The organism is Lacrimispora xylanisolvens, assembly GCF_002934545.1.
GTDB classification, from domain to species: Bacteria; Bacillota; Clostridia; order Lachnospirales; family Lachnospiraceae; genus Lacrimispora; species Lacrimispora xylanisolvens.
Window position 1 is genome coordinate 1 of record NZ_PTJA01000002.1, and the last position, 57,671, is coordinate 57,671.

Below are 57,671 nucleotides of genomic sequence, written 5' to 3' on the forward strand. Positions count from 1 at the left end.
TTCTGTGTGAAAAGTTTGTTAGAAACTTTTCAACTTTACACCATTATCTCAATTTTATGAGGAATCCAAAAGTAGACGGGTTATTTACCATTTACTTTTAAGTATATAATTTGAGGGAGAAAGTGATGTATGTCAAATGCAGAAATGATATTAGAATTAGTGCGAAAGAATAATGGAGTGGTAACAGCAGCAGAAGTAACCCAAGCTGGTATTTCAAGAGGTAGTTTAAATCATCTGGTCAATTCTGGGTTATTAGAACATGCCTCTAGAGACGTGTATCAATTAGCAGAGGTCTGGGATAATGAAATGTATCAACTGCAAATTAGATATAAGAAGGGTATTTTTTCAGGTAAAACAGCGCTATTTCTCAATGATTTAACGGATAGAACACCAATTCGTTTTCATATGACATTTCCATTAAAATATAATATTGGAGTATTGAAAAAGCAAAATGTCAAATGTAATCGAACAAAACCATAGTGGTATGAGATGGGTGTGATTCAACTAAAAACTCCAGCAGGTAACTTGGTAAATGCGTACTGTATGGAGAAAACTCTTTGTGATATTTTGAGAACCCAAAATGATGTAAATATCCAAGTGGTTTCTGATGCATTTAAAAGATACGTCAAGCGATTGGATAAAAATATTCCTTTAATATCAGAATACGCTAAAAACTTGCATGTAGAAAAACGGCTTAGAGCTTATTTGGAGATACTGTTATGAAAAATGTAATGCAACTTAAAGTATAGCAAAAAAAAAGTATTTCAGCTCAGCTTATCATGCAGAATTATATGTTAGAAAGGCGGCAAAATCACTGGAGACGCTATCAAAAAGATTTTGTATATGCCAAGGATATTTCTTATGAAGAAACCTGTATTTCAGTAAGAAACTTGATGGAATAAATTTATGAAGCAAATTAGCTACTAAGCAAGCAGATAGGAAGCCTATCCCCTCCAACCCCGCGTTTGGGAATCTACCGAATTAGTTTGAACCTGAGTTGGAAAAGAACTTAGAAAATCCTATTCTACCGTAGTGCCTATTATATGATAACTACCGGTGAATTCGCGTTCTGTTATTATAATGCTATAATTCCCTTTTGTTAGTGTCACGGTATCGGTGCCAGATTGATATTCTTTCATTGGGTACACAAAGTCTTTTGTGTCCTTATCTTTTATTCCAAGCTTGAAGTCTCCAGATTCATTGGATACGGTAATAGTGAATTCTGTGTTATCCGCGACTTTAAAATCATAACGCAATGGTTGTGCATATGCAGAGTTTTCGATTTTATATAACTCTTTTGGTAAATCCAAAATTTCCTCATTGTTATTAATCGTGTTGTCCTTTAAAGCATTAGTTTCCACCTCAGAGAGGGTGGACTTATCAATATATTCACTAGTTGTACACCCAACCAATATAAACATTAAATTAATGATTAAAAAAATGCAGATTCTCTTCATATAAACCTCCACAAACGTAAAAAAACGTATAACCATGCAACTACTCAATTAATGATACAGCATATGCAGAGATTGTCAACTATTTCCTGGGTTTCTTTAACTGGATATAGTCCCACCCCTCCATCTGGTTGATGGATAGGATATCTGATGAAAAAGCTTTTTAACTTAATTTTCCAAAGCATATAATTATATAGTAGAAATGACGTGGTTTATTGTATATAATAAGAAAGATATTTTAGCTAAAAATACACCCAGGGTATGACGAAGAGGAGCAAATGTGAAAAAGCATATACTACTACTCAGCAATCTTATTATCATTATTTCCATTGTAATTGGATTTATCGGTATTGTTTATCGAGATACCACCGCGTATCAGGATCTGGCGGAAAAACATTTGGAAAATATTTTAAGCCTGTCTAATAAAGATATTTCCAGCCATGTGGAAGACGCTATGACGAAACCAGTAATGGTTTCCAAAACAATGGCGAATGATGAGTTTCTGAAAAAATGGCTTTCACAGGAACCCCAAAATGTTGGAAATGATACATACCTGAAACAATTATATAATTATTTGAACGCGTATCGGAATAAGTATGGATATACCACGGTGTTTTGTATTTCAGCAGAAACAGGAAATTATTATTATCAGGACGGCTTTAATAAGATAATTTCAAAGACAGATGAGCACGATATCTGGTATTATAATTTTATTAAATCAGGCAATGAGTATGATCTTGAGGTAGATACCAATGAGACAAAGGAAGACTATATAACGGTCTTTGTTAATTTCCGTGTGGAAGGCAATGATGGAACACTTCTGGGTGTGATTGGAGTGGGGCTACAGGTTGATTCCCTGGGTGATACGATCTATTCTTATGAAAGAGACTATGGCTTGTCGGTTCATATCATTAATGTCATGGGAGCCGAAACTTCTTTTAAAGGGGATACCGATATCTTTATCAGTGAAGAAGAACTGCAAAAAAGGGTTGGGATTAAAGAACGTCTTCAGTTAAATCAGTCAGAAACCCCAATCATGCAGTGGTACACATCGGAAGGAAAGCGAAAATGCTTAATCACCCAGTATGATAAAATACTTGGCTGGTATCTGGTTCTTGAGATGGATACCAGTTCCATTAGCCAGGTGTTTCAGGAACGCGTAAAAAGCAATGTGTTTTTTATGCTTGTTGCACTGGCTGCCTGTATTGTAGTTTCCACATCTGTATTTATCAATTGCAATTTGCGTATTGTAAAGATTGAGAATACGGATGAGTTAACAGGACTTCCCAATCGAAAGCAATTTTCCAAACGGTATTTGTCATTTCTTCGAAAGAACCGGAAGACGAAAAAAACGCTGTTTATGTTCGACATAGACCATTTTAAGGATATTAATGATACATATGGCCACATATTTGGAAATTCAGTCATTGCAATGGTTGGGGAAGACTTGCAACATGCAATAGGCGAAAATGGAATCGCAGCACGATGGGGTGGAGATGAATTCTTCGGAGTTTTATTGGTGGGAGTGGATGAAGCAAAGCAAATCATGGAACAGTTTATGGAGTCATTGATAAGTGAGGAAAAGAATGAAAGTTACCATGTGACCATCAGCGTGGGGATTTCAGCGGTGGATGAAGATCTTAGTATGGAGCAGATGGTTAAGAGAGTTGATGAGGCATTATATCATTCTAAGAAAAACGGACGGAATCAAATTTCGATTTTATAACCATTTAAAACGAATAAAGTTTGTTATAGTGGCAAAGCAATTAGAAGATAATGGATAATTTATTAACAATATGAAAAATTCAATATCTATATGAGTCCATATGCTTGTATGAAAAGTACGAGCATATGGGCTTATTTTATTGTCCGATATAACAATAACATCTTTCAAGTCATGTCCTTACTTACTATTTCGTTCGTATAACACAAAATAGTGCCTTATTGCAAAATTTTAGTATCTTTATTATAGTAAAAGTACAGAAGCGCTATCTGAATGATTGACGTCAATTAATTTGCGGGCACTAATTAAAATAATACCTATCTGGAGGGATACGTAATGGAAAAAATAAATGTTAACGATATAACAGAAATAATGAAGCGGAAAGCACTATTTACAGAGGGCACAATGGATTCTGGGATTTTATTCTATGAGCCAGGAGAGACAATGACTCCTCATAAACATTCGAATTTAGATGAAATTTTCTATGTTATCAGTGGAAAAGGAATCATAACCATAGATGGCAAGGATATTTCAATAAAAGAGAAAGATGTGATGCTGTCTCCCCATGATGAGAGTCATGGTTTTACAAATGATGGAGATGAAAAACTGGTGATTTTACAGATAAAGAATACATTTGTAAAATAATTCTAATAAAGAGAAAGGTTTTTTTATATGTATTATATTTCTATGGTAATCACAGTATTGGCAACTGTAATGTATAATATCAGCCAAAAATCAATTAATCAAACGATAAATCCTTTTATATCGATGATAGTGACATATATTACAGCAATCCTTTTTTCGGTATTAGCATTTGCTTTTTTACCCATCGATCGCAATATAGTAAGCTCACTAAAACAATTAAACTGGGCCAGCTATTTATTAGGCTTATCAGCGCTAGGATTGGAGATCGGATATTTGTATCTTTATAGAAGTGGCTGGAATATAGCTGTTGCTCCTCTTTTTGTAAGTATAATTTCAACAATTATGTTAATTATCATTGGAATTATTTTTTATAAAACAAAAATTTCTCCTGTGAATACCATTGGAGTATGTATCAGTATTATCGGGTTAATTCTAATGAATAAAAAATAATGAAGTTGTTGAATGAATCTAAATAGGGGGTCAGACAGTTACAGTAAACTGCCTGACCCCCTTTCCCTTAGTAAATTATATATCATTATTTATCAGCATCAGCATCAATTTGTGCCATATGTTTTTTCCCCCATTGATTCATCTCTTCCAGAATGGGACCTAATGATTTTCCAAGTTCCGTCAGGGAGTACTCTACCTTTGGAGGAACTTCGGGATATACCGTTCTACAAATGATTCCATCCGCTTCCAATTGCCGAAGCTGCTGTGTCAGCATTTTCTGACTGATTCCATTAATTCCCTTACTTAACTCAATGAATCTCTGGGTGCCGGAATTAAATAAATTTCGTAATATAAGAACCTTCCATTTATGCCCAATCAGATTGACCGTATGCTCAATAGGGCAGAATTTATCACAAGGCATAATTAATCATCCTTTCATTGCTTTTTACCGATATTGAATTAGTATAACATAAAAAAATATTTTCTTGCAAAAAAATAGTTACTATATTATCGCTTCTGTGTGATATAAATAGATCCCATATATAAAATAAGTGCACAAAACATCAATTCATAATGACACATTCCCCACTGGACAGTCAACCCTCTATCTGATAGTATAAGGAAAATAAATATTGAAAATGCAAAGAAAAGGATTAGTATCTGTAAACTGGTTTCAGAAAGTTGCTGGTTGATGCGAAGCAATAGAAGGAATACAGAGAACTCACCTTTGAGCAGTCTTAGTCAAATCGGATTATGGTTTGTTCCAATCAGAGAGTAGCTAAGATCGGAAAACCCACCGTTACATGGGGCGGATATAAGGCATCATTGCCCGTATCCTGATAAGCGCATAACTGAATTGTTATGAATCGGAGTGGTACCGCGTAAGATCAAGTCTTTCGTCTCCCTGGCAGATTGCCGGAGATGTGAGGCTTTTTTTATTATCATGAAGGAGGAATGAATTATGTTTAGTCATCAGAAATATGAGAAAAAATTCTATTTACCCCCAGTGATCTCTTATGATTGGGTAAAAAAGGAATCAATTGAGAAAGCACCAGTCTGGTGCAGTGTGGATTTAAGAGATGGAAATCAGGCATTACCCATTCCCATGACATTACAGGAAAAACTCGAGATGTATCAAATGTTATTGGAGATTGGATTTAAAGAAATTGAAGTGGCATTTCCAGCCGCTTCGGAAACAGATTATCAGTTTTTAAGGACATTAATCGAAAATAAAATGATTCCGGAAGATGTTACGATTCAGGTAATTACTCAGGCAAGAGAGCACATTATCCGCAGAACCTTTGAGGCACTGGATGGCGTTCCAAAAGCCATTGTGCATTTGTATAATTCCACATCAGAAGCCCAGCGCAGGCAGGTATTCCATAAATCAAAAGAAGATATTAAGAAGCTGGCAGTTGACGGAGCCAGATTATTTAAGAAACTGGCTGAAGAAACAATGGGGGATTTCTATTTTCAATACAGTCCTGAAAGTTTTCCGGGAACAGAGGTTGACTATGCCCTTGATATTTGCAACAGTGTCTTAGAAATATGGAAGCCTGCGCCCAATCATAAAGCAAATATCAATATTCCAACAACGGTAGAGAACGCCATGCCACACATCTACGCCAGTCAATTGGAGTATATCAACAATAATCTGTTGGACAGAGATTCTGTTGTTTTATCCATTCATCCTCATAATGACAGAGGTTGTGGTGTCTGTGACGCGGAGTATGGAATCTTAGCCGGTGCTCAGCGTGTGGAAGGGACTCTTTTTGGAAATGGAGAACGCACGGGAAATGTTGATCTTATCACAGTGGCCATGAATCTGTATACACAGGGAGTAGATCCTGAATTGAATTTCAGTAATATGAATCAGATTTGTGATACTTATAAGCGTTTAACAAAAATGTCAATTTCTGAAAGACAGCCATACTCAGGTTCCCTTGTTTTTACAGCATTTTCAGGATCCCATCAGGATGCAATTTCAAAAGGAATGAAATATCGGGAACAGGAAAAAATGCAGAAGTGGGATGTGCCGTATATTCCAGTAGACCCCTCCGACTTGGGAAGAAATTATGAAACCGATGTTATCCGTATTAACAGTCAGTCTGGTAAAGGGGGAATCGGTTATATACTGGAAAATGCTTATGGTATTCATATGCCATATCGAATGAATGAAGAATTCGGATATTTTGTAAAAAAAGTATCAGACAGAGATAGTAAAGAGTTGTCAACGGAAGAAATATATCAATTATTCAGGCAGCAATACGTTGAATACTTTCCTGCATTTCAAATCCAATCCATAAAAGTTAATGTAGAAGAAGCAAATGAAGCTTTTCTTACCATATTACAGGATGATAATACAATCGGTGTAAAAGGTCACGGAGCAGGCAGCCTTGATGCAATCAGCAATGCATTAAAGAAACATTTTTCCGTAGAATATGACTTAGAAGTATACGAAGAACATTCTATGGGAGCAGACTCATCTGCTTTAGCTTCCGCTTATATAGGAATTCAAAAAAATGGAAAACAATACTGGGGTGTTGGAATCAATCGTGATATTATAAAAGCATCAGCGTTTGCACTGGCCATTGCTATGAATCGATTATTGGGAGAATTCAGCGGATGAATGACAAAAAGATAGCTAAGAGTGAAGTGATGCAGCATTTAAAAGAGTATAATGACAAGGAAATCTTTTATCACCATTATGCCTCGATTTACAATGACAAAGAAGCTTTAAAGCATTTTCTGGAACAGCACGATCCGGCCAGGCTAATAAAAGAAAGAATCTATATAAAGGAAATACTCCCCAAATCATATGAAGCATTTAACGGTGAGGAATCCATGTGGGAGAGCCTGGAGACAGATATTTATATTGAAAAATACTGTCGTCTTATGCCTCATCTTTCCGCAATTCATGATTTCTTTGAAATTGTATATGTTGTAGATAATAATATGCAAATAGAAATCGGAGAGAATCCCTTAACCTTACAACCAGGCGATGTCTGCTTTATCTCGCCTGGAATTCTTCATACGCCCTATGTTATGGAGGAAACAATAGCCCTGCAGATGACTGTCCGCAAAAGCACATTCCGGAAAGAGTTTTTCCGATGCTTAGCGGGAAATAGTCTGACCTCAGACTTTTTTCTCAATGCGTTATATTCTCAAAATGGGGGGAGTGTCTTATTGTTTCATATGGATTCAGATGAGGAGATCAAAAATGTGTTCCTTCAGATGTACCAGGAGAACTACAATCAATATGCAGGGTTTCAAAATGTCATGAATAATCTTTTTGAAATTTTGTTGTGCTATTTATTAAGATGTGACCCGGCTGAAATTGAAATAATACGAGATTGTCAAAAAGCTGATACCCGTATGACTCAGATACTGCAGTATATTGAAAATAACTGTGAAAGGGTTACAATTGCTGATTTATCGCAAAAATTCCATTTAACTAAAACATATCTGTCAAAATATATAACACATAAAACAGGGAAATCATTTCGCTCTATTTTACAGGAGATAAGATTAGAAAAAGCACGCAGCATGCTTTGTTCCAGTAATCTTTTGATTGAAGATATATCTGAAGCGGTTGGTTATCACAACGTAGAGCATTTTATCCGGCTTTTTAAACAGAGATATCAAAAGACGCCAAACCAATTTCGCAAAGATAAATAAATTACAATAGCTGTAACATGACAGGACCACCACATTGAACCCCATTTATTTATGTGATACAATTACAAAATCCAATCCTCTGATGGGGAAATGGGGGAGAAAATCATGAAAATTAATAAATATAACTCACTCATCATAAAAGCATTCTTTTCCGTGCTTGTTTACATCAATATTTTTGCGGCTGGGAGAGACAGAATAATCGTTCTGATAATTTTATATACTTTAAGTACTTGCAATGATTTTTATAGAAAAAAGGAATTAAGAAATAACAACCCAGAGGTAACCTGGGACACAAAAGCCATAGCATCCATTTTATTCTCCATGGGTACAGCCTGCATTTTAAAATATATTGCAGGCACATATATTTATATCTATATTATTTTAATTGAACTGCTGTTTTATGATAGAAAGCAAATACCCGCCAATTTGCTGGGCTTATACGGAGTAAGTTATCTGCTAACGGATTTAGGACGATTTTTAAAGGAAGGCAGCACGGAAACTGCCTGGTCCTATGTGGGGTATGATATTGTATATTTTCTTATCGGTGTATTTATCTGTATCCTCATCATGGAGCAAATTAAGCAGAAAGAAAAATTAGAGTTGCTGAATCACCAGTTAAATGAAAAAAATGAATTGTTAAAGCAACAGCAGCAACTAAATGAGGAATTGGCAAGAAGCAGGGAACGGGAGGCGATTGCGCAGGAATTGCATGATTCTATCGGGCACACCTTAGTTGCAGTAAAGATGTATGTTAAGGTGCTGGAAAAATACATTGCAATCAATCCTGAAAAAGAGAAGGAAATCCTTTCTTCCTTGAATGAAGTAATACAGGACAGTATTTTACAGCTGCGAAATACAGTATATCGGCTTAAAGAAAATAGTAAGTATTCTGATTTAAAGGCCGCACTGGAGCAGTTGATTCAATCCATAGTTCAAACCGAGAGTCAGGAGATTCATCTCGATTGTGATGAAAGAATAGACAAAGTTGATTTGGGCTTAAAGGAAGATATCTATAAATTAATTCGGGAAAGTATCACAAATTCCATGAAATATTCGGATGCAAAGCATATCTGGATTGCATTAACCATGACGGATGGGGGTCTGGAGTTTTCTGTGAAAGATGATGGAGTAGGAGCGGATACCATCCATAAATCTTATGGAATTCTTGGAATTGAGGAACGTATGAAGAAATGGAATGGTGTCTGTACACTAAATAGTACGGAGAACAACGGATTTTCTTTAAAAGTAGAGATTAAATTCAGTCAGGAGGAACGATTCGGTGATTCGAATAATAATACAGATGATCAGCCCATTATTCGTCATGGACTACGGTATGTAATCGGCCTGGATTCAGAGCTTAAGCTGGTAGAAGAAGCAGCGGATGGAATTGATTTAATCGATAAAATGGAACAGCTATCCTGTGATGTGATTCTTATGGATATTCGAATGCCCCGCATGGATGGGGTAGAAGCAACACTGATGGCAAAAAAGAAATATCCTGATGTAAAAGTACTGATTTTAACAACATTTGAAGATGAAGAATATATTTTTCATGCATTGGAGAATGGAGCAGACGGATATCTGTTAAAAGATTCCGATCCAGATGATCTGATCCATGCAATAAAGACCATTGCAAAGGGAGGAATGCTGCTCCACCCAAGGGTTACGGAGACTGTAGTATCAGCGCTGCGGCTGAATAAAGGCGGAATCGGGGCAGATGAACCAGACGCAAATCCAGTAACAGAAAATTCAGGTAAGAGACCGGAAGTATTGCAGGAACTTACAAGCCGTGAATTTGAAATCGCATGTATGGTCATGCAGGGAAATACAAACCGGGAAATCGCTTCCAAGGTGTTTGTGTCAGAGGGAACTGTAAAAAATCATGTGACCAAAATACTGGACAAGCTGGGGATGGAAAATCGGAAGCAATTGATGGTATATATGACCAAAGTCATGGACAATTAATTGTTTTGTGACCTTCCATATGACTTAAGGTAGATGAAAAGCATAGCAATTCCTGATAAGCTTTTACTATAAAAATTAAAGGAATCAGGAAGAGGAGATAATCTATGCAGCAGATAATCACTGTTATTATTTCAATTGCAGTATTTGCTTTTTTTGTCACAAATCATTTTAAGAAACAGGAAATTAATGGGAGGATTTTTATTCCATTTGTGATTTTTATGCTGGTTTCCATTGAGCGATATATTCATTGCAGGTTCCTGCACTCAGTAGTAACCGGACTTTCTTTCAGGATTTTTGTTGGACTCGCCATTGGTATCCTGCAAGGCATACTTGCCAGAATCACCATTGCAGACCATAAAGCCTTTACAGAAGGGACCATGCTTGGAATGTCGTTCTGGCTTGTTTTTATTCCAGTGAGAGTTTTGGTGTTACCATGGTTTGAAACAATTGCTGGCGGAGAAGTCAATTTAAATAGTGGGGAATATATCGGACTCACTGCTCTTTATATATTTACAGGCTTTTTCCTGGCAAAAGCAATCACGCTGATTCTTAGAAAAAAAGCGGTATTTGTGAGAGAGGGAATTGTATCATGACAATGTCGTATGGGATTGTGATTCTGTTGCTTTTAAAAATATCCAATGTTTCGAAAGGGAAAACAAAACTAATTAAATTTCCAAATCTATGGATTATGCCTGTTTTATTTATTGGAATGATGTTAGAAGATTATGGAAAGCAGAATTTTTCTTACTCATCTGAAATGATGATGGCATTAGCTGTCTTTGGAATTATAGGTTTGTGTGTTGGCTTGATGAGAGGGGGATCTTTAAAGTATGAAAGAGATTCAGACGAAAAAATGTACTATAAAGAATCCTATTTAAGCCTTCTTATCTATATTTTAGTTATCCTAGCGAAATGGGGACTGAAATTCATAGGGGATGCAGGCAGTGATATAATTGGAGTCGGACTTATGAGCTTTGCGTGTGGATCATTGATTGGAAGATGCAGTTATATTTCTTATCGGTATCTTTTTTCTGGAAATTTGTAAATATAATTGAATGGGGCTCATTGACTGTTATTCACTGGAGTGCTATAATGCGATTGCAGGAGGCGGAAAATGAGAATATCAAAAGAACCAGAAGTCCGTAAGCGTGAAATTGCAGATAACGCCATGAGATTATTTTGTGAAAAAGGTTATGAAGCAACTTCCATGAAAGATATTGCAAGAGCAGTCCATGTTGTTCCAGGTCTTTGCTATAACTATTTTAAATCAAAGTACGAATTATATGAGTATGCCTTAACACTCTATGCAGAAGAGTGTATCTCTCCCATAATTGAAATTCTGCAAAGGGATGAGGAATCGTTGAATGTGTACTATCAAAAAATAGTAGATGCCTTCATCAGAAATGATGGAAAAGAAAAGTATCATGATTTTTTTCATAAAGATGGAAACCAGCTATTTCATAAGCAATTGGAAATTAAGATGAATGATAAAGTTCAGCCATATATAAAAGAGTTTATTGTCCGCCTTAACAGGAATGGACAGTTGAATGTGAAAGATCCTGAAAGCATATCAAAGTTTATTGTATATGGGCAGTCACCAATTATTAATGATGATTCTCTGACAGCAGAAGAAAAAGCGGATAAGGTCATCTCGGTTATCAATTTATTATTGAACTAGTAAATACCCCGGAATATTGCCGGGGTAAAAAATTGATTATCGAATGAATAACAGTCAATGAATTGCAATCAATAGATGATAAAGGAGAAAAATTATGAAACATGCGGTATTAATTACGGGAGCAACCAGTGGACTTGGTTTGGCATATGCAAAGGAATATGCGAAAAGAGGATACAATCTTATTATTACAGGAAGAAGAGAAAATAAGATAATAGAAAATGCAAACTATATAGAAAACACATATCATGTAAAAGTGAAAGTAGTAATAGTTGATCTGGCGAAGGAAGAAGGTTTAAACCTCCTTCTTAATGAAATCAAGGAAGAAGAGATTGAGGTATTAGTAAATAATGCAGGATTTGGGCTGAAGCCTGTATTTTCAGAAGTACCAAAAGAAGATGTGGATCGCATTATGTTTCTACAAATGAATGCAGTCGTTCTATTAACCCAAAATATATTAAAGCAGATGCTGCCCAGACATAAGGGGACTATTATTAATATTTCTTCCGATGGTGCCTTTGCAGTAATGCCAAGAAACGTTCTATATTCTTCAACCAAATTATTTATACTTAATTTTACGGAGGGGCTTTATATGGAACTGATTGATACCGCTATTCGAGTTCAGGTGGTATGCCCTGGCTTTATCGATTCAGATTTTCATGAAAGTGCAGGAATGAAAGTGGTCAAGAAGAAAAATGGCTTTATGAAATTCATGGATCCTCAGGAAATCGTTCGTTTGGCAATGAAAGACTTAAAGAAGGGGCGGGTAGTAAGTGTGCCAGGTTCGGAGGCAAAAATAATCCGGTTTATAGCTGCGTTCCTTCCGAGAAAAATTTTTTATAATATAATAATTAATTTTACAAGAAAAAGAAATCATAAATTAGATACCAATATTAGAAAAAATGACGATTAGTATCGCTTTTTCTACATCATTAATGGATCATACAGGTTTAATGTTACCTTAATATATATACCACTAATATGAATGGATTCAAATCCATTGATATAAAAAAAATAAGGAGGTAACTAAAATGAGTGGAATGATCAGCTTAACAAATGAGGAACTCAATTTGGTGAAAGGGGGAGCCTGTAATTCTGACTATGGATATTATTTTTGCTGTCCTTCAAGTAAGAAAAAGTTTCAGGACAATGTAAAAAAATATAAGGATTCAGATTACGAAAAGGCTAAAAAATATATACAGTTTGTGTATGAGTGCTGTGACCTCTAAAAAGTCCTGTATTTATTTTGGGCTAGAATCTTTATTTTTAAAGATTCTAGCCTTTTGATATAACTATATGGCAAAGGACGAAAGCTTATGAGATATAAATGCATTAAACAGTATGATTCGACTGATTGTGCGAGTGCCTGCATAGCATCTATAGCTTGGCATTATGGAAAAAGAGTATCATTATCTAAGATTCAGAATTATACAAATATGGATAAAGAAGGTATTAATATAAATGATATAATACAAGCTTCCCAGAGGCTTGGTATGCTTGCTAGTGCTGCAAAAAAAACGGAAGAATTTAACAGTAGTGAAATTGACCTGCCATGCATTGCACATACCTACAATGAAAATGGTGTAGGTCATTTTATAGTAATCTATAATATTAAAAAAAATAATTTGATAATTTTTGATCCTGCTGTGGGTCTGTTAACAGTTGATAAAGACAGCTTTTTTAATTCTGATAAGAAAGAAATTACACCATATATTTGGAGTGGAATATTAATATTTTTAAAACCAGGTAAAGATTTTACAAAGCATTCTGAAGATACAAATAATAAAAAACTTTGGAAACTCATACAGTTCCAGAAAGAGAATGCTGTAAAGATTATTATTTTATCTTTTTTGTCAATGTTACTTAGTATTCTAATGTCATTTTATTTTCAGATAATAATAGATGTAATAATACCAAAAAAATGGGAATATTCACTTATTTTAATTACTTCTATTTTTATTGGTCTTACTGTTATAAATGCATATTTAAATAAAATACGAGTTAGTTTATCATTGGAGATAAGTAAGAATATTAGTTTAAAGTTATCATTAGATTATTTTGATCATATTTTAAACTTACCGCTTTCATTTCATGAGTCAAGAAAAAGTGGCGATATTATTTCCAGATTTCAAGATGCCAGTAAAGTACAAGAGATATTAGTAACCAGTATCTTAATACTGCCAGTTGACATTATGTTTATAATAATTGTGGGTATTATTTTATGCTTAAAAAGTATAGAACTGTTTATTCTGGTATTAATAATGTGTATTAGTTATGTTATTTCAATAGTTATTTATAGAGAGAAGTATTCCGTATTAAATGCAAAACATATGAATCAGCAGTCTGTTATAACCAGCCATTTAGTTGATTCATTAGATGGAATTGAGACGATTAAAGTTTATCAAAAGCAAACTGATATTTTTAATACAGGAAAAGAAAAATTTATTAAATGGCAGAATTTAATTATTCAATTAGGTAATGCTGAAAATAATCAGGCTGCATTAAAGACCGTAATTAATAGCGTAGGTGAGATTTTGATTCTTTGTGTAGGAACGTTTGAGGTGATTCACGGGATGATATCCCTTGGCGAGCTAATTACATATAACATATTAATCAGGTATATGCTGATGCCAATTAGTAATATAGTAAACTTGCAACCGGAGTATTATATAGCCAAAGTAGCAATGGAGCGTTTAGATTCAATAATGGGAGTCAAAAAGGAGTATGGCTTAGGAGATGATTTAACGGGTATCCAGTGTATTGAAATGAAAAATATTAACTTTGGTTTTAATTCATATAAAGATGTACTAAATCTAGCTGGAGTTCAGATTGATAAGGGTAAGAATATAGCAATTGTGGGAGATAATGGCAGTGGTAAGACTACAATTGCTAAGCTTTTAATGAAGTTATATCTGCCACAAACAGGAAAAATATTGATCAATAATGTGGATCATTTAAAACTAAGCTTAAATTACCTGCGTAAACATATTGGATATGTGACACAAGAGGATTTTATTTTTTCAGGAAGTATAAGAGATAACTTGCTAATGGGCGAGAATAATATTACAGAGGATCAGTTAGTTACTGTGGCTAAAATGATGGGGGTACATGATTTTGTAAGTAATATGCCAAGGGGGTATGATAGTATATTGACGGAGCGGGGAAATAATATCTCAAAAGGGCAAAGACAAAAAATAGCCTTGGCCAGGGCAGTACTATATAATCCGGATTTTTTAATACTAGATGAGGCGACAAGCAACATGGATATTATCAGTGAACGTAAAATTATTGAAACATTGAAGAATGATACAAACATAACATTAATTATTATCACCCATAGACTGAATAATATTATGGATTGTAATCGGATTTTTGTTATGGATAAGGGGCAAATTGTTGCAGAGGGAAATCATGAGGCTTTATTGAATAAAAGCCAGCTTTATAGAAAGTATTATGAGAATCAGGAGGGGTAATCATGAGGAAAAAGATAATGAATGGTATTATAGTCTTATTTGTATTAATATTAATTGGAGGAGGGGCCTTTTTTCTATTGCCAAAGGTAAGAGAAGAGACTGCCGGCAGCAGGAATGTTAAATATACTTTGGAACAATTATATAGTCTCAACGGACATTTCTATGTATATTTTAATCGGGAAGATTGTCCCTATTGCGATAATGTAAAAACAGACATAGAAGAATTGGCTGGTCATGAGAAGGTAATTATGGTTGACACAGAATTGTTGAAGGGCATACAAAATTATGATTGGGATGCGCATGAGGCAAAATATGATGTGGAGATTGGAGAAAAAACTGATGGAGGAGAGATCAAATTTTACGATGGCAAAACTGAAAAAGATATTAAACAGTTGTATCCTCCTTTAAATTATAAAATTTTATGGGTTAATAAGAGATATGCAGAATTACATGAGGGCAAAGAATTTGGAAAAGTATATGCAGTTTATACTCATCCAGTTCTGGAGAAAGATGATCTGAAGAAAGAAAATCTAATAATACCTGCAGTTCCTATATTAGTAGAATTTAATGATCATGAAGTAATTAATTACTTCTTTGATGATAAAGAGATTATAGGACACTTAAATTCAAATACGAAACCTTTGGATTCCTATTGGAATCTGGATTAATAAGGAGATGGCTTTTTATGAAAGCATTACAATTAATTTCCATAACAAAGACATATGAAAGTGGCAATTTATTTATAAACGTGTTGGATGATATTAATCTAACCATATATCCAAATGAATTTGTCTCAATCATTGGTTCGTCAGGAAGCGGGAAAACCACATTGCTCAACGTAATAAGTGGATTGGAGAACCCTGACTCAGGCAGAGTTATTATCAATGAAACTGATTTTACAGATTTCAATGATGAGGAAAGAGCAAAATTCAGATTGAAAAATATAGGCTTCGTTTTTCAGAATTACAACCTGATTCCCGTGATCAATGTTTTGGAGAATATAATACTCCCTGCCAAACTTGATGGAAGAAAAATTGATATAAACGAAGTAACTGAGATAGCAAAAATACTTGAAATAGAGGATAAGTTATACCAGATGCCCAATTTACTATCTGGCGGTCAGCAGCAGAGGGTTGCAATAGCAAGAACATTATATACGAAACCAGCCATTGTTCTTGCAGATGAGCCGACTGGTAATCTGGATTCAAAGACAAGTGCGAATGTTATTCAACTGATGAAACGTATGAGCCAGAAATTTGGTCAAACCATGATTGTTGTCACCCATGATAATAAGGTAGCAGAGGCAGCAGACCGAGTCATACAAATAGAGGATGGAAAGATTGTTAGTGATGGGAAATAATAAATATAACGTTAATCAGAATGGAATAAGAGTACTATACAATGCCTATAGAAAATACAATAAAAAGCGTGATGCTGTTTTAATCTCGGGCGTTTCAATTATGATCGGTTTAACATTTATTATTTTTAGCTTCCTGTATGGGAAGTTAAATCTGGATATATTAAAAAATATAAGAGAGGATGGCATCGCTGTATCCTCTTATTTAGAATATGGAACTATGGAGATAGAGGATAAAATCAGAAATCTTCCGTATGTGGAACGTGTTGGTAAAGAAAAATTAGCGGGAAATATTTTTTTAGATAATCAGAAAATCTGTACATGTATAGCAACAGATGATTTTACATATCAGTCTATGATAAAACCGGCATATACGGATGTAGTTGGGAACTATCCACAAAATGTGGACGAGATAATGCTATCTGATAAAACATTAAAATACTTGGGAATTACAGATCCCAGTATTGGTATGAAGATTAATTTAGAGTTTTATTGGAATAGTCTCAGTAAAGAGAAGCTGACTGGCATGCAGTCGTTTGTTTTGTCTGGATATTATACAGACTACCATAATCGTTTAAGCGATCAGTCGATTGCTTATATTTCCATTAACAGATGTAAGGAGGGGGAGGTTGATCTTTATCCAGCCCGGATCTTAATTGATGTGAAGTCAAAATACGGGAAAGCGGAACAGATTGAGAGAAGTTTGTATCAAAATATATCCTTAAGCGATGATAACCAATATTTTAACAGTAGTGAGACTGCCCAGTACAGAGCAATGGAAAACATAGCAGGTGGATTTGGCAGTGCGATGGTATTCATTTTATTAATAGGCTTTAGTATGTTTATATTTGTTTATAATACTCTTTTTATTTCATTAAACTATGATATTAAGCAGTATGGGCTTTTAGAAGTGATAGGTGTAACAGGGAGACAGATTAAAATAATGATATACCGGCAGGTTTTAAGAATATTTCTGGCGGGTTGTGCAGTTGGGGGTGGAATCGGCGCAATTGTGGTGTATCAGCTTCTGCCTGAATTATTAAATCATATGTATCTTGGTAATGAAGGAAATTTCAGGGGAATTCGTGCTTTTAATAATACCTTTCTGGTAATAACCATTTTATTGGCAGCTGTAATTATGTTTACCACAGCAAAAACAGTAGTGGATAAATTACTGAAGATGAGCCCTGTTGAGGCATTGAAAGGTATAAAGCAGGCGGAGAGAGTAAAAGAGAACGTAACAAAAAAGGAAAGGCATTATAACTTAAATCCGATTCTAAATCTGGCGATTGGAAATATACTGCGGGATAAGAAAAAGTTTATTTTTACGGTAATTTCTTTAACAATTGGCTGTGGAATAGCAATCGGTTCCTGTGTACTGGCTTTAGGGACAGATTCCTTAAACAGATTATCTCAAAACCCTGATTTTGAAATACGGATTACCCAAAATGCGATTAACAATCTTTTAGAAAATAGTGATGACTCATCGGAGAAGCAGCTGATAACGGAATCAATGATTTCAGATTTAATGCATAAATCGGACTTAAACAATGAGAATTTATTAAAAACATATGGATATTTACCCATTTATGATGGATCAACGCTAAATGTTTTAAAAGTGTTAAAAGATTACAAAAAACATACTATAGTGGTGCAAAAAGTCGATTATCAGGAATGGGAACATTTGTTGAACTATATTACGAAGAACGAATTGAGCATTGACACGAAAGAATTTGCTGAAGGGGCTGGGACCATCATCTTACATAGTCATTTAGCTTCAGGAGAAAGTGAACAGGAACAACAAAAATTAATTGGAGAAACAGTCATTCTTAATGACATTGTTGAGCAAGGTACGAAAATAACGGATATGAATTCCATACAATTAAAAAACTGTGGATATTTAGATATCACAGCTTCGGATTTTCCGGATTTAAAGTTAAGTGAACGTGGTTCGAATACCATTTACTTTCTGGTAAGGGAAGAGGAATTCAATCGTTTATCAAAGACATTAACCAGGCAGCTATTGAGAACTGAGATAAACGTGTCAAAAGAGCAGGAAAATAATATGAAAATTTTACTGAAAAACTGGGTAAAAGAGAAAAACTTAGAATATCAGACAAAGAATAATGTACAGAATCAAGACTTACTGGATCTTGTTTGTAATTCTGATGTGATAGCAAGTCAGAAAAATTATATAGCAGGCAGCAGAATTATTATGATGTCCGTCAGCACAGCGTTAATATTGATTGGTATTATTAACTACATCAATACAATGGTTATGACTATACTGACAAGAAAAAAAGAACTGATCATACTGGAAAGCATTGGTTTAAACAGAAAAGGAGTAAAAATTATGCTTACTGTGGAAGGGGCATTATACAGTCTGACGATAACAGGACTTCTGCTGACTATCGGTAATCTGTTATTGCTTTTTATGGTTAAATATATTCAGGTTAAAATAAGTTATTTTAAATTCATATATCCGTTTTCAGCCTTATTTTTTATAGTAATGGCATTAATTGCCACGTGTATTTTTATTCCATTTATCATGTACGGACGTCATTGTAAATATAGTATTAGTCTGCGAATAAAACAAATTTTAGAATAAAATACTGTCAATTACTTACAAATAATTTACATATTTTTACAAAAAAATAAACTTCATTGACTTATAACTACAATTAAATATATACTCTAGGCAGATCCGGATCAGAATAAACATTTATAAGGAGGTCAGAAGCTTTGAAAAAAAGGTGTTTAATAGTTACAGCCATATCTATGGCTTTAACGATAGGAAGTGCAATGTCAACATTTGCGGCTGGTTTCGAAAGCACTCCACAGGGGGTAAAATATAGATGGGGGTCTGGCGATTATTGTATAAATAACTGGGTCAACTTTAAAGGTCATTGGTACTTTTTTGGAAATGATGAGCTTATGCGTACTGGATGGATTCAAAGGGATGATTCCTGGTATTTCACAACTGATACTGGTGAGCTTCAGGGTGGAATTATGAAAATAAATGGTAATGTATACTACTTTAACACCAATTCACTGAAAATGGTGACCGGACCCTATACCTATAATGAAACCACCTATAATTTTACCGAAAACGGAACAACGGGCGGTGCTCCTTATGTGTATACAGAATGGAACAGCGATGGCACTATCAGAAGGGGTAATAAAATTAAGGTTCGTTAATTTTTACCACTTCCGGATTAACTGGTTTTGGAATTAATACTCCATAAGGGAAGAATGATATTGGATTTGGTACCTCACCCTTCCCTTCTTTATGCTCCTTTATTTGTAAGTATCCATACTGGATAACAGCTTCAAATTTACCTGCTCGTTTTTGTTAAACACACTGTCTTTAAAATTTTCAGCTGTGATTGACGGTTCGTACCAAATCTGTCCTTTAAAATAGTTATTTAAATCTTCATTCTTAAAAATATAACCATGCCTTGCATAAATCTCATTTTTGGCCAGATGTATGATTAATGGAGGAACCTGATCAAAGTCCTGTTTTTGATAAATTTTCAAATCTGTGAAAAATAAAGGTTCCACAACAGAAGAAATATCCCTTACCTCCCGCACATTTTCTAAATAATTGGAGACTTCTGGATAGAAAGAACATTGATCACGGTATTGTTTTCGCTCAGCAATTGCATTTTGCATTTCCCTTTCCGTCCAGGAGGCGTAATATTTTTTATACACTATGTCGAATATATCTGGTTCTGTTGTTTGGCTGGCTGTAGTTTCTTTGTTCTGTATCCCGCGCTCCAGCTTATATACACCGGAAAATCCATATCCAGATAAATTGGTATCTTTCATTTTATAATCTTGTATCTCAATCTGAATGGCATCGTCCCTGGTGAATGTAATATGAAGAATTCCAGAACCGCCCCAGCCGTCATCGTCATATTTATAGTTCAATTCCCCATTGATGATCTTACCAGTAATGTTATCAATTTCCGCAATGCGTTCGGTGGTGCCCTGTTGCATAAACAAGTATCCGTTAAAATTAGTTTTATCAGTGACCTGAAAAGAAAATTCTAAACCACCATAGGAGAGAACCTCTTCATGACTGAAACTGCTTTCAGTCCAAAGACCAGAGTACCCTTCGTAATTTTCGGCCTCCGTTTGTGAAATCGCAGTTGTACTGGCCTGATCCACAGTTTCTGGCTTTGTGTCTGCAGCTTTCTCTGAATGACTGTTATTGGCTTTCGCGCAGCCTGACAGGATAAGAATACAGACAATCATTATAATTGCTTTGTTTTTCATCAAAATCACCTTTCTGATTAGACGTTGCATAACAGTCGGTTTTGATGATAGTATAACACATTTTATAAACTAAGGGGAGGTGCCTTGTAAACGCTCCGTGACATCATCACAGAAATAATTATTTTTTTGAGGTAAAATAACATTATCAAAAACATAGTTGTTATAAACGGAAAGGAGCATATACGATGAGCGTATTGAAAATAACGAAGGAAAATTTTGAGAAGGAGGTAATGCAGTCAGATAAACCCATTTTACTTGACTTCTGGGCATCCTGGTGCGGTCCGTGCAAGATGGTGGGACCCGTTGTTGAGCAGGTAGCTGCAGAAACAGCAGAAGTGGCAAGAGTCGGCAAAATTAATGTGGATGAGGAGCAGGAACTTGCCCAGGCTTTTAAGGTTATGAGCATTCCTACCTTAGTGGTTATGAAAGAGGGAAAAGTGGTAAAAAGCACAGTTGGTGTCCAGTCCAAGCAGACGCTTTTATCAATGCTCCAGTAAAAAATAGTACGATTGGAGCAAGATATGGCACACAAGTTTAAAGTTATAAATAAGAGTAAGCTGGACAGTCCAAAACGCAGAGAAGTATTGCCTGCAAAAGAGATCCTGAAAACAGTAGGGATAAAAGAATCGGATGTTGTTGCAGATATTGGCTGTGGAATTGGTTTTTTTACTTTCCCATTATCCGAGGCAGTAGGCGAAGAGGGAATTGTATATGCTTTGGATATAGAAAAAGAGATGCTTGATGATGTAGAAGCAGGAATGCTGGAACGAAATATAAAAAATGTGCGCCCGGTTGTGACACAGGAATACCGTTTGATTTTAGAGGATAAATCCGTTGATGTTGCTTTTTTATGTACCGTAATGCATGAAGTGAAGATGCGTGAGAAATTTTTAAAGGAAGCAAGTCGGATTCTGTATCCTGACGGACGTATCATTATCATTGAATGGATCAGGAAAGACAGTGACTACGGACCGCCCGCTGATCACCGGCTGGATAAGAATATTTTAAAAAGAAATCTTCAGAGGACGGGATTTAAAGATATCCAGATCACAGATTTTAATAATTATTTTTATATTGCAGATGCAAAAAAGAAATAGATAAAGAAAAGATTGAGACACAATTGTTGCCTCAATCTTTTCTTTATGAGCTCAGGCTGGCTGAATATAGAGTTTTCCTGATGCAGCAATTACCTATGGGGTGCGGGAGGAACCAATTATTAATGATGTGACAGAAAAAGAGGCAATGGATTCGGGACTTCATATGGTTGCTCGGGTTATTTCCACCGGCTGCGCATCTCCAGGGACAATTTTAGCTGACTGCAGCCCTGAGTTTGTTGATATTTATAATAGCTCCGACGTTATAATCAGCAAAGGACAGGGGAACTTTGAAGCTCTTTCAGGAGAAAAAGGAAATTTGTTTTTTCTGCTGAAAGCAAAATGTCCGGCAATCGCAGAAAAGTTTCATGTAAAAATTAATGATTATATTTTTCATTATGAAAATGCTAAATATTGACATATGTCAAAAATAGTATTAATATAATTAGCAAAGGAAAAGACAGGAGAAGAGAATATGAGCGAAGATGCAAGGGGTTGTTCAAACAGCAGCTGTACCAGGGAATCCTGTGCAGGCTGTGAGCATAGCAAAGAAAGCATGCTGGAGCAGTTAAACCAGTACAGTTCCATAAAAAATGTAATTGGTATCGTCAGCGGTAAAGGCGGAGTAGGAAAATCATTTGTAACGGCAATGCTAGCGGTTTTGTTGAATAGAAAAGGATACCGTGTGGGTATCTTAGATGCAGATATTACTGGCCCCTCCATTCCGAGAATGTTTGGGATAAATGAAAAAGCATCTGCAAATGAACTGGGATTACTTCCGGAATTAACAGTAAATAACATAAAAATAATGTCTGTAAATCTGCTGCTGGATAAAGAAGATTCTCCCGTTGTATGGAGGGGGCCTATTCTGGCTGGCACGGTGAAACAGTTCTGGACAGATGTGGTATGGGATGAATTAGACTATCTTTTTATTGATATGCCGCCGGGAACGGGTGACGTCCCCCTAACAGTATTTCAGTCCATTCCTCTGGACGGAATTGTTATTGTTTCCTCACCTCAGGATCTGGTTTCCATGATTGTGAAGAAAGCCTATAACATGGCTAAATTAATGAATATTCCCATTCTTGGCTATGTAGAAAATATGAGTTACGTGAAATGTCCGGATTGCGGAAAAGAAATTCCTATATTTGGAGAGAGCAAACTGGGTGAAATAGCTGAAGAAACGGGTGTTGATATTTTAGGAAGAATACCCATTGATCCAGTACTTGCAAGTCTGGTAGATAAGGGAGAGTTTGAACGATTTTCCTGTGATTATCTGTCAGGTGCGGCGGAGCACATAGAAAAAATGTATGAGAAAAAAGTGTAAGTATAACAGTTAAAAATAAACCACTGCCTTATTCGTGTCATGTCAACACAGACTACTGAAATGGCAGCGGTTTTTCTTTTTCTTTTATAGAAAAAGCTTTGGTAGTATAATAAGAGTATGCTGAAGAGCGAAATTAAATTAAGGAAGGTACAAACATTTGGTTGATCAAAATAAACTGGTAAGAGATAAGATTCCGGATATAATTGAAAATAGTGGACGCAAGGCAAAATATCATATACTGACAGAGGCAGAATATCTGACCGCTCTGGATGAAAAATTATTTGAAGAAGTAAATGAATATCAGGCAGACAAAAGCCTGGAGGAAATGGCAGATGTTCTGGAAGTTTTGTATGCAATTTGCATTGCACGGGGATACAGCATAGAGGAGCTGGAAGAAAAGAGGGTAGAAAAGTTAATACACCGGGGCGGATTCCATAAGAAATTATTTTTGGAGTACTGCGAAGAAGAGAGGTGATATCATGGGAAAAATACTGTTTATAGATGTAGATGGAACATTGGTGGACTATGAGACCAATCTGCCGGATTCGGCCGTGGAAGCGGTCAGAAGAGCAAGAAAAAACGGACACAGAGTCTACATCTGTACTGGACGCAGCAAAGCGGAAATATATCAGGACATCTGGGATATTGGTTTGGATGGCATGATTGGTGGGAACGGAAGCTATGTAGAGGATCATGGAAATGTGGTTCTGCACCGGTTAATTTCAAAAGAGGAAAGCAAGCGTATTGTTGACTGGCTGCATGACAGAAAGCTGGAGTTTTATTTGGAAAGCAATAACGGACTGTTTGCCAGTGAGAACTTTGAATCAAGGGCAGATGCATCCCTGAAGGAATATGCCCGAAGAAAAGGAATTGACGGTGCTGATCGTGTAACGGTCAGAAGTATATTTCCGGATATGATTTTCGGAGGAGAGTTATACCGGGAAGATTTAAATAAAGTCAGTTACATGCTTCATTCCTATCAGGATTTTCTTGACACAAGAGCGCAGTTTCCCGATCTGGAATCAGGAACATGGGGGGGAAGAGGAGAAGAGGCTCTCTTTGGTGATCTGGGAGTAAAGGGGATTACAAAAGGAAAAGCCATAGAGCATTTGCTGCATTACCTGAATGCAGACAAATCAGATACTATCGCATTTGGAGATGCAAAAGTCGATATACCCATGTTGGAAGCCTGTGCGTATGGTGTAGCAATGGGCAGCGGTGGAGATGAAATTAAAAAGGTGGCAGATTTTATTACAGACGATGTAGATAAAGACGGCTTGTATCATGCTTTTTCAAGATTGAATCTCATATAATAAGAGTAAATGATTGCACAAAACAGGATTCTGCCTTAGAATTGAATGAATATGAAAATGGTATCTGATATTTGGAGGGCGAATGGGACAATTATGTACTTTATGAATTAGTGCCGGATGCAGTGGTGATGAAAGAAATGAATATTCACGGGGGCCGGATGCGGCGCCATGTAAAATAAATAACCAGAAGATGAGGTGGTAATAAAATGGGAGAATTAACACACTTTGATGACCATGGCAATGCGGTTATGGTGGATGTATCAAATAAAGATATCACTGCCCGTACTGCAGTTGCAAAAGGCAGGATTATGGTAAATGCTGATGTCATGGAAGCAATTTTAAATCATACGGTAAAAAAGGGAGATGTTCTTGGTGTAGCCAGGGTAGCCGGGATTATGGCGGTAAAAAACACTTCTTCCCTCATTCCCATGTGCCACCCCCTGGCGATAAACAAATGCCAGATAGATTTTGAGGTTCATAAAGAAACCGGTAGTATTCAGGCTGTATGCCTTGTTAAAACCGAGGGAAAAACCGGTGTTGAGATGGAAGCACTCACGGGAGTTACGGTAGCGCTGCTTACGGTTTATGATATGTGTAAAGCAATTGATAAGAATATGGAAATAACGGATATTTTTCTTGAGAAAAAGACCGGAGGAAAAAGCGGAGATATATTTAACGGAAAGGACCTGGAATGAAAGATCAATGGGAACGAAAGATCGATTATATTCGCATATCCGTAACAGACAGATGCAATCTTCGCTGTATTTATTGTATGCCTGAGGAGGGAGTGCCCTCTATTCCCCACGAAGAGATTCTGACCTATGATGAGATTGTGCGGCTCTGCCGGTGCTTTCTAAAATTTGGTATTAATAAAGTTAAGATTACTGGCGGAGAACCTTTAGTAAGAAAAGATATTACAATTCTCATCAGACAGCTGAAAGCACTGGACGGAATGGAAGCAGTTACCTTAACAACCAATGGACTGTTACTGGAGAAGTACCTGCCGGAGCTGATGGCTTCTGGTTTGGATGGCGTTAATATAAGTCTGGATACTCTGAATCCGTTAAAGTATGAGCGGATTACCAGGAAAGATGCTTTAACAGATGTACTGTCTGCAATAGAAAAAGCACTGGAATATCAAAATTTAAAAGTAAAGATTAATTGCGTCCCGTTTGAGGATACAGATAAGGAAGATATCATTAGAATTGCCGGTCTGGCCAGGGATTCCAGGCTGGGGGTTCGCTTTATCGAGATGATGCCAATTGGGTTAGGAAAAAATTTCTCCTATTATAGTGAAGAGAACATCACTGCAGTCCTTAAAGAAGCGTATGGGCAGTTAGAACCTGTGGATACAGTAATTGGAAATGGACCGGCTCATTATTACCGTGTGCCCGGGTTTAAAGGCAAGATCGGTTTTATCAGTGCACGTTCCCATAAATTCTGCAATGAATGCAACCGGGTAAGGCTTACTTCCCAGGGGTATTTAAAAACCTGCCTGCAATACGATCATGGAACGGACTTAAAAACTTTATTAAGAACCAATGAGGAAGATTCTGTGTTGGAGCAGATGATTAAACAGACAATTTATGAAAAGCCGGTCAGCCACAATTTTACAGGAGACAATCCACAGGGAATTTATGAGACTGACGGCATGTCAAAAATAGGAGGATAAGAAGAAATACCTATGGGAAAAATTATTGCAGTCTGCATCAGCGAAAAAAAAGGGACTCAGAAGAAAAATATTCACTGCGCAGAATTCATAAAAGAATATGGTATAAAAGGAGATGCCCATGCTGGAAAATGGCACAGACAGGTCAGCCTGCTGTCCAATGAAAAGATTGAGGCATTTAAAGAAAGAGGTGCCCAGTTGGAAGAAGGCGCCTTTGGTGAAAATTTGATTGTAGATGGAATTGATTTTCGTTCCCTGCCGGTAGGCACCAGGTTTCAATGCAATGACGTTCTCTTAGAACTTACCCAGATTGGAAAAGAGTGCCATACCGGCTGTGAGATCTATCAGAAAATGGGGGATTGTATCATGCCGAGAGAGGGAGTATTTGCCCGAGTGTTATCGGGAGGCATCATTCGGGAGGGTGATGATCTGACCGTATTGGATGAAGGGATAGAAAAACCAAAGACAGATAAATTACGGGTGGCAGTAATAACCTCAAGCGATTCCGGATTTTCGGGAGAAAGAGAAGACATTAGCGGATTTGTTATCTGCCGGATTGTGAAAGAATATGGATACGAAGTCGTTCATCAGACAATTCTTCCTGACGACATGACCATGTTATGTGATGAGATGAAATATATTTGCGATAATAACAGAGCGGATCTTATTTTGACAACTGGTGGAACTGGTTTCTCCAAAAGAGACTGTATGCCTGAAGCCACCCAAAAGGTTGCCGAACGTATGGTGCCTGGAATTCCGGAAGCAATGCGTGCCTACAGTCTGCAGATCACTAAGCGTTCCATGTTATCAAGGGCTGCCTGCGGGATCCGGAAATCAACGTTAATATTAAATCTGCCAGGAAGTCCCAAAGCCGTGGAAGAATGTCTTACCTATGTAATTACGGAATTGGAGCACGGTCTGAAAATTCTGATTGGCACCGCAGATAATTGTGCCAGATAATAAGAAACAGTATGCATGAAAAATGCTCCGGCCATCGTGACCGGAGCAACTTTTGTTTTTATTAGATATAAATAATTTCTACTCCTGCAAAATTAAGTTCTCCCACCAGTTTTAATACGGGTGCAGTATCACTGGTCACAAACCCTCTCCCTTTCTCACTAACTCCACCGACCACGGATTCGATCTCATTTTCCACCCGCCATTCTTTCGGAACATAAAGTTCGATTCCGCAGAAGTTACCGCTAATTTGCACAATGGCCTCTGTTTCCACGTGTGCTTTATTAAAATAAACCTGTATGGAGCCAAAGCTGCAGTCTAAATCCGCCTGTTTAAAATTATCTGAGTTTATATATTTTGTGCTGGCTCCAAACGTGGTGCTTTGTTTTACATGGTCATTGTCTTCTGCATCGATCACTTCCACCCGTGGATCCTGATTAAAGCTGTTGTATTTATGATGATGGTTATACCAATAATGGTTCTTCTTGTGAAACAGTAACGACAACCCGATGCTTCCAAGGAGTGCTACTGCAAGGACAGTCCAGGGGGTGAGACTCTCGATCCCCAGGACCTTGTCATAAGTGATACACAGGAATGCAATTGGAAATAAGATTCCTGAAAAATTCAGACGCGGAATGCTTTTCACGATGATGGCCAGCATAAATACAGTGAAAACTAAGGAAAATGGGCTGAAGCTTCCAAGATAGCCCAGTTTTCCGATTATTACAAATGCTGCTGCCAGGAGAAACATAATTCCCCAAAATAATCTATTTTTTTGCATATTGATTTTACCTCTCTTTTTTATCGTTCCATGTGCTGGTGATCCAGCTTCCATTTTAAAAGCTTATAGTAGTTTCTTGATACATAGACCTTTTTATAGGAGTTTTGAAATTCCACTCTGCTGGAGGCAGTGGGGCTGCGTGTGATGCTGTAAACCTTTGTGGTGTTTAATATGGTGGATTTTGAGATTCTCATAAAATAAGGGGGGAGAAGCTCTTCCAGTTCATAAAGCTTATATTCTACCAGAAATTCATCATCGGTTGTATGGGCAAAGATGCCCTTGTCTGCAGTCTCAAAAAACAGGACTCTGCTTACATGAAAATAGAATTCCGTATCATTTTGATAGAAAATCATCTGTGTCTGGCTGTTATCCAGTTCCGAAATCATTTTTTGAATCAGGGTAATCTCCTCATTGATTTCAGGACAGCGGATACGCAATTCACTTTCCTGTAAAGCCGTATCAATTTCTATTTCAATTTTCATAATAAAGTGATATCCATCCTCCTGTTCTTTCTGGTCAGCTGCCGGCACCTGTTTTTAATATGTGCTAATTTTATCTGAAAATAACAGCTATGTAAATATGTTTCAGGCAAGTGGTGGGTTATTGGCGGTAAGAGGTGTATTTTTATACAGTGAAAGGCAATATCATACAAGAAAGCAGACACCATCTATGTTATACTATGCATGAGACAGGAGAGAAAGGAGGGACCCGTTTATGAAGCAGGAAATACGGACTGTGAAATATGATGGGGAATTAAATGTTGAGGCCTATCATTTTCAGGGGATTATGCAAAAATTTCCCAACCATTTTCATGATTATTACGTGATTGGGTTCATAGACGCAGGCCAGCGGTATCTGCACTGTAAAAACAAGGATTACACCGTAGAACCGGGGGATTTATTGCTGTTTAATCCCCGGGATAATCATGCCTGCGCACAGATTGACGGAAAAGCGTTTGATTATCGGTGTATTAATATCCAGCCTGAAATAATGAAAAAGGCTATGGTTGAAATAACCGGAAAAGAGTATCTGCCTTATTTCACATCTCAGGTAATCTTTCATAGTGAACTGGTTGTGATACTAAAGGAACTTCATCAGATGATTATGGAGGAAGAAACGGATTTTAAAAAAGAGGAGATATTCTTCTTTCTTCTGGGGCAGCTGGTTGAAGAATATACAAAACAGCATCTGCCAAAAGAACAAATGGTGCAAAGCACAGAGGCAAAGGTGGTCTGCGAATTTCTGGAATCTCATTATATGGAAACTATTTCGCTCAATGATCTTTGTAATATGACAGGGCTGAGTAAATACTACCTGCTTCGGTCATTTACCAGGCAAAAAGGAATCTCTCCTTACAGCTACCTGGAAACCATACGGATTGACAGGGCAAAGAAGCTGCTGGAGCAGGGGGCTATGCCTGTAGAGGCAGCAATACAGACCGGATTCAGTGATCAAAGCCATTTTTCCAACTTTTTTAAACGATACATTGGACTTACACCAAAGCAATATAGTAAAATATTTAAAGATACTTGATGCTGACTGATAAAAAGAAAGGGTTTTCATGGACAGAAAGAAAGAGATTAAAGGACATTTGTTTTCATTATTTACAATATTTATCTGGGGTACCACATTCATATCGACTAAAATACTTTTAAAGTCATTTACTCCCATAGAAATATTATTTATAAGATTTGTAATAGGCTATTTTGCATTACTTGCGTTGTACCCCCACCGCCTGAAGGTGAAGGAAAGAAAACAGGAGCTGTATTTTGCAGGAGCAGGATTATGTGGTATTACACTTTATTTTCTGCTGGAAAATATAGCTTTGACTTATACACTGGCTTCAAATGTTGGCGTTATTATCTCCATTGCACCGTTTTTTACTGCGATTTTCGCCCATTTACTTTTGGCTGGGGAAAAAATGAGAGCCCAGTTTTTTATTGGGTTTGCTGTGGCAGTGGCTGGGATATTTCTTATCAGCTTTAACGGAAGCAGTCAATTGAAATTAAATCCAATAGGAGATATACTGGCGGTTCTGGCGGCTATCGTATGGGCTATATATTCCGTACTTACTAAGAAAATCAGCGGGTATCATTACCACACCATTTCAGTGACACGAAGAATTTTCTTTTACGGCTTACTGTTTATGATGCCTGTATTATTTATATTTAAGTTTGAGCCAGACATTGGTCAGATTATAAAACCGGTGAATTTGTTAAACATCATCTTTCTTGGATTTGGAGCCTCTGCTATTTGCTTTGTAACCTGGAATTATGCGCTGAAAATACTGGGAGCTGTAAAAACCAGTGTCTATATTTATATGGTTCCGGTAATTACTGTTATTACCTCTGTACTGATCCTTCACGAGACAATTACAGGTACCGCTGTGCTTGGAATCCTGCTTACACTGGCCGGACTATTTATTTCAGAAATAAAGTTGCCGGCCAGACACCAGAATGAATAGAAATGGTTTTAAAAAATCTCCTGTTCATGATAATATAAGTACATAAATGGAATGTCATACTGTTGGAAATAATAAGAGCAGACAGACGGAAAGGGGAATAAAGATGTTAGAAACAGGAATAAAAGCACCATCATTTGAATTACCGGACCAGAATGGAGTAATCCATACATTAGATGAATACAGGGGAAAGAAAGTGATTCTTTATTTTTATCCAAAAGACCAGACACCGGGCTGCACCAGTCAGGCCTGTGGATTTGCGCAGCTTTATCCCCAGTTTCTTGAAAAGGATGCTGTCGTGATCGGCATCAGCAAAGACAGCGTTGCTTCTCATAAGAAATTTGAGGAGAAGAATGGTTTGCCGTTTACGCTGCTTTCTGATCCGGAGCTGACTGCGATACAGGCTTACGATGTGTGGCAGGAAAAGAATATGTATGGAAAAAAGACCATGGGTGTGGTTCGCACCACCTATCTGATTGATGAACAGGGAGTAATTATAAAGGCATTGGGAAAAGTAAAGGCGGCTGAAAATCCGGCACAGATGTTAAAGGAAATCTAAATGAAGATCATAATTTCACCAGCGAAAAAAATGAATGTGGATACCGATTCCATGGCCACAACAGGACTGCCTGTCTTATTAGATCAGACCAGAATACTCTGGGAAGGAATTAAAAAGTTGTCCTATGATGAGGCAAAGAAGTTATGGGGCTGCAACGATAAGCTTGCGGGATTAAACTACAGGCGGTTTGCTGAAATGAACTTAGAAAAAAACATAACTCCTGCAGTACTGGCCTATGAGGGACTTCAATACCAGCGTATGGCGCCTCTGATTATGACCAGACAGGCACTTGATTATCTGGGAGATCATCTGCGGATTCTCTCCGGGTTTTATGGAATCTTATCTCCCTTTGATGGAGTAGTGCCATACCGTCTTGAGATGCAGGCGCGTATGGCTGTTGCTGGCAGCAGGGATTTATACGGCTTCTGGGACAATAGAATCTATAAAGAACTGGCAGGGGAAGAGCATATTATAATAAATCTCGCATCTAAGGAGTACTCTCAGGCGGTGAAGCCATATTTGTCGTCTGCTGATACATTTGTCACATGTATCTTTGGAGAACTGGCTCATGGTAAGATAAAGCAGAAGGGGACTCTTGCCAAGATGGCAAGGGGAGAGATGGTTCGGTATATGGCAGAGAACAATGTGACAGAGGTCAGACAGTTAAAGAAATTTAATGCATTGGGGTACCGGTACATAGAGGAGTTATCCACTGAGACAGAAATGACTTTTGTCATTGGTGGATAATATATCCCATTTGATGAATAATTGTTGATTATAGCCGAAAAAGGCTATATAATGCAATTATAGATATTGGAGGTATTGGTATGTACTTTTTAATCAATTATCAACCCTATATTGCAATTATAGGAGATATAAAGGGATCCAAAGCAATTAAAAACAGAAAAGAGGTCCAGGAAAATCTGGCAATGGTGCTGAATGAAATCAATGATCACTATTCAGACGATATTGCATCCAGATTCATGATTACTCTGGGAGATGAATTTCAGGGTTTATTATTAAACGGTACCAGTGCGATGAAGATTATTTCGAGAATAGAAGGAAGGCTGGATCCCGTGAAACTGCGGTTTGGGATCGGTGTGGGAGAGATCACTACTAAGATCAATCCGTATATGGCGATCGGAGCGGATGGACCGGGGTACCACAAAGCGAGGGCTGCCATTGAATATTTAAAGGAAAATGAAAAGAGAAAGCAGAGTAGCGTTTCTGATATCCGACTTGAGGTGGAGGGAGAAAATCAGGAGCCCCAGATGTTTATAAACACCATATTCGGATTGATGGCGGCATTAAAAGCCTCGTGGACAAAGCGTCAGAGAGAAATTATTCAGGATATGCTGGAACATCGGGACAACCAGACAGAAACAGCAAAAAGACTGAATATTAAGCAGCCAACAGTGAGCAAGGTTCTGGTGACCGGAAATTACTATGCTTATGAAGGGGCGTTTGATACTGTAGAAAAGGTATTAGGGGAAATTGGGTGATTAGAAATTGAAACAATATATGATGGTGCTCCTGTTAGGGCACGTTTTGGGTGATTTTTATATACAGACAGAGGAGATTGCAAAAAAGAAGGAGAGCAGATTCCTTTGGGTTTTGATCCATTGTCTGGCTTATTTAGGCACCATGACCTTAACCAGTTTGGTGATTTTACCGGGAAGTGCGATTTATATTAGTCTGACTTCGGGCCTTTGTCATTTAATGATCGATTCGGGCAAATTTTATTCTCTGAGGTCTTTGACCAGTCAAAAGAAAAAAACACCGGAAAAGGAACGAAATATATTTTGCCTGGATCAGATTTTCCATATAATAAGTCTTTTATTCATTTCTTATATTCCGTTATACTGGCATTTTCAGACATGGAAGTGGCAGATAGTTACTGACTTTTTTGAAATAGCCGGCATTTCCTTCGAGTTAACTGCTGCCTGGATTCTTGCCTTGCTCCTTGTACATAAACCCATGAATTTATTGATTCAGAAAATGCTTTTGATTTCCAGAGGACAGTATTCGGCAGCTGGGCTTGTGTTAACTGCAAAATCCATAGCCAGGTATGACCGGATATCCAAAGATCAGGATTTTGCAGAATACTATTTGCTTGGAACGTTAATGAGTACAGCCGGTGCCATATTATGTTCCCGATTTCTTATAATCTGAGTCTGAGCCATCCGTTTTACCTCTGTTTTTGCAAATTGCAACTGCTGGTTGTCAGATCATACAGTGCACTTGGTAGTTGACAACCGGTGAAAATCTTATAATAGAGGCAGTCAACGGACATCATTCGCTTTCTTTCAGATTATAACACAATAGAAAGCAAAAGATGGGCAGTATGACCAATATGAATGATGAGAGGATGGATCATTGTGATTTTAGCAGAAAAAATTATGGAACTCAGAAAGAAAAATGGGTGGTCTCAGGAGGAACTGGCTTTCCAGGTGGATGTATCCAGACAATCAGTCTCAAAGTGGGAGTCAGGGGCTTCAATTCCGGATCTGGAACGAATCTTAAAACTCAGTCAACTGTTTGGTGTATCTACGGATTATCTTCTGAAGGAGGAGTTAGAAGACTTACCGGCAGCTTTACCTGAAAATTCTGATGGTGAAAACGGGAGAAGACGAATCACCATGGAAGTTGCAAGTGAATTTATGGAGAATAAGATCAAAGCATCGAAGAAGATAGCCGGGGCTGTTTCAGCCTGCATCTTATCTCCGGTTGTTCTTATTTATCTGGGGGCACTGTCGCAGTTTAAAGAAAATGTAATCAGCGAAGGGATGGCAGGGGGAGTCGGTGTTGTTGTTCTGCTTCTGATTGTGGGACTTTCTACGGTATTTTTCATATTAAACGGGATGAAGATGGAAGCATATGAACATCTGGAAAAAGAAACATTTCAGCTGGAATATGGAGTAGAAGCAGTAGTACGCAAAAAAATGGCACAATATGAAGGGATTAACCGTCTCTATACGGTTACAGGTGTGTTTTTATGCATCATTTCCGTTTGTCCGTTGCTGATCGCATCTTCTATAGGTGTTTCTGAATATATACAGACAATTTGTCTGTTACTATTATTTGTTGTAGTGTCTGCAGGTGTTTTTCTAATCATCGTGGCAGGCGAGAAGAAATCCTGCTTTCATATTCTTCTTCAGGAGGGAGATTATTCAGAAGGCAAAAAAGTGGAAAAGAAAAAAAATGATAGTGTTCCAGCTATTTACTGGTGTATCGTGACTGCAGTTTATCTGGGGATCAGTTTTTTAACTGAAGGCTGGGGTAAGACCTGGATTATCTGGCCAAGTGCGGCGGTTTTGTATGGAGCTGTACTGGGAATTGCCGGGGCATTGAGAAAAGATTGATATCAGAAGGACTTAAGTGCAAATTCTTATTGATGAAACTCGCATGATTTAATGCGGGGGAAAGTTTCTTTTAATGAATTTACTCTTAAGTCCCGATGATACCGGGAGGTGACAACATGAAGATTAAAATAATCGGATCAGGCGGCTGTGTCAGCATACCACGACCATTATGTCAATGCAGAATCTGCAAGGAGGCCAGAATAAAAGGAGTTCCATACGCAAGATGTGGATGCAGTCTGTATTTAGAAGATTTGAACTTGTTAATAGATACACCGGAAGACATCAATGCAGCACTAAACCATGCTGATGTGAAAGCAATTGAAACCATCTTGTTCAGCCACGCGGACCCGGATCACACCATGGGTATCAGGGTGATTGAACAGTTAAAGATGGACTGGCTCGCCCAGTCTGTGGGGATAACCTGCAGTCAGCCTTTGACCGTAGGGGCGATGCCTGAGATTATAAAGGAACTGAGGAGCCAGTGCAGTAAATATGGTTCCATGCTGAAATATTATGAAGATATGGGGCTGGCAAAAGTCAAAAATATGAACCATCTGGAACAAAACGGAATTCAGATCGAATTTGTCCCGGTTGATGAAAGTGGAATTGTAACCGTTTTTGTGATAAAGGATAAAGACCGGAAAGTGATTTATGCGCCCTGTGATGTAAAACCATTTCCAGATCACCTGCTATTTTATAAAGCCGATGTCTTAATTATTGGCAATACCATTGTGGGAGATCAGTTAAAGGATGGGTTTGTACTTGATGAAACAAATATTCTGCGGAAAGAATTATTTGTTATGGATGAGATTGTTGCATTAAAAAAGAATTATCAGATAGGAAAGGTAATCATTACTCATTTAGAAGAAGACTGGGGAAAGTCCTATGACGATTACTTCAGGCTGCAAAGACAGTATGAAGGAATTGAATTTGCCTATGATGGAATGAAGATAGAACTCCCATAGGGCTTTCTATTTCATGGACATTGCGGTGTCCTTGAAATCGGCCATCTGGGAGTTAAATGCGTGGCATTCATTATAGCAGAGATAAAAGTAGCGGTTCATGGGCATGTCCTTTATGGGACAGGCATGGATCACTTCAGAACGGGAAGACCCCTTTACATAGCGGGTGGAGATAACTCCGATGCCAAGGTTGCGGGCAACACCGTCCAGTATGGCAGATCCGCTGTAGGATTCCCATTTAACGTGATAAGGAATATGCCGGGTCTGCATGAGATTTTCAAAGATAGAACGTGTTCCGCTGCCAACTTCCCGCAGTATAAATTCACAGTTGTATAAATCCTCAGCTCTGATCACATCCCTTCCGGAAAAAGGATGGTCGATGCTGTAAATCAGCTGCAGCTCGTCTTCCATAATTGGTTCTGTATGAATTTTCTCATTTAATATCACGCCTTCCACCAGAGCGATATCAAGCTCATTGTGAATCAGGCGGTGTTCCAGTATCTTTGTATTTTCTATATATACAGAGCATGAGATGTCCGGATGGCTCTTTTGCAGTCTCTGTATCATATCACTGATCATGGTATCTCCGATGGTTAAGGTAACTCCCACCCGCAGAGGGCGAAGTACGGCAGAGTTTTTCATGGATTGGTTTAATGTCTCATAGCTGTTTAAAACATTCAGGGCTCTGTCCCAGAAAAGTTTTCCCATGGGAGTCAGTTCCAGACGCTTTGGATATCGTTTAAAAAATGTAGTTTCATATTCTTTTTCCAAATCTGCAATAATCTGACTCACGGTAGGCTGGGACAGATAGAGCCGTTTGGCTGCCTCACTCATCTTTAATGTCTCTGCCACCGCTATAAAGGTCTTTAACTGCTTTAAGGTTGCCATCTTACTCTCTCCCTTTATCTGGTATAGATAAAACCAATATCATGCTTTAGATAATACTATTTTACGGTGCAAAAAACAAGTGCTATGATAGTGTCAATAACAGAAAACAGGAGCGGTAAAATTATGGCATGTACAATAAAACCAGATGAGATCAAGAGGGTGAAAGCACTTGGCTTTTTAAATAATAAGGGAACGGATTTATTTAACGGACGTATAATCACCGTAAATGGTAAGATTACGGCGGATCAGATGGCTGCAATTGCGGATGCAGCAAGAAAGTATGGCAACGGAGAAGTGGAATTTACAGCTCGTTTAAGCATTGAAGTCAGAGGAATTCAATTAAATGACATAGAGAAATTTCGCAGCCATCTGGCGGAAGCTGGACTAGAGACCGGAGGAACCGGAGCATTAGTGCGTCCTGTTGTATCCTGTAAGGGAACCACATGTCAGTATGGGCTATATGATACGTTTGCTTTGTCAGAAAAAATACATGAACGGTTTTACAAGGGCTATCATATGGTAAAGCTGCCGCATAAATTCAAGATTGCCACAGGAGGTTGTCCCAATAACTGTGTAAAGCCAAATTTAAATGATATTGGTATTGTGGGACAATTAATTCCGTGTGCGAAGAAAGATCTGTGCCGTGGATGCAGGAAGTGCCAGGTTGAGATTGCATGTCCTATGAAAGCGGCAAAACTTTCAGACGGACTGATTAGCATTGATCCGGAGAAGTGCATCAACTGCGGACGGTGTACCGGTAAATGCCCGTTTGGAGTAACTGAGAAGGGGATACCTGGATTTCGTGTCTATATTGGTGGAAGATGGGGAAAAAAGATAAATCATGGAAAAGCGCTATCGAGGATCTTTAAGAGCGAAGAGGAAGTGCTGTCAGTGGTTGAAAAGACCATTCTCCTGTTTCGGGAGCAGGGACAGGCTGGAGAGCGGTTTGCGGATACCATTGAACGGATTGGGTTTGAAAACGTTGAAGCACAGCTTCTTACCGATGATATTTTAAGCAGAAAGCAGGAAATACTGGATGCAAAGCTTTATTTAGTGGGCGGGGCAACCTGCTAAGCATCCAGTTTCCGTGTATTCTGATTTGCAATTTTCACAGCTCCCGACAGTTTATCAGAATGGGAGCTGTTTTTTCAGCCATGCACTGGCAAGTTGGAACCAGGTCTCAACTTCTGGAGATATCTGGCTTGGAGTGTTGGCTGTTACCTGATTTGCCAGAGCCAGTCCATGCTCTCCTTCCTGGAAGATATGGAGTTCGTAAGGGACATGGTGTCTGGCCATCTCAAGTGCAAATACCAGAGAGTTTTCGGAGTAAACCAGCCCATCCTCTGAAGTATGCCACAAAAAAGAGGGCGGAGTATTCGAAGAGACAAACCGGGAGGGGCTGAAAGTCTGGATCACACTCTCTGTGATCTTTTTCTCTCCGGTCAGAGCCACATTTGCCTGGTCCATAAAATCAAACATCTGTTTTTTTGACTCATCTTGTGCCAATTCGGCCGATTTCTCCTTCATCACCTGATAATCCAGCAGACCATATGCGAGAATCAGTGCGCTTGGCCGGATCTCTTCCGGACGGGCCGCTTCAGGCGAAAGAGATTTTCCCAGCTCTTTTTCATGCCAGTGTAGGCCAAGGCTGGCAGCAAGGTGAGCGCCTGCGGAAAAACCACAGATCCCAATCTTATCAGGGTCAATGAGCAGGTGTTCGCAATTCTGCCTTAAGTACCGGACCGTCTGAGCCAGTTCTTTTATCGCAGTGTCAGCCACTCCGATTCTGTTTTCCGCCGGATTACCGGTTGTATATCTTAATACAACGGCATGATATCCCATGGATAAGAATTTAAATGCGATGGGTTCCGCTTCCCGGTCAGAGGTGAACAGATAGCCTCCCCCAGGCGCAATTACTATTACTGGACGTTTTTTACCGGGTAAAAGCTCTTTGGAATCCTCGATCAGGTACGCGGTAAAAAATCCAGCAGTTTCATTAAATTTGTGTGTTTGAATAATCAAGATGTCAGCTCCTTCCATTAAAAATATTAATGTATTCATTGTATCAGATACCATTGACAATCACCAGGTTTTAAACCAGAACACTGAACTATCACAAATCTTTCACAGAATGAAAATAATTATTTAAGCTGTATTTCAGGTTTGTAATATACAATGTTTTCAAAATGAAAAGTCAATAAGTCAGAGGAGGCAGTAAATATGCATTTTAACAGATTTAATAAAACAATGGCTGGAATTTTAGTCATGACGATGGTGGTTTCCATGGCGTCACAGACAGTAACGATTCATGCTGCAAATACAACACAGGTAACAACTCAGTCCTCAGAGCCGCCCGCAGGTGGACCCGGTGGCCAGCAGCCGCCCGAAGGGGCTCCAACTGGTCAACCCCCTGAAAATGGACAACAGCCACCCGAAGGAGCTCCAACAGGTCAACCTCCTGAGAATGGCCAGCAGCCGCCTGACGGAGCACCTGCCGGTCAGACACAACAGGGGGAAGAAAAAACTCAGGGTCAGCAGCCCTCTGACATGAATCAGGCGCCTCCTGGAGGAGTGGGAGGTGCAGATACCATGACATTTGATTATAAGGGTAGTTATACGGCTGCGCTGGTAGCTGACGGGAAAGAGGTTTCCTCTGATAAAGAATCCATCACTGCTTCAGACCCAGACCAGAACGCTGCACTGGTTCAAAACGGAGGAACTTTAACCATTACAGAGGGTACATTACAGAAATCCGGTGATGATACCAATGGAGACAATTGTAATTTTTACGGTCTGAATTCCATTCTTCTTGGGGTAAACAGTGATTCAAAGGCATATATATCTGGAAGTTCCTTAAGGGCTGACAGTGAAGGGAGTAACGGTATCTTTTCTACCGATAATGCTGTGATTTATGCCAATGACAATCAGATTTCTACCTCTGCCGGCAATTCCAGAGGTTTGGATGCTACCTATGGAGGTACAATCATAGCGAATTTAATGGATATTTCCACCAAAGGGGATCATAGTGCAGCCATTGCTACAGACCGGGGAGGCGGAACCATATCCGTTACCAACAGTACATTATCTACGGAAGGATCGGGATCTCCTCTTCTTTATTCCACAGGTAATATTGAGGTAGACAACGTTACTGGTTCATCAACAGGCAGCCAGATTGCAGGAATGGAAGGGCTTAATACAATTCGTATTTATCATTCCAGTCTTACCAGTGCCAATACAGGTAAAACAGCCAGTGATCCGGTTGCAAACGGAATCATTATCTATCAGTCAACATCAGGAGATGCGGAAGCCTCCACTGGTGAAGCAGCAACCTTTGAAGCAGCAGATTCCACATTAAAAAGCGCAGTAAAAAGTGGTTCCATGTTTTATAGTACCAATACAGAAGCCAATATTGTGCTGAGCAATACAAAACTGGATTTTGACAGCGATAATGCAGGTCTGCTCACTGTGGAGGGCAATGATTCCAATAACTGGGGAACTGCCGGAAGCAATGGTTCAAAAGTGAAATTTACCGGATTAAACCAGACACTAAACGGGACAATTTCAGTTGATACCATCAGCAGCCTGGAACTGTATCTTCTTGAAAATACAACCTACACCGGTTCAACTGTAATTCAGACCAATTCTGTGAATACGAAGACAACAGAGTCACCTGTTACCGTCAATCTGGACAGTACCTCCAAGTGGGTGCTTGTAAAGGACTGTGAGATCAGTAATCTGAACGCCGAAAAAGGCGCTTCTATTGTGGATGAAGATGGAAAGACAGTAACCATTGTAGCAAATGGAAAGACAGTGGTAACCGGTACAGGTTCCCGGACTCTGACTGTTACAGGAACTTATACAGAGACAATAACAACAGACACCAGCAATGCTTTAAGTACTTCCTATTCAGACAGATCTGAATTTGACAAGTATTATGGAATTTCCACTACATTTGGTGAGAATATTGCTGCAAAGGATGGGAAAGCTGAGACATCTGCGGAAAGCCAGTCTGAAGCCGAAAGCCAGGCAGGTAACCAGGAAGAAACGTCTCAAAATAGTCCTGGTGGCATTCTGGCAGTAATCGCATCGGTTTGTGCTATTATTGGCGTTGGAGGCGTTTTGGCTTACAGAAAGAAAAGAAAATAAAGTATCAGGAGGAAAGAAAGTTAAGCATAGACTTGACATTCTTAAGAGCCTATGTTAATGTGATAAAGTGAAAAAGTAATAAACCAACAAGCGAAGTTCGTAGGAAAATGACGATTGTCTGCCGAAGGAGTAACACTCTCAGGCATCCGGAGTACCGGATAAGGACTATGAATGGATGTGGCTCTGGAGAATCTCATGAATGAGTGCCGAAGGTGCAAGGCGCGGGAAACCGCGTTAATCTCTCAGGCAAAAGGACAGAGTTTAAGTTCAAACGTTTAGCGGCAGTGATGCCCTTATTTGTTTGCTTTCAGAGCCAAATCATCCCGTATGGTTTGGCTTTTTTTATTAAACAAAAAGAGAGGGTCTATCACATGGAACAATTTACACAGCTGGTCGATCAAGTCAGCGGCATTGTCTGGAACAGCATTTTACTGTATCTGCTGGTTGGAACAGGTATTTTATTTACTGTCCGCACCCGGTTTGTACAGGTCAGAAAATTTGGAGAAGGATTTAAGCGGATGTTCGGCAGTTTTAAGCTGAACGGCGAAAATGCCGGCAAAGACGGAATGTCCTCCTTTCAGGCATTAACTACGGCAATTGCAGCCCAGGTAGGTACGGGTAATATTGCAGGCTGTGCCACAGCACTTTATTCCGGAGGACCTGGAGCAATATTCTGGATGTGGCTCAGTGCCTTTTTTGGAATGGCGACCAACTATGGAGAAGCTGTTCTCGCTCAAAAATATAAAACTGTCAATTCCCATGGTGAAGTGACAGGGGGTCCGATTTATTATATCAGAGCCCGTTTTAAAGGAACTGCCGGTAAGATAATGGCTGTATTTTTCTCTCTGGCAATCATTTTTGCACTGGGATTTACCGGTAATATGGTTCAGGCTAATTCCATCGGTCTGGCGTTTCACACCGCATTTGGTCTGGATCCCCTGATTGTTGGTATCGTCATTGCTGCAGTTGCGGCTTTTACCTTTATGGGAGGAGTAAAACGGATTGCTTCTCTGACTGAAAAACTGGTTCCGGCCATGGCTGCTTTTTATATAATCGGCTGTCTGATTGTGCTGGTAATAAACCGTAGCGAACTCCTGCCGGCTTTGGAGTCCATTCTGATTGGTGCATTCCGCCCCCAGGCACTGCTTGGCGGTGCAGCAGGAATCGGAGTTCAGAAAGCCATGCGCTATGGCGTTGCAAGAGGTCTTTTTTCCAATGAGGCAGGTATGGGTTCAACGCCTCATGCCCATGCAATGGCAAAGGTGGAGAAGCCTCAGGATCAGGGTGTTATGGCCATTATGGGCGTATTCATTGATACCTTTGTAGTACTTAATCTCACCGCACTGGTAATACTTACTTCTGGCAAACTGGCACCAGGGGTGGAGGGAGCGCCTCAGGGAACCGCCCTTGCACAGGCAGCCTTCAGTCAGGCGTTTGGTTCCTTTGGCAACGCTTTTGTAGCAATCTGCCTCCTGTTTTTCGCATTTTCAACAATCATTGGCTGGTACTTTTTCGGTGAGGTAAATGTGAAAGCACTTTTTGGACCGAAAGCAACCAAGGTATATGCGTTGATCGTTGTACTGTTCCTGGTGCTTGGATCATTTCTAAAGGTTCAGCTGGTCTGGAATTTATCTGACCTTTTTAACGCACTTATGGTATTTCCAAACCTGATCGCTCTTCTGGCTTCCTCTGGTATCGTAGCCAGAGCTGCCAGGGGAGAAGATATCATGAAATAATCTACTCTTTGAATCCGGTTAAAAATCCGCTGAATTCATGGAAAAGAGTTTCTTCTATCTTTTTCATCCATACGGTAATACCGTCTTCTGACAGAGTTAAAAGGATATGGATGGAACCCACGTATTCTCCCACAACGGAAACAGGGAGATAAAGTGTTCTGGAATCTGCCCACAAAGCTTTGACTGCAATTCTCTGTTTGTAGCCATTTAAGATGCTGACAGCAGGTTCTGTAAAGGAAAAAGAGAATGTGTATGTCTTATCCGGTCCGGACAGGGTAAGACTGCCTTCTTTGGAGTCAAGGGAAAGGGCAAGCCTTGTAAATCTCTGACGGCCGGGCAGAAGGCGGTAAACGGCGTTTAAATGAGAGGGACCGGAAAAGACAGGAAAGCTGGGAACCGGACTTAGAAATTCCTTTAGTCCATCCCGAACCAGATCCAGTATTTTTTGTTGTCCCCCTCTGATATTCTGAGTATTTGCCGTAATGACTATGACCATATCCAGCTCCGGATAAAAAAGCACATACTGACTTCCCATACCATACATGGCAAAGCCATTCCGGATCTGCCATATCTGATAGCCGTATCCCTGCTTCTCATCTAAGGTCTGTCCGAAATGAATGGTGGGAACCTGAAAGGAAACGGCATCTCTTAAATAATCTGCAAAAACCCCCGTCCCATGTTTCAATGTATTCATACAGAATCTGCCAGTCTTTAATAAATCAAGGGAATAGGCCATCAGGCCGGAGCCGCCCATTTCACTACCAAAGGGATCTTTTATAATATACGCATCTTTGGAAAAATCAAGTTTATCCAGACATTTCTCTCTTAAATAATCAAGAACTCCTTTTCCTGTCAGTTTTTTTACAAGTGCTGCCAGCGTATGGGCAGCGGAAGTATCATAGAGAAAGGTTTCCCCGCTTTTATGGGTAGGCGGAACCAAAAAGAAGCTTTCCACCCAGTTTTTCTGCCTGTCAATCTTATAGGTGGTTGAAGAGTGGCAGGTCTGCATCATCAGCATTTGCTGTATGGTCATATTCATGAGCCAGGGACTTTTCGTTTCAGCATCTGAGTATTCCGGGAAATAGCCGGTTATAGGATCTGAAAGGGAAATCAGACCGTCCTCAAGAAGATATCCCACTGCCAGGGAGCAGAAGCTCTTTGTGATGGAGAACATGCGGTGAAGGTCCTGTTTTGTATAAGGTGCCTGATAGTTTTCCGTAAGAAGAGTTCCGCCCTGTTCAGCCAGAAAACTATGAATGGGAAGCCCGCTTTCTTTCAGTCTGAGCCAAAGCTGTTCCATGTGTTCTTTTGATGGTATCTTGTTGTTATGCATTTACCTTATCCCTCATTTCCTTCGGTGATACACCAAAATTCTTTTTAAATGCCCTCCTGAAAGAGGCGGCATTGTTATAACCAAGATATTCGTATAGCGTGGAAAGACTGGTATCAGTTGTTGATATGATCTCCTTTGCCTTTGCCATTCTAAGTCGTTCTAAGTAAGTGGAAAAATTCTCGGACACCTCTCTTTTAAAGAGATAGCTGAAATAATTTTCCGAAATACCAAATATATCCGATATTTTTGTCAGGCATAAATCTGGATCATGGTAATTATTGACGATATAATCCTGTATTTTAATAATCAGCTCGTTGCTTTCTGTTTCTGTTCCGCAGACATCACAAAGCTCTAATGCGATGGTTTTTAAGCTGTCAATACTGATTTCTCCTTCAAACTGTTTATCAATCATATCAAGCAGTTTCAGCCTGTCTTCTAAAAGACCTTCTTCTGTAATGCTATGTCTCTTTTTAAACACAGTGGAACGAATATCCGATAAAAGCCATTTTTGCTGGGTAAAGGAAAGGCTGCGTCTTGATGTATTCTCATCCCGTATCAGCTTAAAAAGCTCCTTTACCTGTTCTTTGTTACCGGTGGAAATAAAACCGCTCAGCTGAATGGACAGACTTTCCGGATAATAATAAACATCATTGGATTTTGTAAAATCATAGCGGCTTAAAATATATTTTTCCGTAGTTGTGATGGATTTGGCTTCCTTTGCCTGCTGATAGGATTTCCAGGTATAGGAAATCAGCCCGTTACGTGCGCCCAGCCCGCCGCGGATCCAGATTCCATATTTTTGCAGAAGTTCATTATGCATAGAAATAAAGGTATTTCTGCTCTGTTCTAAAACCTGTTCAAAATGTAAAGATTCACCAGACGCAATCAATATGGCAAAAGCCCGGTCTGAAGGCTTGTAAATATATCCGGTATCCGGGTAATAGCGCCGGAGGGCTTCTCTCACCAGCATATCGTAATTTTCAAAGCACAATTCCAAATCCTTGGTACAGATATGGGATTCCTCAGATGGGGATACTTCTGTATACAAAACGTGGAATTTAGTGTCAGGGCGTTCCAGACCAAGTTCATCTATGATATACTGCATCTCTACGTTATTGGTAATGCTGCCTTCCATGATCCGTCGCATATAGGACTCAGCCACAACCGGTTTTTGCTTTTCCACAAGCAGGTTTAAGGAGCTTGCCAGCGATTCCTTTAGGTTCAGTTCATTGGACAGCTTTAAAATCTTTTGATTTCCAAAGGATGAAAAGATCACAGCCAGGATTCCCCCAAGAATGATGGCTGCCAGAGTCACGGTTGTAAAAAAACGCTGATAGGGGGTGATGGAGTAGTAGGCTTCTTCCTCCGGCTGTATCAGGTAGTAATTCCAGTTACTATAGGAAGAAGATACAGTAGTGATCAGCATTTCCTCCCTGTTACTGCCCTGGGTAAAATGTGCGATATTATGTTCAAAGTCCATATTTTTCAAGGTTTCGTATTCAATAACAGGCCCGCCTCCGGAGAGAAGGAACGTCTGATTGCCGTTTTTGTCGTATGCAACCAGATACCCGTTATGATATAAATTAATATTTGAAAAAAATGCCATAATTTTTTCGTGTTCAAACTGATAGCAGATCACGGAACTGCTGTGATTGGCCACCTGAGAGGCAGATGTCAGAGGATATAGGTACAAAAAGTTTTTTGACGAGGTGCCAAGTTGTTCAAAAGGAATAAATTTGTTCCAGTAAGACGGATCTACCAGTATTTTTGATAACTGGGCTGGATCGATTGGATACTTTGTATTATTCCAGATAAAGAAATCGAAATCCGAAAAAAGAATGGGGGAGATGGCATAGCTGGATTTCTCTATATAAATGAAGGAGTTGTTTATTGGCAGCAGAAATTCCACCGGTGTAATGGATTTAAGACTCTGCTGGGTCTTATAACCAAGATAATAAAACGAAGAATCCCCCCTGTTTACTTTGTTGATCAGGTTATTAAACAGGCTGTTGGTGGTAATCTGCTTCACGGCTGCATTGGTAAGCTCCATCGTATTGTCCAGCTGTTTAACAGAGGCAGACAGACTGAGCCGGTTCTGCTGATAAATACCGTTTTTTACCTGACGGTAGGAAAGAGAGTAAAGAATTACCCCAATCAGAAGAATGATTGCCAGAATCAACGTATAGGACAGCATCAGCTGATTTTTATAGGACATATTTCTATTATGTTTTAATGTGAGTTTGCGATTTTTCATATGCACCATTCCTTTTTTCATATTGAAAATTATAGTATGAAACGGTACTAAAATCAATCAAATCCACTTCTTACATGAAGAACTGTACATAGAACGTAAAATATGTACTCAAAACCGATCCCAGTCGCTTCCTATATAATAATGTCGAATGGGAGAAGGACTAATACCGGTAATATAAAATGTGCATAATAAATAGCTTGGAAAACGGACTGTTTAGCTAAAAATGAACAACGATAGTAAATAATGCGCGTTGATATTGTGTGTATGAGATGCTATGATGGCAATGCGAAAAGGTGCGCACCACCAATAATAAAAAATTATATATAGGGAGGTTTCAAATGAGAGTAAAAAAAATGCTTGCAGCTGGTATGGCGGTTACCATGGCTGCATCAATGGCTTTAAGCGGCTGTTCCTCATCTGCCAAATCTGGAGCAGATGTGACGAAAGCCGGTGGGAATACGGAAAGCAGCTCTTCAACAGGAGAGAGCAAAGCGGAGAATGAAATTAAAAAACCGGAGAAGATTACCATTATGGTAAATGCAACAGTTATGACAAAACAAAATAACAGAGATGCATTTGAAAAAAGATGGGAAGAACTGACCGGGATTGATTTAGAGATTGTACAGCCGGATCATGATGCTTACTTTGATGTTCTGGGTCAGACGTTTGCTTCCGGTCCAGAGAACTGGCCGGATGCAATTATCCTTGCTGGCAGCTTCTATACCGGATATGCGGAGGAAGGTGCACTCTGGGATATGACACAGGCATGGGAGAATTCAGAACTTAAGTCATCCGGACGTTTTACCGGGGATGATGTTGTAGACAATATGAAGATTGACGGAAAGCTCTACGGATTTCCGGTTACCAGAGGAAACGGCTGTGTTACATATGTAAAGAAGAAATGGCTGGATAACTGCGGACTGACTGCACCTACAACTTATGATGAATATTTAAACATGCTGAAGGCATTTACAGAGGGTGATCCGGACGGCAACGGAGTAAATGGAGATACCTATGGTTTATCAGCTGCCGGATTCATCGGATCAGAAGAGCCATGGACCAATTATCTGCCGGAATTCTATCAGGACGCGTATCCTTCCTTTGCAAAGGGGGAAGACGGTGTCTGGTATGATGGATTTACCAAGGATAACTTTAAGGATGCGCTGCAGCGTATGAGAGAAGCTTATGCAGCAGGCTATATTGATAAGGAAACCTTAACAAACGGAACAAAAGACTGCCGTAATAAGTTTTACGAGGATAAATTCGGCGTATTTACTTACTGGGCAGGCACCTGGGCAAGCAATTTAAAGAACAATCTGGAATCAAACGGTCATGACAGTGAACTCATTCCATTAAAACCGATTAAAGAGGTTGGTACTTATGTGGAAAGAACGGCTCCGGTCTGGGCAATTACTTCTTCCTGTGAAAATCCGGAAGGCGTATTTAAATACCTGATCGAGTCCATGTTAGATGGCGGTGATATGGAAATGCTCTGGACCTATGGAGTGGAAGATGTTCACTGGTCAAAGAAAGCAGAAACAGTTCTTGACAAGGCATATAATGAGGGTGAATTCCATTTAAGAGAAAGTCTTGAAAATCCTGGAACACAGTACACCAAACAGCATCTTGATCCAATGCTTTCCATCGCAACCTGGGAAGGGGATCCTGGAAAGGCTGCAGTAAAAGATGAGGCAAAGAATGCCCAGACTGTATTTAATGAAAACTGCCGTCAGGCAACCATCACTCCTTCTACCGAAGAAATGGCTACCTACAACGGAGATTTAATGACACTGAAGAAATCCATTATTGCAGATGTTGTCGTACAGGGTACTTCCATAGACGAAGCATTCAAGCGTTTCGAAAGCGATGGCGGTGTAAAATGGTCACAGACAATCGTGGATTCACTTAACAAGAAAGAATCTGCAAAATAGATTTAGAAAGGTTTCCTATGAATAAAAAGATGAAAGGGCCTGCAGCGTATGCTGCAGGCGAAAATAAACGGCCGTTGCTTGTTTCGCTCCATTATTACAGGGGATTTTATGTGATGTTTCTTCCTGTTCTGATTTTTGCACTGGTGTTTCATTATCTTCCCATGCTGGGCATCAGATATGCCTTTTATTCCTATAAAGGAATTAAAGAACCCGTATTTATCGGTCTGGCACATTTTGAAAAGATGATGAATATGCCGGGCTTCTGGAGTGCATTTGGGAATACCATTGTCTTAAGTATTGTGAAGCTTCTGCTGAATACCATTATGGCCGTTGTGCTTTCTCTTATGCTCAATGAGCTTCGGTCTGCGACCTTTAAAAAGATCACACAGACGATTGTGTATCTGCCGCATTTCATGTCATGGGTTGTTACTGCATCCGTTTTTTCCCTGATTCTTTCTCCTACCGGGGCCGGTCTTTTAAATGCCGTGCTGATCAGGCTTGGAATTTTAAATGAGGGAATCTATTATCTTGGAAGTCAGAACTGGTGGCGGCCGATGTATTATGTGATTAACGTCTGGAAGGATACAGGCTGGGGAACGATTATCTTCATGGCTACACTTTCCGGAATCAATCCGGAGCTTTATGAGGCAGCTTCCATGGATGGAGCAGGGCGGTTTAACAGGCTTCGTTACATAACCATGCCGGCACTTAACAACACCATTATTACAGTCCTGATTTTAAATCTTGCCAAGGTAATGAATCTGTTTGAATCTGTATTCGTTATGCAAAACGATGCGGTTCGCCAGCAGGCAGATGTACTTCAGACTTATATTTACACACAGACATTTAATTCCGGCGCTCTGCCTGATTATGGCTATACAACAGCAGTAGGTCTGATTTCCTCGCTGGTGGGCTGTTTCCTTGTGCTTCTCTGCAACAAGGCAAGCTATAAAGTTCGCGGAAGAGGAATTGTGTAGGGAGGAGAAAACATGAAAAAGAAAGCAACCGCATTTGACTATATGCTGGTGATCATATTTGTACTCATAAGTCTTATCATGATTATCCCGATCTACAAGGTTCTCATTGACTCCTTTGATTTAAAGACAGCTTATGGTATGAAACTGTTTCCGGAAAAATTTGGTTTTGCAGGTTATGTCTCTGTATTTACCAATCCGACTTTATATAAGCCGTTTCTGGTTTCTATATTTACAACCATAGTGGGGACGATTACTGGACTGACCGTGGCAACACTGGGCGCTTATGTGCTGATTCAGTGGAAGATGCCGGGAAGAACGCTGTTTGCAAATATTATGCTGTTTACCATGATTTTTAACGGCGGTATGATTCCCACCTATCTGGTAATGAAGTCATTTCATCTGACCAATACCTTATTTGTGGTAATACTTCTACCGGCTATTAATGTTTATAATATGGTACTTATGAGAAATTTCTTTGAGGGTATTCCAGCCAGCTTATTTGAATCAGCAGAAATTGACGGCTGTCCTCCTATGGGAATATTTTTAAAAATTGTCCTTCCATTATCAAAGGCTGCACTTACTGCAATTGGTCTGATGTACGCTGTATCTTACTGGAACGATTATACCAATTATAAACTTTATATCACAAATGATAATTTATATAATTTTCAAATGAAGTTAAGATCTGTTATAATGGGAAGTGATTTGCCCCAGGCAATTGGCGGTGCAACTGAGAACACAGTAAAGAACGCAGCTGTTATTGTGGCGATCCTCCCCTTCATGATCATTTATCCATTCTGCCAGAAGTATTTTATTCAGGGTGTTAATATTGGTGCCGTAAAGGAGTAACGATCAGGCAGAAAGAGGGGCAGAATTTCTGCTCCTTTTTTCACATGAACTATATTATGGGAGGCAATTGCGATGTCCATGTATCAGAATCCGGTTTTGTATGCCGATTATTCAGATCCCGATGTAATTCGGGTAGGAGAAGATTATTATATGGTAGCTTCTTCTTTTACATATCTTCCAGGTGTACCTCTTCTCCATTCCAGGGATCTGGTTCACTGGGAAATCATCAATCACTGTGTGGATTCACTGCCCTTTGAAAAATATGATCTGCCATCTCATGGCTCAGGAACCTGGGCACCCTCCATCCGTTTTCATGAGGGTACCTTTTACGTATTTATTCCCCTTCCTGATGAAGGGATTTTTGTAGCCACATCAAAAGATCCATATGGAGAATTTAAACTTCACTGCCTCCATGAGGCGAAAGGCTGGATTGATCCATGTCCTTTCTGGGATATTGATGGAAAAGCGTACATGGTATTTGCCTATGCCAACAGCCGGTGTGGGATCAAGCACAGACTGGATCTGGTAGAAATCGACCCTCTATGCAGAAATATTATTGGAGAGCCGGTTACTATATTTGACGGGGAACAGATTGCTCCCACAACAGAAGGACCCAAGATGTATTATGACCAGGGATATTATTATATTCTAATGCCGTCTGGAGGAGTTTCAACTGGCTGGCAGTCTGTATTGAGAGCGAAAGCTGTAAAAGGGCCATATGAATACAAGATTGTGATGCATCAGGGAAATACATTCGTAAACGGGCCTCATCAGGGCGGCTGGGTCATAGCACCTGACGGCAGGCACTGGTTTATTCATTTCCAGGACGTCAATGAGCTTGGAAGGATTGTTCATCTGCAGCCTATGTGCTTTCATAATGGCTGGCCTTTTATCGGAACGGATCAAAATGGAGACGGAATCGGAGAACCGGTTAAGGAGTGGAAGGTTCCCACAGAAGGGCAGCCAGAGTACAGAATTGCCCAGTCAGATGAGTTTAATGGGAAAAGCATCGGCCTTCAGTGGCAGTGGCAGGCAAATCCCCAAAAGTCCTATTATTCGCTGGCAGGGCATAATGGAATCCGTCTGTTTTGTATGAAGAACAATACCAGAGAAAATTACCTCTGGTATGCACCCAATGCCATGACTCAGATCCCCCAGCAAAAGACTTTCACAGCTGTCACAAAGGTACGCCTTAACTGGGAAGCGGAAGGGGATATGGCATCCATAGGAATGATTGGACATTCCTATGCCTATCTGGCTCTGGAGCGGACCATTGATGGCAACAGTCTTATGCTGTACAAAGGAACCGTAACAAAAAAGGAACTGCTTGGAGAAGCACGGGAAATTCTTGAAACTTCCAGTCCTTATGAGAATGATACGGTGTATCTGCGTCTGGAGTTACTTGCTGATAAAACATACCGCTTTTCCTGGTCACCGGATGAAACCAGCTATACCTCCATTGGAGATTCACAGCCCCTATGCCGGGCGACCTGGACAGGTGCAAAGCTTTGCCTGTGGAGTGCCAATAAAAACAACGTAAGATCAGAAGGGTATGGGGAATATGAATTTATACACATCAAAGACGGAAGCGGCAGCAAAGAGGGCGTTTGAGGCAGCAGAGCGGGGAGAGTATGAGACGGTTGTCCACCTGATTGATCACAGTTTCAATACAGAGGACTGCGATGAGAATGGGAACAGTCTTCTCCATTATGCAGTAAAAGGGAAAAACCAAAAACTGGTGGAGTATCTGGTGGAGCGCTGCAACATGGATCCCACATGGGCAAATCAGTCCATGTGCACGCCATATGATCTGGCGGCAGGGTCGCCCATGGAAGAGTATTTTAAACGTATATGCGGTTTTTCCTTAGAGGAATCATACCGCAATCCTGTTTTAAGGGGAATGCACCCGGATCCCAGTATTGTACGTGTGGGAGAAGATTATTACATGGTACATTCCAGTTTCCTGTTTTTTCCCTGCATTCCCATCTCTCATTCCAGGGATTTGATCCACTGGAAAACAATCGGTTACGCAGTTACAGATGAGATATGGGCAAAAGAATTTCTGGGAGATCTGGAAGGAGGAAGGGGATTCTGGGCGCCTGATATCAGCTTTTCCAATGGCAGATTTTATATCTGTGCAACTCTGCGCAATAATGATGATGCGCCTTATATTCAGACGCAGATGATCACCAGTTCCACTCATCCAGAAGGTCCTTATGAGACTCCGTTCATTCATAATCTCTTAGGGATTGATCCCTCCCTTTTTACGGATGAGGATGGAAAACGGTATATGCTGATTAACCGTGGAGCAAGAATAGTGGAGATTTCCCAGGATGGAAAACAACTGCTATCCAAACCGGAACTGATCTGGTACGGGCATTCCGGTCATGCGCCGGAGGGACCTCATCTGATAAAAAAGGATGGGTATTATTATTGCTTTCTGGCAGAAGGCGGAACTGGAAAAGGCCATATGATTACCGTTGCAAGATCCAGACGATTATTTGGACCCTATGAAAACTGCCCTTACAATCCAATCATGCATCAGTGGGATGAAATGGGTGCCATACAGTGCTGCGGCCATGGAATGCCGGTTGAGACACCAGACGGCAGATGGTTTATGGTATATTTATCTTCTCGTTTCATTAATGGGGCATGGGGAATGCTGGGCAGAGAAACCTGCCTGGACGAAATCATCTGGACTGCAGATGGGTGGCCTGTGGTAAATAAAAGAAAAGGTCCTTCCTATTTGGAACGGGTTCCATTTCCCAAAATGTACGAAAAGCCAGCGGCAGTCAATACGAAAGAGGTCTGGCTATCCCCAAGGACAAGAGACAGGAAACGTGTCTGGACAGGGGAAGATGGAACGCTGTGGATCAGAGGTGACGGATTTGATTTATGCAGCAAAAAGTGCAATAGCATGCTACTTAAATTTCAGCCGGATTTTAGCTTCGCAGCAGAGTTTGAGATGTGGATACCAGAGGAAGAGAAATCGGAATTCACCTCCGATGCAGGTGTGACCTTGTACTATGATGAAAACACCTACATAAAATTTGGTGTAACAAAAAATCAGATATTTGTAACGGAATATGTGGATAACGCTTATGTAAGGACAGAAAAGAAGGATTTTTCTTTTGAAGGGCGTGTTTTATTCCGCGTTGAGACAGATGGTCTTAACAGAACCTTTCTATTAAATAATAAAATCCTGTGGCGGTGGACTGATGTGACTTCTATCTGTTCGGAAGGTCTGACAAAAGGAAAACGTTTTACAGGAGCAGCTTATGGAGTGTACGTAAATGGCAGCAATCTTTTATGCTGGAGACAGCACAGTGAAATTTAATAAAGCTTCCACATATCCCCAGACAGGGATATCCCAGGCGATGCTTCTTTATCTGGCAGATGGTGTGGAGATGAAAAGCTATGCACAAAATGGGAGAAGTACGAAATCATTTCTGGATGAAGGCCGACTGGCTCTCATGGAAAAAGAAATGAAAGAGGGAGACTATCTCTTTATACAGTTTGGTCACAACGATGAAAAGGATGATCCGGCCCGCCATACTGACCCGGATACCACATTTAAAGAGAACCTGATGAAGTTTATTCAGGCGGCAAGAGAAAATGGCGCTTATCCAGTGCTCATTACTCCCATCGCCAGAAGGCATTTTAATGACCAGGGTAAATTTCTTCCCGGCAGCCACGGAGCCTATCCGGAGGCGGTCAGGCAGACAGGAAAAGAAGCCGGCGTTCCGGTTATTGACTTAACCGCTATCACAGAGACTTATCTTAACGCAGTGGGAGATTTAGCCTCTAAAGCATATTTCATGTGGCCTGGGGATAATACCCATCTAAAACCTGAGGGGGCTGTCATCATGGCAGGGTTTCTTTCCGAAGAATTGAGAAAGCTTGGGTCACCTTATGCAGATCTGTTAGACAGCAAAAACGTGGTAATAGAGAATCAGGGGCTTGATGTTTCCTAGGGAGAAGACGATGGATCAATATGAGAAAATGGAACACCGGTTTATTGACTGCTATAGGAAGTACAGGAATCATTCGGTTATGGTGCTGCTTGGATTTTATAAAGGGCAGTACCATAAGTTTCTTCTGTCCACTTTCTTTTTTGTAATCAAGCATGCACCCAGTCTCTTTGCTGCGCTTCTGACTGCCAATGTAATCAACGGAGCCATAGCAGGAGGAGAAGAGGGAAAGCGTCAGATCCTCTTAAATGTTGCAGTCTGGATTGGGCTTTTAGCAGTGCATCTTCCTGCAAACTGGCTTCACAACAAGTACAAAAATCAGGTTATACGAAAAACTGAAGCCGGTTTAAGAGGAGCTCTGGTCCGGAAACTTCAGGAATTGTCCATTCCATACCATACGCAGATACAATCAGGCAGGCTTCAGTCCAAGATCATACGTGACGTGGAAGCAGTGGAGACATTGTCCTCCCAGCTTTTTGTTAATCTCATGAATATTTTGATGAATCTGGTCATCACTCTGGGAATTACAGCCGTGAAAAACAGGTCAGTGCTCCTGTTCTTTCTTCTGGTGGCTCCGGTGACCGCTGTGACAGTCGTTGCATTTCGCAAACGGATTCACAGTGAGAACCGGGCGTTCCGACGTGAGATGGAGGAAACCAGTGCCCGTGTGATGGAGATGGTGGAGCTGGTTCCTGTTACAAGAGCCCATGCCCTTGAAAAACAAGAGGTGGATAAAATCAAAGAACAGCTGGAAGAAACGGCAGACAAAGGATACCGGCTGGATATGGTGCAGGCTCATTTCGGGGCTGTGAGCTGGTGTGTATTTCAGGTATTTCAGGCACTGTGTCTGGGGTTCTCCGGATATATGGCATGGAAAGGCTCCATAAAGATCGGCGATGTAACCTTTTACCAGGCAAGCTTTACCACGGTAGTCAACCAGTTTGCGGGGCTGATTAATCTGCTTCCCATACTGACCAAGGGACTGGAATCCGTTTCTTCCATCGGCGAGGTATTAATTTCCGATGATGTGGAGCATAATGAGGGAAAGAGGGAACTGAACCAGTTAAAGGGCAGATTTAGGTTTCAGAATGTCGCATTTTCCTATAAAGGCTCCAATGAACCGGTTTTATCGGGAATTGATCTGGAGGTGAAGGAAGGAGAGACCATCGCTTTGGTGGGAGAGTCCGGTTCAGGAAAGACCACCATATTAAATCTGTTAATTGGTTTTATAACACCAGGCGGCGGCAGGCTTTCCATTGATGGAACGGATATCAGTGAAATTAATTTAAGAAGCTACCGGAGATTTATCTCAGTGGTACCCCAGACCCCCATTCTCTTTACCGGTACGGTAAGGGAAAATATCACTTATGGTCTTACCAATGTATCTGATGAAGAGGTGAATCATGCAGTGGAAGCCGCAAATCTTAAATCAGTGATTGCGAAGCTGCCCAATGGTCTTAATACCATGATTGGAGAACATGGAGCCAATTTAAGCGGAGGTCAGAGACAGAGAATTTCCATAGCCAGGGCGATTATCAGAGATCCCCGGGTGATTATACTGGATGAAGCGACCTCGGCTCTTGATACCATATCAGAAAAGGAGATTCAGGATGCCCTCAATGAGCTGATTAAAGGAAGAACTACATTTATTGTTGCACACAGGCTTTCCACAGTAAGAGGGGCAGACCGGATCGTGGTTTTAGACCAGGGGAAAATAAGGGAAGAAGGAAGCTACCAGACGTTAATGGAGTTAAAAGGGGAATTCTATGAAATGGAGCGGCTTCAGATGGCATTGCGATGAAAAAACGGTTTACATCTGAATCGATCCGGTGTATAATCAAATCTTACATACGTAGTAATTTATCTGTATACAGGGAGGGTATAAAGTGTCCCTGTTCCTTTCATATTATAAATATTACAAGCGTAAGAATAAGGAGAATTATGCGCCGCAATCATCTATTTAAGAATAAAAGCTTACCTGATATTTCATTTCAGATTCCCAGATTGCTGATATTGGGATTATTTTTTGGATTTTTATTATCATCGCTGCTGGTAAGATTATACCACCTGCAGATTATGGAGGGAGCTGCCAGCCAGGAGGAATTCATCACCTCCATTATGAAAACCCAGAGGCTTCCCGGGAACAGAGGGAACATCTATGACAGGAACGGAACGCTTCTGGCATCAAACCGCCTTTCCTATAACATTACTCTGGAAGATTCCGGAAATTATAAGAATCAGAAAGAGAAACAGAAAACATTAAACGGAATCGCCTATCAGCTGATTGGTCTTGTGGGAGATGAAGATAAGTTAAATGTCAGTCTTCCCATTGTGGTAAACGAAGAAGGAAATTATCAATACTCGGTGGATGGCTGGAAGCTGAGCCGCTTTAAGGCTGACTTTTATGGTAAGAGCCAGGTTACGGATCTGACGGAAGAGCAGTCACAAAAGACCGCCGATGAACTGATGCAGGATCTTTGCGGAAAGAAGAAGTTTATGATTGATTCTTCCTATCCGGAAGAGGAGCAGAAATTGTACAGGCTTCCTGCGTCCTTAACACCCAAAGAGATCTTACAGATTGCCAATATTCGTTATGGTCTTTCCTTAAATTCTTACCGGAAATACCTGCCGTATCTGGTGGCCTCCGATGTATCTGACAAAGCCATGGTGGGGGTAATGGAACAAAAGCACGATCTTCAGGGAGCTGATGTGGAAAACAGCAGCATCCGGGTGTACTATGGCGGAGAAAGCATGTCTTCTATTTTAGGATATACAGGTGGCATATCAGCCGATGAGCTGGCTGCCGTTGGGGATAATAACGGTATTTATTCCAATCAGTCCGTAATCGGAAAAAGTGGAATTGAAAAATCCATGGAAGAATGGCTGAGAGGACAGGATGGAACTCAGGAATTTTATACCGACGTGGTAGGAAATCCGAAGACAGAACCAGTTATTACCAACAGCCCCGGAACTGGCAAGGATGTTTACCTAACGGTGGATAAAGGTTTGCAGGATGCAGTATATCAGATGCTGAAACAGCAGATAGCCGGAATTCTCCTTGCCAATATGGTGGAGACCAGAAGGGCAGAAATGCCAAAAGCAGCCGATGCCTCCCAGATCCGGATTGCTTCCGACGAAGTGTACTATGCGTTGATACAGAATCATGTCATCGATACGGAGCGATTAAAAGCTGAGAATGCAACGGATCTGGAAAAAAAGGTTTATGGAGATTTTAAACAGAAAAAAGAAGCTGTGATTGGTCAGCTTTCAGCCGCCTTCGACGCATCAGGTGCCTCTTACCAGGCACTTGGTCCCCAGATGCAGGGATACCTGGATTTTCTGGTCAGCCAGGCCCGTAAAGATCAGTTCCTGCTAAATGGAAGCGGCACATGGGACTGGAAAGAAAAAAGCTTACGACAATACCTGACCGAATCCATTGCAGCAGGTCATATGGATTTAAGCCGCCTGGAAAACAATGAAAAGTATACGGAGATCCAGGATGCAGAGCGCCTTGCGGAAGAAAAGATGTTACAGGATATCACCGAAAACCGTGATTTCGAACAGAAGATTTATCAGGCGATGATTGGAGAAGGATCCCTTAGCGGCAGAGAGACAGAGCAGCTTCTATATGAACAGGGAGTTCTGTCAAAAGATGATCCGGACTACCCTCTTCTTATGAATGGTCAGTTAAGTCCCTATCAGTTTATCCGTAAGAAAATTACCAATCTGGAGATTACACCGGCTCAGCTGGCGTTAAATCCCTGTTCCGGGTCAGCTGTTGTGGTCAATCCCCAGAACGGTGAGGTCATAGCCTGTGTCAGTTATCCGGGTTATGACAATAACCGGCTGGCGAACCAGATGGATACCTCCTATTACCAGCAGCTGGAACAGGATTTATCCCTGCCTCTGTTCAACCGTGCCACCAGCCAGTTAACGGCACCCGGATCTACCTTTAAACCGGTTACGGTCATTGCCGGATTAACGGAAGGTGTGATTCAGACGGATACCAGTGTATTATGTACTGGTGCATTTGACAAGGTGGAACCGCCTCTGCGATGCTGGAAACGTTCCGGCCACGGTGTGATTTCTTCCAGTGCCGATGCACTTAAAAACTCCTGTAACGTATATCTGTCAGAAATCACTTACAGGCTGGGAACAGGAACAGATGGAAGCTTTTCAGAGGATAAAGGACTTGGCTCCTTAGTTAAATATGCCCAGCTTCTGGATCTGGATAAGAATACAGGAATTGAGATTGGAGAGGCAAAACCTCATGTAACAGATCAGTATGCCATTCCTTCATCCATCGGTCAGGGAACTCATAACTACACCACATCCCAGATAGCCCGTTATACAGCTACGCTGGCGAACCATGGTCAAAGTTATCAGCTGTCTATGATTGGCAA

54 protein-coding genes, 1 riboswitch and 1 other annotated feature (1 of these 56 running past the window's edge) are annotated in these 57,671 nt (G+C 39.8%); of the genes, 45 read left to right on the forward strand and 9 right to left on the reverse strand.

The features are described from left to right. Nucleotides 1-129: 129 nt before the first annotated feature. Entirely contained in the window at nt 130-480 is a 351-nt protein-coding gene (locus tag BXY41_RS27070) for a type IV toxin-antitoxin system AbiEi family antitoxin domain-containing protein (RefSeq protein ID WP_242980028.1), read from the forward strand. Nucleotides 481-1,019: 539 nt separating this feature from the next. On the opposite strand, the gene BXY41_RS03335 is transcribed toward BXY41_RS27070, so the two are convergent. After that, nucleotides 1,020-1,457 carry a hypothetical protein gene (locus BXY41_RS03335; protein ID WP_104434660.1) on the reverse strand — a complete coding sequence of 146 codons (438 nt, stop codon included), beginning with the start codon at nt 1,455-1,457 and terminating at the stop codon, nt 1,020-1,022. Between the two features lie 277 nt (nt 1,458-1,734). Here BXY41_RS03335 and BXY41_RS03340 point away from each other — a divergent pair, with 277 nt between their 5' ends. From BXY41_RS03340 to BXY41_RS03350, 3 genes are all read left to right on the forward strand, one after another. Next, a complete protein-coding gene (locus BXY41_RS03340) occupies nt 1,735-3,180 on the forward strand; it encodes a sensor domain-containing diguanylate cyclase (protein ID WP_104434662.1) in 1,446 nt (481 codons plus the stop codon). A gap of 333 nt (nt 3,181-3,513) precedes the next feature. Continuing rightward, complete coding sequence (locus BXY41_RS03345; RefSeq protein WP_104434664.1) at nt 3,514-3,822, forward strand: cupin domain-containing protein; 309 nt, start codon at nt 3,514-3,516, stop codon at nt 3,820-3,822. Between the two features lie 27 nt (nt 3,823-3,849). Further along, nucleotides 3,850-4,272, forward strand: a complete 423-nt coding sequence (locus BXY41_RS03350; RefSeq protein ID WP_104434666.1) for an EamA family transporter — start codon at nt 3,850-3,852, stop codon at nt 4,270-4,272. Nucleotides 4,273-4,357: 85 nt separating this feature from the next. Here BXY41_RS03350 and BXY41_RS03355 read toward each other — a convergent pair whose 3' ends face one another. Further along, the gene (locus BXY41_RS03355) at nt 4,358-4,693 is read right to left on the reverse strand and encodes a winged helix-turn-helix transcriptional regulator (RefSeq protein ID WP_104434668.1); all 336 of its coding nucleotides are present in this window, start codon (nt 4,691-4,693) and stop codon (nt 4,358-4,360) included. Nucleotides 4,694-4,906: 213 nt separating this feature from the next. Beyond that, nucleotides 4,907-5,179 (forward strand) — a binding site (T-box leader). Nucleotides 5,180-5,233: 54 nt separating this feature from the next. Between BXY41_RS03355 and BXY41_RS03360 the strand changes: the two genes are divergently transcribed. From BXY41_RS03360 to BXY41_RS03420, 13 genes are all read left to right on the forward strand, one after another. After that, nucleotides 5,234-6,901: a 2-isopropylmalate synthase gene (locus BXY41_RS03360; RefSeq protein ID WP_104434670.1), complete on the forward strand. Its 1,668-nt coding sequence runs from the start codon at nt 5,234-5,236 to the stop codon at nt 6,899-6,901. Continuing rightward, on the forward strand, nt 6,898-7,950 hold the full coding sequence (locus tag BXY41_RS03365; RefSeq protein ID WP_104434672.1) for an AraC family transcriptional regulator: 1,053 nt from the start codon (nt 6,898-6,900) through the stop codon (nt 7,948-7,950). The genes BXY41_RS03360 and BXY41_RS03365 overlap by 4 nt, the downstream gene beginning before the upstream one ends. A gap of 105 nt (nt 7,951-8,055) precedes the next feature. Next, nucleotides 8,056-9,915, forward strand: a complete 1,860-nt coding sequence (locus BXY41_RS03370; protein WP_170072182.1) for a helix-turn-helix transcriptional regulator — start codon at nt 8,056-8,058, stop codon at nt 9,913-9,915. Nucleotides 9,916-10,019: 104 nt separating this feature from the next. Beyond that, the gene (locus BXY41_RS03375; protein WP_104434676.1) at nt 10,020-10,508 is read left to right on the forward strand and encodes a hypothetical protein; all 489 of its coding nucleotides are present in this window, start codon (nt 10,020-10,022) and stop codon (nt 10,506-10,508) included. Then, nucleotides 10,505-10,960 carry a DUF1453 family protein gene (locus BXY41_RS03380; protein ID WP_104434678.1) on the forward strand — a complete coding sequence of 152 codons (456 nt, stop codon included), beginning with the start codon at nt 10,505-10,507 and terminating at the stop codon, nt 10,958-10,960. Before BXY41_RS03375 ends, BXY41_RS03380 begins: the two co-directional genes overlap by 4 nt. A gap of 69 nt (nt 10,961-11,029) precedes the next feature. Next, nucleotides 11,030-11,593 carry a TetR/AcrR family transcriptional regulator gene (locus tag BXY41_RS03385; RefSeq protein WP_104434680.1) on the forward strand — a complete coding sequence of 188 codons (564 nt, stop codon included), beginning with the start codon at nt 11,030-11,032 and terminating at the stop codon, nt 11,591-11,593. Nucleotides 11,594-11,687: 94 nt separating this feature from the next. After that, complete coding sequence (locus tag BXY41_RS03390; protein WP_104434682.1) at nt 11,688-12,503, forward strand: SDR family NAD(P)-dependent oxidoreductase; 816 nt, start codon at nt 11,688-11,690, stop codon at nt 12,501-12,503. Nucleotides 12,504-12,621: 118 nt separating this feature from the next. Then, the gene (locus BXY41_RS03395) at nt 12,622-12,819 is read left to right on the forward strand and encodes a hypothetical protein (RefSeq protein ID WP_104434684.1); all 198 of its coding nucleotides are present in this window, start codon (nt 12,622-12,624) and stop codon (nt 12,817-12,819) included. 87 nt (nt 12,820-12,906) lie between these two features. Beyond that, nucleotides 12,907-15,063 carry a peptidase domain-containing ABC transporter gene (locus tag BXY41_RS03400; protein WP_104434686.1) on the forward strand — a complete coding sequence of 719 codons (2,157 nt, stop codon included), beginning with the start codon at nt 12,907-12,909 and terminating at the stop codon, nt 15,061-15,063. 2 nt (nt 15,064-15,065) lie between these two features. After that, nucleotides 15,066-15,731 carry a hypothetical protein gene (locus BXY41_RS03405; protein WP_104434688.1) on the forward strand — a complete coding sequence of 222 codons (666 nt, stop codon included), beginning with the start codon at nt 15,066-15,068 and terminating at the stop codon, nt 15,729-15,731. 17 nt (nt 15,732-15,748) lie between these two features. After that, nucleotides 15,749-16,423, forward strand: coding sequence for an ABC transporter ATP-binding protein (locus BXY41_RS03410; RefSeq protein WP_104434690.1), 675 nt, complete (start codon nt 15,749-15,751; stop codon nt 16,421-16,423). A gap of 100 nt (nt 16,424-16,523) precedes the next feature. Beyond that, the gene (locus tag BXY41_RS03415; protein ID WP_170072184.1) at nt 16,524-19,028 is read left to right on the forward strand and encodes an ABC transporter permease; all 2,505 of its coding nucleotides are present in this window, start codon (nt 16,524-16,526) and stop codon (nt 19,026-19,028) included. A gap of 134 nt (nt 19,029-19,162) precedes the next feature. Next, a complete protein-coding gene (locus BXY41_RS03420) occupies nt 19,163-19,618 on the forward strand; it encodes a hypothetical protein (protein WP_104434694.1) in 456 nt (151 codons plus the stop codon). 99 nt (nt 19,619-19,717) lie between these two features. Here the strand turns inward: BXY41_RS03420 and BXY41_RS03425 are convergent, their stop codons facing one another. Beyond that, nucleotides 19,718-20,698, reverse strand: a complete 981-nt coding sequence (locus BXY41_RS03425) for a YARHG domain-containing protein (RefSeq protein WP_170072186.1) — start codon at nt 20,696-20,698, stop codon at nt 19,718-19,720. Nucleotides 20,699-20,883: 185 nt separating this feature from the next. Between BXY41_RS03425 and trxA the strand changes: the two genes are divergently transcribed. The 9 genes from trxA to BXY41_RS03470 all read left to right on the forward strand — a co-directional run bounded on the left by trxA (nt 20,884) and on the right by BXY41_RS03470 (nt 27,061). Further along, a complete protein-coding gene (trxA, locus tag BXY41_RS03430) occupies nt 20,884-21,195 on the forward strand; it encodes a thioredoxin (RefSeq protein ID WP_104434698.1) in 312 nt (103 codons plus the stop codon). Between the two features lie 24 nt (nt 21,196-21,219). Then, complete coding sequence (locus BXY41_RS03435; protein WP_104434700.1) at nt 21,220-21,795, forward strand: class I SAM-dependent methyltransferase; 576 nt, start codon at nt 21,220-21,222, stop codon at nt 21,793-21,795. A gap of 88 nt (nt 21,796-21,883) precedes the next feature. Continuing rightward, entirely contained in the window at nt 21,884-22,210 is a 327-nt protein-coding gene (locus BXY41_RS03440; RefSeq protein ID WP_104434703.1) for an ARMT1-like domain-containing protein, read from the forward strand. 57 nt (nt 22,211-22,267) lie between these two features. Continuing rightward, nucleotides 22,268-23,119 (forward strand): Mrp/NBP35 family ATP-binding protein, encoded by an 852-nt coding sequence (locus BXY41_RS03445; RefSeq protein ID WP_104434705.1) that lies wholly within the window; start codon nt 22,268-22,270, stop codon nt 23,117-23,119. A gap of 157 nt (nt 23,120-23,276) precedes the next feature. Next, nucleotides 23,277-23,594, forward strand: coding sequence for a nucleoside triphosphate pyrophosphohydrolase (locus BXY41_RS03450; protein WP_104434707.1), 318 nt, complete (start codon nt 23,277-23,279; stop codon nt 23,592-23,594). A gap of 4 nt (nt 23,595-23,598) precedes the next feature. Beyond that, a complete protein-coding gene (locus tag BXY41_RS03455) occupies nt 23,599-24,432 on the forward strand; it encodes a Cof-type HAD-IIB family hydrolase (protein WP_185140335.1) in 834 nt (277 codons plus the stop codon). A 206-nt stretch (nt 24,433-24,638) separates the two neighbouring features. Then, on the forward strand, nt 24,639-25,127 hold the full coding sequence (gene moaC, locus BXY41_RS03460; protein ID WP_104434711.1) for a cyclic pyranopterin monophosphate synthase MoaC: 489 nt from the start codon (nt 24,639-24,641) through the stop codon (nt 25,125-25,127). Further along, entirely contained in the window at nt 25,124-26,104 is a 981-nt protein-coding gene (moaA, locus tag BXY41_RS03465; RefSeq protein WP_104434713.1) for a GTP 3',8-cyclase MoaA, read from the forward strand. The genes moaC and moaA overlap by 4 nt, the downstream gene beginning before the upstream one ends. A gap of 12 nt (nt 26,105-26,116) precedes the next feature. Continuing rightward, complete coding sequence (locus BXY41_RS03470) at nt 26,117-27,061, forward strand: MOSC domain-containing protein (RefSeq protein ID WP_104434715.1); 945 nt, start codon at nt 26,117-26,119, stop codon at nt 27,059-27,061. A 61-nt stretch (nt 27,062-27,122) separates the two neighbouring features. Here the strand turns inward: BXY41_RS03470 and BXY41_RS03475 are convergent, their stop codons facing one another. Together BXY41_RS03475 and BXY41_RS03480 are read right to left on the reverse strand one after the other, a co-directional pair. Next, the gene (locus BXY41_RS03475) at nt 27,123-27,839 is read right to left on the reverse strand and encodes a LiaF transmembrane domain-containing protein (RefSeq protein WP_104434717.1); all 717 of its coding nucleotides are present in this window, start codon (nt 27,837-27,839) and stop codon (nt 27,123-27,125) included. A 20-nt stretch (nt 27,840-27,859) separates the two neighbouring features. Then, nucleotides 27,860-28,321 (reverse strand): LytTR family DNA-binding domain-containing protein, encoded by a 462-nt coding sequence (locus tag BXY41_RS03480; RefSeq protein ID WP_104434719.1) that lies wholly within the window; start codon nt 28,319-28,321, stop codon nt 27,860-27,862. 232 nt (nt 28,322-28,553) lie between these two features. Here BXY41_RS03480 and BXY41_RS03485 point away from each other — a divergent pair, with 232 nt between their 5' ends. The 8 genes from BXY41_RS03485 to BXY41_RS03520 all read left to right on the forward strand — a co-directional run bounded on the left by BXY41_RS03485 (nt 28,554) and on the right by BXY41_RS03520 (nt 35,186). After that, complete coding sequence (locus tag BXY41_RS03485) at nt 28,554-29,372, forward strand: AraC family ligand binding domain-containing protein (RefSeq protein WP_104434721.1); 819 nt, start codon at nt 28,554-28,556, stop codon at nt 29,370-29,372. Between the two features lie 28 nt (nt 29,373-29,400). After that, on the forward strand, nt 29,401-30,303 hold the full coding sequence (locus tag BXY41_RS03490; RefSeq protein ID WP_104434723.1) for a DMT family transporter: 903 nt from the start codon (nt 29,401-29,403) through the stop codon (nt 30,301-30,303). Between the two features lie 103 nt (nt 30,304-30,406). After that, entirely contained in the window at nt 30,407-30,859 is a 453-nt protein-coding gene (locus BXY41_RS03495; protein ID WP_104434725.1) for a peroxiredoxin, read from the forward strand. Beyond that, nucleotides 30,860-31,606, forward strand: a complete 747-nt coding sequence (gene yaaA, locus BXY41_RS03500) for a peroxide stress protein YaaA (protein ID WP_104434727.1) — start codon at nt 30,860-30,862, stop codon at nt 31,604-31,606. 80 nt (nt 31,607-31,686) lie between these two features. Then, on the forward strand, nt 31,687-32,361 hold the full coding sequence (locus tag BXY41_RS03505) for a SatD family protein (protein ID WP_104434729.1): 675 nt from the start codon (nt 31,687-31,689) through the stop codon (nt 32,359-32,361). A gap of 7 nt (nt 32,362-32,368) precedes the next feature. Continuing rightward, complete coding sequence (locus tag BXY41_RS03510) at nt 32,369-33,031, forward strand: DUF3307 domain-containing protein (RefSeq protein WP_146088548.1); 663 nt, start codon at nt 32,369-32,371, stop codon at nt 33,029-33,031. Between the two features lie 206 nt (nt 33,032-33,237). Further along, the gene (locus BXY41_RS03515) at nt 33,238-34,221 is read left to right on the forward strand and encodes a helix-turn-helix domain-containing protein (protein ID WP_170072188.1); all 984 of its coding nucleotides are present in this window, start codon (nt 33,238-33,240) and stop codon (nt 34,219-34,221) included. Between the two features lie 116 nt (nt 34,222-34,337). Next, nucleotides 34,338-35,186: an MBL fold metallo-hydrolase gene (locus BXY41_RS03520; RefSeq protein WP_104434735.1), complete on the forward strand. Its 849-nt coding sequence runs from the start codon at nt 34,338-34,340 to the stop codon at nt 35,184-35,186. A 6-nt stretch (nt 35,187-35,192) separates the two neighbouring features. Here the strand turns inward: BXY41_RS03520 and BXY41_RS03525 are convergent, their stop codons facing one another. Then, nucleotides 35,193-36,071: a LysR family transcriptional regulator gene (locus BXY41_RS03525; RefSeq protein ID WP_104434737.1), complete on the reverse strand. Its 879-nt coding sequence runs from the start codon at nt 36,069-36,071 to the stop codon at nt 35,193-35,195. A 123-nt stretch (nt 36,072-36,194) separates the two neighbouring features. Here BXY41_RS03525 and BXY41_RS03530 point away from each other — a divergent pair, with 123 nt between their 5' ends. Further along, nucleotides 36,195-37,145 (forward strand): ferredoxin-like domain-containing protein, encoded by a 951-nt coding sequence (locus BXY41_RS03530; protein ID WP_104434739.1) that lies wholly within the window; start codon nt 36,195-36,197, stop codon nt 37,143-37,145. 54 nt (nt 37,146-37,199) lie between these two features. On the opposite strand, the gene BXY41_RS03535 is transcribed toward BXY41_RS03530, so the two are convergent. Beyond that, nucleotides 37,200-38,093 (reverse strand): alpha/beta hydrolase, encoded by an 894-nt coding sequence (locus BXY41_RS03535; RefSeq protein ID WP_170072190.1) that lies wholly within the window; start codon nt 38,091-38,093, stop codon nt 37,200-37,202. A gap of 198 nt (nt 38,094-38,291) precedes the next feature. Here BXY41_RS03535 and BXY41_RS03540 point away from each other — a divergent pair, with 198 nt between their 5' ends. Then, nucleotides 38,292-40,217 carry a proline-rich domain-containing protein gene (locus BXY41_RS03540; protein ID WP_104434743.1) on the forward strand — a complete coding sequence of 642 codons (1,926 nt, stop codon included), beginning with the start codon at nt 38,292-38,294 and terminating at the stop codon, nt 40,215-40,217. Nucleotides 40,218-40,390: 173 nt separating this feature from the next. After that, a riboswitch (glycine riboswitch) is annotated at nt 40,391-40,485 on the forward strand. A 103-nt stretch (nt 40,486-40,588) separates the two neighbouring features. Continuing rightward, complete coding sequence (locus BXY41_RS03545) at nt 40,589-41,953, forward strand: alanine/glycine:cation symporter family protein (protein ID WP_104434745.1); 1,365 nt, start codon at nt 40,589-40,591, stop codon at nt 41,951-41,953. A 1-nt stretch (nt 41,954) separates the two neighbouring features. Here the strand turns inward: BXY41_RS03545 and BXY41_RS03550 are convergent, their stop codons facing one another. Both BXY41_RS03550 and BXY41_RS03555 read right to left on the reverse strand, forming a co-directional pair. Then, nucleotides 41,955-43,286 carry a serine hydrolase domain-containing protein gene (locus BXY41_RS03550; protein ID WP_104434747.1) on the reverse strand — a complete coding sequence of 444 codons (1,332 nt, stop codon included), beginning with the start codon at nt 43,284-43,286 and terminating at the stop codon, nt 41,955-41,957. Beyond that, nucleotides 43,279-45,540, reverse strand: a complete 2,262-nt coding sequence (locus tag BXY41_RS03555) for a helix-turn-helix domain-containing protein (protein ID WP_170072192.1) — start codon at nt 45,538-45,540, stop codon at nt 43,279-43,281. The genes BXY41_RS03550 and BXY41_RS03555 overlap by 8 nt, the downstream gene beginning before the upstream one ends. A gap of 338 nt (nt 45,541-45,878) precedes the next feature. Between BXY41_RS03555 and BXY41_RS03560 the strand changes: the two genes are divergently transcribed. From BXY41_RS03560 to BXY41_RS03595, 8 genes are all read left to right on the forward strand, one after another. Then, nucleotides 45,879-47,471 carry an extracellular solute-binding protein gene (locus BXY41_RS03560; RefSeq protein WP_104434773.1) on the forward strand — a complete coding sequence of 531 codons (1,593 nt, stop codon included), beginning with the start codon at nt 45,879-45,881 and terminating at the stop codon, nt 47,469-47,471. 17 nt (nt 47,472-47,488) lie between these two features. Further along, a complete protein-coding gene (locus tag BXY41_RS03565; RefSeq protein WP_104434775.1) occupies nt 47,489-48,448 on the forward strand; it encodes an ABC transporter permease in 960 nt (319 codons plus the stop codon). A gap of 12 nt (nt 48,449-48,460) precedes the next feature. After that, entirely contained in the window at nt 48,461-49,297 is an 837-nt protein-coding gene (locus BXY41_RS03570; RefSeq protein WP_104434777.1) for a carbohydrate ABC transporter permease, read from the forward strand. A gap of 72 nt (nt 49,298-49,369) precedes the next feature. Continuing rightward, nucleotides 49,370-50,908, forward strand: a complete 1,539-nt coding sequence (locus BXY41_RS03575) for a glycoside hydrolase family 43 protein (protein WP_104434778.1) — start codon at nt 49,370-49,372, stop codon at nt 50,906-50,908. After that, nucleotides 50,859-52,634 carry a family 43 glycosylhydrolase gene (locus BXY41_RS03580; protein ID WP_170072194.1) on the forward strand — a complete coding sequence of 592 codons (1,776 nt, stop codon included), beginning with the start codon at nt 50,859-50,861 and terminating at the stop codon, nt 52,632-52,634. Before BXY41_RS03575 ends, BXY41_RS03580 begins: the two co-directional genes overlap by 50 nt. After that, a complete protein-coding gene (locus BXY41_RS03585) occupies nt 52,624-53,271 on the forward strand; it encodes a rhamnogalacturonan acetylesterase (protein ID WP_242980030.1) in 648 nt (215 codons plus the stop codon). Before BXY41_RS03580 ends, BXY41_RS03585 begins: the two co-directional genes overlap by 11 nt. Before the next feature lie 10 nt (nt 53,272-53,281). Then, a complete protein-coding gene (locus tag BXY41_RS03590) occupies nt 53,282-55,069 on the forward strand; it encodes an ABC transporter ATP-binding protein (protein ID WP_242980031.1) in 1,788 nt (595 codons plus the stop codon). Nucleotides 55,070-55,209: 140 nt separating this feature from the next. Then, a protein-coding gene (locus BXY41_RS03595; protein ID WP_170072196.1) for a penicillin-binding transpeptidase domain-containing protein crosses the window boundary here: on the forward strand, nt 55,210-57,671 show its 5' portion. The gene runs 397 nt beyond the window's last position; the window shows 2,462 of its 2,859 coding nt (coding positions 1-2,462); its start codon is at nt 55,210-55,212; its stop codon lies beyond the right edge, outside the window.

What these genes read in the sequence shown, in the direction of transcription:
- BXY41_RS03590 (WP_242980031.1), top strand. Translation starts at nt 53,282, where the DNA reads ATGGATCAATATGAGAAAATGGAACACCGGTTTATTGACTGCTATAGG.
- BXY41_RS03435 (WP_104434700.1), top strand. Translation starts at nt 21,220, where the DNA reads ATGGCACACAAGTTTAAAGTTATAAATAAGAGTAAGCTGGACAGTCCA.
- BXY41_RS03580 (WP_170072194.1), top strand. Translation starts at nt 50,859, where the DNA reads ATGAATTTATACACATCAAAGACGGAAGCGGCAGCAAAGAGGGCGTTT.
- BXY41_RS03370 (WP_170072182.1), top strand. Translation starts at nt 8,056, where the DNA reads ATGAAAATTAATAAATATAACTCACTCATCATAAAAGCATTCTTTTCC.
- BXY41_RS03445 (WP_104434705.1), top strand. Translation starts at nt 22,268, where the DNA reads ATGAGCGAAGATGCAAGGGGTTGTTCAAACAGCAGCTGTACCAGGGAA.
- BXY41_RS03360 (WP_104434670.1), top strand. Translation starts at nt 5,234, where the DNA reads ATGTTTAGTCATCAGAAATATGAGAAAAAATTCTATTTACCCCCAGTG.
- BXY41_RS03380 (WP_104434678.1), top strand. Translation starts at nt 10,505, where the DNA reads ATGACAATGTCGTATGGGATTGTGATTCTGTTGCTTTTAAAAATATCC.
- BXY41_RS03540 (WP_104434743.1), top strand. Translation starts at nt 38,292, where the DNA reads ATGCATTTTAACAGATTTAATAAAACAATGGCTGGAATTTTAGTCATG.
- BXY41_RS03530 (WP_104434739.1), top strand. Translation starts at nt 36,195, where the DNA reads ATGGCATGTACAATAAAACCAGATGAGATCAAGAGGGTGAAAGCACTT.
- BXY41_RS03390 (WP_104434682.1), top strand. Translation starts at nt 11,688, where the DNA reads ATGAAACATGCGGTATTAATTACGGGAGCAACCAGTGGACTTGGTTTG.
- trxA (WP_104434698.1), top strand. Translation starts at nt 20,884, where the DNA reads ATGAGCGTATTGAAAATAACGAAGGAAAATTTTGAGAAGGAGGTAATG.
- BXY41_RS03480 (WP_104434719.1), bottom strand. Translation starts at nt 28,321, where the DNA reads ATGAAAATTGAAATAGAAATTGATACGGCTTTACAGGAAAGTGAATTG.
- BXY41_RS03545 (WP_104434745.1), top strand. Translation starts at nt 40,589, where the DNA reads ATGGAACAATTTACACAGCTGGTCGATCAAGTCAGCGGCATTGTCTGG.
- BXY41_RS03385 (WP_104434680.1), top strand. Translation starts at nt 11,030, where the DNA reads ATGAGAATATCAAAAGAACCAGAAGTCCGTAAGCGTGAAATTGCAGAT.
- BXY41_RS03375 (WP_104434676.1), top strand. Translation starts at nt 10,020, where the DNA reads ATGCAGCAGATAATCACTGTTATTATTTCAATTGCAGTATTTGCTTTT.
- BXY41_RS03490 (WP_104434723.1), top strand. Translation starts at nt 29,401, where the DNA reads ATGGACAGAAAGAAAGAGATTAAAGGACATTTGTTTTCATTATTTACA.
- BXY41_RS03345 (WP_104434664.1), top strand. Translation starts at nt 3,514, where the DNA reads ATGGAAAAAATAAATGTTAACGATATAACAGAAATAATGAAGCGGAAA.
- moaC (WP_104434711.1), top strand. Translation starts at nt 24,639, where the DNA reads ATGGGAGAATTAACACACTTTGATGACCATGGCAATGCGGTTATGGTG.
- BXY41_RS03495 (WP_104434725.1), top strand. Translation starts at nt 30,407, where the DNA reads ATGTTAGAAACAGGAATAAAAGCACCATCATTTGAATTACCGGACCAG.
- BXY41_RS03565 (WP_104434775.1), top strand. Translation starts at nt 47,489, where the DNA reads ATGAATAAAAAGATGAAAGGGCCTGCAGCGTATGCTGCAGGCGAAAAT.
- BXY41_RS03485 (WP_104434721.1), top strand. Translation starts at nt 28,554, where the DNA reads ATGAAGCAGGAAATACGGACTGTGAAATATGATGGGGAATTAAATGTT.
- BXY41_RS03355 (WP_104434668.1), bottom strand. Translation starts at nt 4,693, where the DNA reads ATGCCTTGTGATAAATTCTGCCCTATTGAGCATACGGTCAATCTGATT.
- BXY41_RS03365 (WP_104434672.1), top strand. Translation starts at nt 6,898, where the DNA reads ATGAATGACAAAAAGATAGCTAAGAGTGAAGTGATGCAGCATTTAAAA.
- BXY41_RS03335 (WP_104434660.1), bottom strand. Translation starts at nt 1,457, where the DNA reads ATGAAGAGAATCTGCATTTTTTTAATCATTAATTTAATGTTTATATTG.
- BXY41_RS03405 (WP_104434688.1), top strand. Translation starts at nt 15,066, where the DNA reads ATGAGGAAAAAGATAATGAATGGTATTATAGTCTTATTTGTATTAATA.
- BXY41_RS03470 (WP_104434715.1), top strand. Translation starts at nt 26,117, where the DNA reads ATGGGAAAAATTATTGCAGTCTGCATCAGCGAAAAAAAAGGGACTCAG.
- BXY41_RS03400 (WP_104434686.1), top strand. Translation starts at nt 12,907, where the DNA reads ATGAGATATAAATGCATTAAACAGTATGATTCGACTGATTGTGCGAGT.
- BXY41_RS03570 (WP_104434777.1), top strand. Translation starts at nt 48,461, where the DNA reads ATGAAAAAGAAAGCAACCGCATTTGACTATATGCTGGTGATCATATTT.
- BXY41_RS03575 (WP_104434778.1), top strand. Translation starts at nt 49,370, where the DNA reads ATGTCCATGTATCAGAATCCGGTTTTGTATGCCGATTATTCAGATCCC.
- BXY41_RS03350 (WP_104434666.1), top strand. Translation starts at nt 3,850, where the DNA reads ATGTATTATATTTCTATGGTAATCACAGTATTGGCAACTGTAATGTAT.
- BXY41_RS03395 (WP_104434684.1), top strand. Translation starts at nt 12,622, where the DNA reads ATGAGTGGAATGATCAGCTTAACAAATGAGGAACTCAATTTGGTGAAA.
- moaA (WP_104434713.1), top strand. Translation starts at nt 25,124, where the DNA reads ATGAAAGATCAATGGGAACGAAAGATCGATTATATTCGCATATCCGTA.
- BXY41_RS03505 (WP_104434729.1), top strand. Translation starts at nt 31,687, where the DNA reads ATGTACTTTTTAATCAATTATCAACCCTATATTGCAATTATAGGAGAT.
- BXY41_RS03520 (WP_104434735.1), top strand. Translation starts at nt 34,338, where the DNA reads ATGAAGATTAAAATAATCGGATCAGGCGGCTGTGTCAGCATACCACGA.
- BXY41_RS03425 (WP_170072186.1), bottom strand. Translation starts at nt 20,698, where the DNA reads ATGAAAAACAAAGCAATTATAATGATTGTCTGTATTCTTATCCTGTCA.
- BXY41_RS03560 (WP_104434773.1), top strand. Translation starts at nt 45,879, where the DNA reads ATGAGAGTAAAAAAAATGCTTGCAGCTGGTATGGCGGTTACCATGGCT.
- BXY41_RS03475 (WP_104434717.1), bottom strand. Translation starts at nt 27,839, where the DNA reads ATGCAAAAAAATAGATTATTTTGGGGAATTATGTTTCTCCTGGCAGCA.
- BXY41_RS03525 (WP_104434737.1), bottom strand. Translation starts at nt 36,071, where the DNA reads ATGGCAACCTTAAAGCAGTTAAAGACCTTTATAGCGGTGGCAGAGACA.
- BXY41_RS03550 (WP_104434747.1), bottom strand. Translation starts at nt 43,286, where the DNA reads ATGCATAACAACAAGATACCATCAAAAGAACACATGGAACAGCTTTGG.
- yaaA (WP_104434727.1), top strand. Translation starts at nt 30,860, where the DNA reads ATGAAGATCATAATTTCACCAGCGAAAAAAATGAATGTGGATACCGAT.
- BXY41_RS03455 (WP_185140335.1), top strand. Translation starts at nt 23,599, where the DNA reads ATGGGAAAAATACTGTTTATAGATGTAGATGGAACATTGGTGGACTAT.
- BXY41_RS03555 (WP_170072192.1), bottom strand. Translation starts at nt 45,540, where the DNA reads ATGAAAAATCGCAAACTCACATTAAAACATAATAGAAATATGTCCTAT.
- BXY41_RS27070 (WP_242980028.1), top strand. Translation starts at nt 130, where the DNA reads ATGTCAAATGCAGAAATGATATTAGAATTAGTGCGAAAGAATAATGGA.
- BXY41_RS03415 (WP_170072184.1), top strand. Translation starts at nt 16,524, where the DNA reads ATGATCGGTTTAACATTTATTATTTTTAGCTTCCTGTATGGGAAGTTA.
- BXY41_RS03410 (WP_104434690.1), top strand. Translation starts at nt 15,749, where the DNA reads ATGAAAGCATTACAATTAATTTCCATAACAAAGACATATGAAAGTGGC.